The organism is Stenotrophomonas sp. SKA14 (assembly GCF_000158575.1).
GTDB lineage: Bacteria > Pseudomonadota > Gammaproteobacteria > Xanthomonadales > Xanthomonadaceae > Stenotrophomonas > Stenotrophomonas forensis.
Map to the genome: position 1 here is coordinate 851,925 of NZ_DS999412.1, position 55,602 is coordinate 907,526.

At 67.2% G+C, this 55,602-nt stretch carries 52 protein-coding genes (1 of these 52 cut by a window edge); 33 read left to right on the forward strand and 19 right to left on the reverse strand.

Annotated features, from left to right (window positions below):
* Nucleotides 1-440 precede the first annotated feature (440 nt).
* The 10 genes from queF (at nt 441) to SSKA14_RS03930 (ending at nt 10,841) form a co-directional block, all read left to right on the forward strand.
* On the forward strand, nt 441-1,259 hold the full coding sequence (queF, locus tag SSKA14_RS03880; protein WP_040006974.1) for an NADPH-dependent 7-cyano-7-deazaguanine reductase QueF: 819 nt from the start codon (nt 441-443) through the stop codon (nt 1,257-1,259).
* Between the two features lie 169 nt (nt 1,260-1,428).
* Nucleotides 1,429-1,722, forward strand: coding sequence for a LysM peptidoglycan-binding domain-containing protein (locus SSKA14_RS03885; RefSeq protein ID WP_006473550.1), 294 nt, complete (start codon nt 1,429-1,431; stop codon nt 1,720-1,722).
* A gap of 46 nt (nt 1,723-1,768) precedes the next feature.
* Nucleotides 1,769-2,281, forward strand: a complete 513-nt coding sequence (locus SSKA14_RS03890) for a hypothetical protein (RefSeq protein ID WP_008265876.1) — start codon at nt 1,769-1,771, stop codon at nt 2,279-2,281.
* Nucleotides 2,282-3,175: 894 nt separating this feature from the next.
* Nucleotides 3,176-5,398, forward strand: a complete 2,223-nt coding sequence (locus tag SSKA14_RS03900; protein WP_008267178.1) for an NADP-dependent isocitrate dehydrogenase — start codon at nt 3,176-3,178, stop codon at nt 5,396-5,398.
* Nucleotides 5,399-5,680: 282 nt separating this feature from the next.
* Nucleotides 5,681-6,646, forward strand: coding sequence for a hypothetical protein (locus SSKA14_RS03905; RefSeq protein ID WP_008267006.1), 966 nt, complete (start codon nt 5,681-5,683; stop codon nt 6,644-6,646).
* Nucleotides 6,639-7,187: an ATP/GTP-binding protein gene (locus tag SSKA14_RS03910; protein ID WP_008265635.1), complete on the forward strand. Its 549-nt coding sequence runs from the start codon at nt 6,639-6,641 to the stop codon at nt 7,185-7,187. The genes SSKA14_RS03905 and SSKA14_RS03910 overlap by 8 nt, the downstream gene beginning before the upstream one ends.
* Nucleotides 7,180-7,596, forward strand: a complete 417-nt coding sequence (locus tag SSKA14_RS03915) for a roadblock/LC7 domain-containing protein (protein ID WP_040006976.1) — start codon at nt 7,180-7,182, stop codon at nt 7,594-7,596. The genes SSKA14_RS03910 and SSKA14_RS03915 overlap by 8 nt, the downstream gene beginning before the upstream one ends.
* A gap of 56 nt (nt 7,597-7,652) precedes the next feature.
* Nucleotides 7,653-8,012 (forward strand): hypothetical protein, encoded by a 360-nt coding sequence (locus tag SSKA14_RS03920; protein WP_006473505.1) that lies wholly within the window; start codon nt 7,653-7,655, stop codon nt 8,010-8,012.
* A 146-nt stretch (nt 8,013-8,158) separates the two neighbouring features.
* Nucleotides 8,159-9,889 carry a bifunctional isocitrate dehydrogenase kinase/phosphatase gene (gene aceK, locus SSKA14_RS03925; RefSeq protein ID WP_008267513.1) on the forward strand — a complete coding sequence of 577 codons (1,731 nt, stop codon included), beginning with the start codon at nt 8,159-8,161 and terminating at the stop codon, nt 9,887-9,889.
* Between the two features lie 61 nt (nt 9,890-9,950).
* Entirely contained in the window at nt 9,951-10,841 is an 891-nt protein-coding gene (locus SSKA14_RS03930; protein ID WP_040006977.1) for a TonB-dependent receptor, read from the forward strand.
* Between the two features lie 36 nt (nt 10,842-10,877).
* Here SSKA14_RS03930 and SSKA14_RS03935 read toward each other — a convergent pair whose 3' ends face one another.
* The 3 genes from SSKA14_RS03935 to SSKA14_RS03945 form a co-directional block, all read right to left on the reverse strand.
* The gene (locus tag SSKA14_RS03935) at nt 10,878-12,452 is read right to left on the reverse strand and encodes a sensor domain-containing diguanylate cyclase (RefSeq protein WP_008265935.1); all 1,575 of its coding nucleotides are present in this window, start codon (nt 12,450-12,452) and stop codon (nt 10,878-10,880) included.
* Between the two features lie 114 nt (nt 12,453-12,566).
* Complete coding sequence (locus SSKA14_RS03940; protein WP_008265669.1) at nt 12,567-13,583, reverse strand: cupin-like domain-containing protein; 1,017 nt, start codon at nt 13,581-13,583, stop codon at nt 12,567-12,569.
* A gap of 64 nt (nt 13,584-13,647) precedes the next feature.
* A complete protein-coding gene (locus SSKA14_RS03945; protein WP_040006978.1) occupies nt 13,648-16,638 on the reverse strand; it encodes a TonB-dependent receptor in 2,991 nt (996 codons plus the stop codon).
* Between the two features lie 488 nt (nt 16,639-17,126).
* On the opposite strand from SSKA14_RS03945, the gene SSKA14_RS03950 reads away from it, so the two are divergent.
* Nucleotides 17,127-18,323 (forward strand): sugar MFS transporter, encoded by a 1,197-nt coding sequence (locus SSKA14_RS03950; RefSeq protein ID WP_083797423.1) that lies wholly within the window; start codon nt 17,127-17,129, stop codon nt 18,321-18,323.
* Between the two features lie 17 nt (nt 18,324-18,340).
* On the opposite strand, the gene SSKA14_RS03955 is transcribed toward SSKA14_RS03950, so the two are convergent.
* On the reverse strand, nt 18,341-19,348 hold the full coding sequence (locus SSKA14_RS03955; RefSeq protein ID WP_040006979.1) for a LacI family DNA-binding transcriptional regulator: 1,008 nt from the start codon (nt 19,346-19,348) through the stop codon (nt 18,341-18,343).
* Between the two features lie 341 nt (nt 19,349-19,689).
* Here SSKA14_RS03955 and SSKA14_RS03960 point away from each other — a divergent pair, with 341 nt between their 5' ends.
* Together SSKA14_RS03960 and SSKA14_RS03965 are read left to right on the forward strand one after the other, a co-directional pair.
* Nucleotides 19,690-22,221, forward strand: a complete 2,532-nt coding sequence (locus tag SSKA14_RS03960) for a glycoside hydrolase family 3 protein (RefSeq protein ID WP_008266696.1) — start codon at nt 19,690-19,692, stop codon at nt 22,219-22,221.
* A gap of 117 nt (nt 22,222-22,338) precedes the next feature.
* Nucleotides 22,339-23,406 (forward strand): hypothetical protein, encoded by a 1,068-nt coding sequence (locus SSKA14_RS03965; RefSeq protein WP_008265408.1) that lies wholly within the window; start codon nt 22,339-22,341, stop codon nt 23,404-23,406.
* A gap of 69 nt (nt 23,407-23,475) precedes the next feature.
* Here the strand turns inward: SSKA14_RS03965 and rho are convergent, their stop codons facing one another.
* Complete coding sequence (rho, locus tag SSKA14_RS03970; RefSeq protein ID WP_008266970.1) at nt 23,476-25,227, reverse strand: transcription termination factor Rho; 1,752 nt, start codon at nt 25,225-25,227, stop codon at nt 23,476-23,478.
* Between the two features lie 228 nt (nt 25,228-25,455).
* Nucleotides 25,456-25,785 carry a thioredoxin gene (gene trxA, locus SSKA14_RS03975; protein WP_005411275.1) on the reverse strand — a complete coding sequence of 110 codons (330 nt, stop codon included), beginning with the start codon at nt 25,783-25,785 and terminating at the stop codon, nt 25,456-25,458.
* 511 nt (nt 25,786-26,296) lie between these two features.
* Between trxA and rhlB the strand changes: the two genes are divergently transcribed.
* The 8 genes from rhlB (at nt 26,297) to SSKA14_RS04015 (ending at nt 33,375) form a co-directional block, all read left to right on the forward strand.
* Nucleotides 26,297-28,018, forward strand: a complete 1,722-nt coding sequence (gene rhlB / locus SSKA14_RS03980) for an ATP-dependent RNA helicase RhlB (protein ID WP_040006980.1) — start codon at nt 26,297-26,299, stop codon at nt 28,016-28,018.
* A 133-nt stretch (nt 28,019-28,151) separates the two neighbouring features.
* On the forward strand, nt 28,152-28,838 hold the full coding sequence (ftsE, locus tag SSKA14_RS03985) for a cell division ATP-binding protein FtsE (protein WP_006473446.1): 687 nt from the start codon (nt 28,152-28,154) through the stop codon (nt 28,836-28,838).
* Nucleotides 28,839-28,841: 3 nt separating this feature from the next.
* Complete coding sequence (ftsX, locus tag SSKA14_RS03990) at nt 28,842-29,789, forward strand: permease-like cell division protein FtsX (RefSeq protein ID WP_008266959.1); 948 nt, start codon at nt 28,842-28,844, stop codon at nt 29,787-29,789.
* A 7-nt stretch (nt 29,790-29,796) separates the two neighbouring features.
* On the forward strand, nt 29,797-30,639 hold the full coding sequence (locus SSKA14_RS03995) for a response regulator (protein ID WP_006473442.1): 843 nt from the start codon (nt 29,797-29,799) through the stop codon (nt 30,637-30,639).
* Entirely contained in the window at nt 30,636-31,349 is a 714-nt protein-coding gene (ung, locus tag SSKA14_RS04000; protein ID WP_008266882.1) for a uracil-DNA glycosylase, read from the forward strand. Before SSKA14_RS03995 ends, ung begins: the two co-directional genes overlap by 4 nt.
* Before the next feature lie 278 nt (nt 31,350-31,627).
* Nucleotides 31,628-32,503, forward strand: a complete 876-nt coding sequence (gene rpoH / locus SSKA14_RS04005) for an RNA polymerase sigma factor RpoH (RefSeq protein WP_006473441.1) — start codon at nt 31,628-31,630, stop codon at nt 32,501-32,503.
* A 172-nt stretch (nt 32,504-32,675) separates the two neighbouring features.
* On the forward strand, nt 32,676-33,059 hold the full coding sequence (locus tag SSKA14_RS04010) for a type II toxin-antitoxin system RelE/ParE family toxin (RefSeq protein WP_040009329.1): 384 nt from the start codon (nt 32,676-32,678) through the stop codon (nt 33,057-33,059).
* Nucleotides 33,043-33,375 (forward strand): DNA-binding transcriptional regulator, encoded by a 333-nt coding sequence (locus SSKA14_RS04015; RefSeq protein ID WP_040006981.1) that lies wholly within the window; start codon nt 33,043-33,045, stop codon nt 33,373-33,375. The genes SSKA14_RS04010 and SSKA14_RS04015 overlap by 17 nt, the downstream gene beginning before the upstream one ends.
* Before the next feature lie 85 nt (nt 33,376-33,460).
* Here SSKA14_RS04015 and purD read toward each other — a convergent pair whose 3' ends face one another.
* The 3 genes from purD to purH are packed head-to-tail and all read right to left on the reverse strand — an operon-like array spanning nt 33,461 to nt 37,281.
* A complete protein-coding gene (purD, locus tag SSKA14_RS04020; RefSeq protein WP_008266284.1) occupies nt 33,461-34,744 on the reverse strand; it encodes a phosphoribosylamine--glycine ligase in 1,284 nt (427 codons plus the stop codon).
* A gap of 58 nt (nt 34,745-34,802) precedes the next feature.
* Entirely contained in the window at nt 34,803-35,681 is an 879-nt protein-coding gene (locus SSKA14_RS04025) for a hypothetical protein (RefSeq protein WP_008266167.1), read from the reverse strand.
* 16 nt (nt 35,682-35,697) lie between these two features.
* A complete protein-coding gene (gene purH / locus SSKA14_RS04030; protein ID WP_008264804.1) occupies nt 35,698-37,281 on the reverse strand; it encodes a bifunctional phosphoribosylaminoimidazolecarboxamide formyltransferase/IMP cyclohydrolase in 1,584 nt (527 codons plus the stop codon).
* A gap of 209 nt (nt 37,282-37,490) precedes the next feature.
* Here purH and SSKA14_RS04035 point away from each other — a divergent pair, with 209 nt between their 5' ends.
* The 6 genes from SSKA14_RS04035 to SSKA14_RS04060 are packed head-to-tail and all read left to right on the forward strand — an operon-like array spanning nt 37,491 to nt 43,304.
* Nucleotides 37,491-38,111, forward strand: a complete 621-nt coding sequence (locus tag SSKA14_RS04035) for a CDP-alcohol phosphatidyltransferase family protein (protein ID WP_008267457.1) — start codon at nt 37,491-37,493, stop codon at nt 38,109-38,111.
* Nucleotides 38,112-38,149: 38 nt separating this feature from the next.
* Nucleotides 38,150-39,901, forward strand: coding sequence for a bifunctional alpha/beta hydrolase/class I SAM-dependent methyltransferase (locus SSKA14_RS04040; RefSeq protein WP_008264941.1), 1,752 nt, complete (start codon nt 38,150-38,152; stop codon nt 39,899-39,901).
* On the forward strand, nt 39,901-41,235 hold the full coding sequence (locus SSKA14_RS04045; protein ID WP_008265292.1) for a phosphatase PAP2/dual specificity phosphatase family protein: 1,335 nt from the start codon (nt 39,901-39,903) through the stop codon (nt 41,233-41,235). Before SSKA14_RS04040 ends, SSKA14_RS04045 begins: the two co-directional genes overlap by 1 nt.
* Nucleotides 41,232-41,669: a hypothetical protein gene (locus tag SSKA14_RS04050; RefSeq protein ID WP_008267537.1), complete on the forward strand. Its 438-nt coding sequence runs from the start codon at nt 41,232-41,234 to the stop codon at nt 41,667-41,669. Before SSKA14_RS04045 ends, SSKA14_RS04050 begins: the two co-directional genes overlap by 4 nt.
* A 13-nt stretch (nt 41,670-41,682) precedes the next feature.
* The gene (locus SSKA14_RS04055; RefSeq protein ID WP_008266098.1) at nt 41,683-42,312 is read left to right on the forward strand and encodes a lysophospholipid acyltransferase family protein; all 630 of its coding nucleotides are present in this window, start codon (nt 41,683-41,685) and stop codon (nt 42,310-42,312) included.
* A complete protein-coding gene (locus tag SSKA14_RS04060; RefSeq protein WP_008268531.1) occupies nt 42,309-43,304 on the forward strand; it encodes a phosphatidate cytidylyltransferase in 996 nt (331 codons plus the stop codon). Before SSKA14_RS04055 ends, SSKA14_RS04060 begins: the two co-directional genes overlap by 4 nt.
* A 127-nt stretch (nt 43,305-43,431) precedes the next feature.
* Here SSKA14_RS04060 and fis read toward each other — a convergent pair whose 3' ends face one another.
* From fis to prmA, 3 genes are all read right to left on the reverse strand, one after another.
* Complete coding sequence (gene fis / locus SSKA14_RS04065) at nt 43,432-43,707, reverse strand: DNA-binding transcriptional regulator Fis (RefSeq protein ID WP_005419706.1); 276 nt, start codon at nt 43,705-43,707, stop codon at nt 43,432-43,434.
* A 115-nt stretch (nt 43,708-43,822) separates the two neighbouring features.
* Nucleotides 43,823-44,593, reverse strand: coding sequence for a DUF3426 domain-containing protein (locus SSKA14_RS04070; protein WP_008266771.1), 771 nt, complete (start codon nt 44,591-44,593; stop codon nt 43,823-43,825).
* A gap of 42 nt (nt 44,594-44,635) precedes the next feature.
* Nucleotides 44,636-45,556, reverse strand: a complete 921-nt coding sequence (prmA, locus tag SSKA14_RS04075; protein ID WP_008268749.1) for a 50S ribosomal protein L11 methyltransferase — start codon at nt 45,554-45,556, stop codon at nt 44,636-44,638.
* Nucleotides 45,557-45,707: 151 nt separating this feature from the next.
* On the opposite strand from prmA, the gene SSKA14_RS04080 reads away from it, so the two are divergent.
* Together SSKA14_RS04080 and SSKA14_RS04085 are read left to right on the forward strand one after the other, a co-directional pair.
* Nucleotides 45,708-46,673, forward strand: coding sequence for a hypothetical protein (locus tag SSKA14_RS04080; protein ID WP_008264656.1), 966 nt, complete (start codon nt 45,708-45,710; stop codon nt 46,671-46,673).
* On the forward strand, nt 46,670-47,044 hold the full coding sequence (locus SSKA14_RS04085) for a hypothetical protein (protein WP_040006982.1): 375 nt from the start codon (nt 46,670-46,672) through the stop codon (nt 47,042-47,044). The genes SSKA14_RS04080 and SSKA14_RS04085 overlap by 4 nt, the downstream gene beginning before the upstream one ends.
* A 127-nt stretch (nt 47,045-47,171) precedes the next feature.
* Here SSKA14_RS04085 and accC read toward each other — a convergent pair whose 3' ends face one another.
* The 5 genes from accC to SSKA14_RS04110 form a co-directional block, all read right to left on the reverse strand.
* Nucleotides 47,172-48,539 (reverse strand): acetyl-CoA carboxylase biotin carboxylase subunit, encoded by a 1,368-nt coding sequence (gene accC / locus SSKA14_RS04090; protein WP_006473295.1) that lies wholly within the window; start codon nt 48,537-48,539, stop codon nt 47,172-47,174.
* Between the two features lie 10 nt (nt 48,540-48,549).
* Complete coding sequence (gene accB / locus SSKA14_RS04095; RefSeq protein WP_008265096.1) at nt 48,550-49,029, reverse strand: acetyl-CoA carboxylase biotin carboxyl carrier protein; 480 nt, start codon at nt 49,027-49,029, stop codon at nt 48,550-48,552.
* Between the two features lie 53 nt (nt 49,030-49,082).
* Entirely contained in the window at nt 49,083-49,502 is a 420-nt protein-coding gene (locus SSKA14_RS04100; protein ID WP_040009332.1) for a lysozyme inhibitor LprI family protein, read from the reverse strand.
* A 2-nt stretch (nt 49,503-49,504) separates the two neighbouring features.
* Nucleotides 49,505-49,954 carry a type II 3-dehydroquinate dehydratase gene (gene aroQ / locus SSKA14_RS04105; RefSeq protein ID WP_008265806.1) on the reverse strand — a complete coding sequence of 150 codons (450 nt, stop codon included), beginning with the start codon at nt 49,952-49,954 and terminating at the stop codon, nt 49,505-49,507.
* 351 nt (nt 49,955-50,305) lie between these two features.
* Nucleotides 50,306-51,046, reverse strand: a complete 741-nt coding sequence (locus SSKA14_RS04110) for a DOPA 4,5-dioxygenase family protein (RefSeq protein ID WP_008267634.1) — start codon at nt 51,044-51,046, stop codon at nt 50,306-50,308.
* Between the two features lie 163 nt (nt 51,047-51,209).
* Here SSKA14_RS04110 and SSKA14_RS04115 point away from each other — a divergent pair, with 163 nt between their 5' ends.
* Nucleotides 51,210-52,037 (forward strand): isocitrate lyase/phosphoenolpyruvate mutase family protein, encoded by an 828-nt coding sequence (locus SSKA14_RS04115; protein WP_008266678.1) that lies wholly within the window; start codon nt 51,210-51,212, stop codon nt 52,035-52,037.
* 33 nt (nt 52,038-52,070) lie between these two features.
* Here the strand turns inward: SSKA14_RS04115 and SSKA14_RS04120 are convergent, their stop codons facing one another.
* Nucleotides 52,071-52,604, reverse strand: a complete 534-nt coding sequence (locus SSKA14_RS04120) for a hypothetical protein (RefSeq protein ID WP_008265599.1) — start codon at nt 52,602-52,604, stop codon at nt 52,071-52,073.
* 126 nt (nt 52,605-52,730) lie between these two features.
* Between SSKA14_RS04120 and SSKA14_RS04125 the strand changes: the two genes are divergently transcribed.
* The gene (locus SSKA14_RS04125; RefSeq protein ID WP_008268334.1) at nt 52,731-53,327 is read left to right on the forward strand and encodes an NAD(P)H-dependent oxidoreductase; all 597 of its coding nucleotides are present in this window, start codon (nt 52,731-52,733) and stop codon (nt 53,325-53,327) included.
* Nucleotides 53,328-53,343: 16 nt separating this feature from the next.
* Complete coding sequence (locus tag SSKA14_RS04130; protein ID WP_008266550.1) at nt 53,344-53,937, forward strand: TetR/AcrR family transcriptional regulator; 594 nt, start codon at nt 53,344-53,346, stop codon at nt 53,935-53,937.
* Between the two features lie 13 nt (nt 53,938-53,950).
* Here SSKA14_RS04130 and SSKA14_RS04135 read toward each other — a convergent pair whose 3' ends face one another.
* Nucleotides 53,951-54,733, reverse strand: coding sequence for a D-alanyl-D-alanine carboxypeptidase family protein (locus SSKA14_RS04135; protein ID WP_008265991.1), 783 nt, complete (start codon nt 54,731-54,733; stop codon nt 53,951-53,953).
* Nucleotides 54,734-54,853: 120 nt separating this feature from the next.
* On the opposite strand from SSKA14_RS04135, the gene SSKA14_RS04140 reads away from it, so the two are divergent.
* Nucleotides 54,854-55,602: the start of an alkaline phosphatase gene (locus SSKA14_RS04140; RefSeq protein WP_040006983.1), read on the forward strand. The gene runs 799 nt beyond the window's last position; only the first 749 of its 1,548 coding nucleotides appear in the window; its start codon is at nt 54,854-54,856; its stop codon lies off the right edge, out of view.

Below are 55,602 nucleotides of genomic sequence, written 5' to 3' on the forward strand. Positions count from 1 at the left end.
ACCCATCCATGGGGGCTTGGTCGCGGCATCCATGCCGCTCACACCCCCTCAACCGGACCCACCCCGCCTTCGACAGTTTCCTGCGATCTGCCGGAACGACATTCTGCTTCTGGTGGGTGTCGACCTTGGTCGACACGGCGGACATCCGGAATGTCTGAAGGATCGGCTTTTGATTTTGATTTTCCTGATCTTTCCCGTGGTGGTGGCCGCGCGTAGGAAACTGTCAGGGGCCGGGTGGGTAGGCGGGGCGGGGGTGTCCGCGGCATGGATGCCGCGGCCAAGCCCCCAGGGATGGGTTTACGGCGTCCCCCGACCCGCCTGCCCACCCGGCCAAGCCGATAGACCGCCTTCCGCGACCAACCAACACACCCACCACGGAGGGGCTCCGCCGTTGGCCGGCCCGGCCGAAGGCCCGCTTCTGGCGCGATACAATGACGCCCATGAACACCCCACAGGATTCCAGCCTCGGTCGCGAGGTCAGTTACCCGTCGCAGTACGATCCCGGCCTGCTGTTCCCCATCCCCCGCAGCGGCGCGCGCGCAGAGATCGGTCTCGATGATGCGGCGCTGCCGTTCGTCGGCCATGACCGCTGGCACGCCTTCGAACTGAGCTGGCTCGACCCGCGCGGCAAGCCGCAGGTCGCCGTCGCCACCGTGCAGGTGCCGTGCACCTCGCCGCGGCTGATCGAATCGAAGTCGTTCAAGCTGTACCTCAACTCCCTCAACAGCACCCGCATCGACACCGCCGAAGCACTGCGCGCACGCATCGTCGCCGACCTGTCGGCCTGTGCCGGTGCGCCGGTCCATGTGGAGTTCGGCCTGCCGGGCCTGTGCGAGACGCCGCTCGGCGAATCGATCGACGGGCTGGAGGTGGAGATCGACTGCTATGGCCCCCCGCAGGCGGACTTCCTCGCCGCTGATGCCAGCCAGGTGGTGGAAGAGACCCTGGTCTCGGCGCTGCTGAAGTCCAACTGCCCGGTCACCGGCCAGCCGGACTGGGCCACGGTCAGCCTGCGCTACCGCGGGCCGAAGATCGACCGCGCCGGCCTGCTGCGCTATCTGGTCAGCTACCGCGAGCACGCCGAGTTCCACGAGCAGTGCGTTGAGCGGATCTTCAGCGAGGTGTCCACGCGCTGCCAGCCGGAGTGGCTGGAAGTGGAAGCGCGCTATACCCGCCGTGGTGGCCTGGACATCAATCCCTGGCGGGCCAGCCCCGGCATCGCCGCCCCGGCCGCGACCTACCGCGAACTGCGCCAGTAACCGTCGCAGGCGGTTACTGGTAGTGCCGGCCGCTGGCCGGCACCTTGCAGGCACCCGCTCTCCCGATTGTTCAGCCGCCCCGGGGGGCGGCTTCACATCTGCACCATCCCCATTTAACAACCTCCATGGCAACGTGCGAACCACGTAGTCATGCAGACGGGAGTTGTGGATGAGTACCGAGAAGAAAGCCGATTTCTCCGGCGTCAGCGCCAGCGTCGACAGTACCGCCGAGCAGGTGCCGAAGGCGGACTTCTCCGGCGTCAGCGCTTCGGTGGACAGCACCGCCGAGGTTGTCAGCGGCGGCACCTACACCGTGCAGAAGGGAGATTCGCTGTCGAAGATCGCCAAGCAGCACCTGGGCGACGCCAATGCCTGGAAGAAGATCTTCGAAGCCAACCGCGATGTGCTCGACGACCCGGACAAGATCTTCCCGGGCCAGACCCTGAAGCTGCCGCCGAAGTAAGCCGGCGATCGAACGCCGTCCGACAATCCCCTGGGAGGAACCCCGAATGATCAAGACCAGCCCGCTCCAGACCGCCCTGATCGCCGCCCTGCTGGGCAGCGTTGCCCTGGTCGGTTGCAAGAAGAAGGAAGAGTCGACCGACAGCAACGCCGCACCGGCAGCAACCGCGCCGGCCGAACCGGCAGCGCCGGCGCCGATGACCGGTGCACCGCCGCCGATGGCCGAAGCCGCTGCGGTCAGCGTCTCCACCGTTACCGTGGGCAAGACAGCCGCCGCCGACAAGTCGGTCGCACCGGCTGCCCTGTTCGCACCGAAGGATGACGTCATCGTCTCGATCAAGACCGACGGCGCCGCCAACAATGTCAATGTCGGCGCCAAGCTGACCTACCAGGACGGCCAGGTGGCCGGCGAACAGACCGCGACCCTGAACGCCAGCGGCGCGGAAACCACCAACGTCACGTTCAAGAATGCAAAGGGCTGGCCGGCCGGCAAGTACCGCGCCGAGGTCATGGTCGATGGCAAGGCGGCCGGAACGCCGCAGGAGTTCGAGGTCAAGTAAGTCCTGCCGACTCTCTCCCGGCAGGACTCACGATGGGCGCAGCCGCGAGGCTGCGTCCTTTTTTACTGGGCGATACTCGCTCGACATGGATCTCGGGTACCCTCAGCCGCATACGGACAGGTCGGGAGACAGGATGCTCAGCTGGATTGCACTCACCCTCGCAATCGCACCCGCTGATCTGTGGAGCTACAGCTGCGACCACTTTCTATACGGTGCCTGTCTTCGCGTGCCTACGGGCATGTCCGTGACCTATGAGGCACCTGTCGACTTCGGCCTGCACCGCGTCAGGCGAGATGGTCGGGAGGTCGCCTTGATCTACGAGGGCGATGCACCTGAAAAGCCTGCGCCCGGAAGCACGCCGGATCTGCGCTTCACGGACAGCGGATATGCCGTGTCGGGGTACGCAAGCGCGGACGGAGGTTCCACCCGGTACGACGTCTACGTTCGACCCAGCGTGTCTGGCGCCGGTTCGCTGCACATCCGAGGTGCTGCTGCGACGGCAGATGAAGTCGCCAGCCTGGCCGCCGTCGTTGGAGGATTCCGCGTCTGCAGCTTCCGGCGAAGCAAACGCGCACAGACGTTGACCTGTCCGATGGGCGCCGAGTGGGGGCAGCGATTGTCGGAGTGGGTCGTGCGTGCCTCCACGAGCGGGAAGTTGAACTAGCCAACCAAGCCTCAGGCTCCAGGCCGGAAGCTAACCAGCCGCGCAACACAGTGGTGCAGTACCGCCGCGTATGGCGCGGCTTTGCCCCGCGCGGCTGAAAACGCGACAATGCAGGGGTTTCCCCACCGCGCGCCCACCCTGACGGCGGCAGGGAAAAGCGACACGGTTGCACGTGGCCCGGCGCTGGCGCCGGCCTTCCCCTGAGCACTGCTACAGAGTCCAAGTCCCCCATGTCCAAGATCCTCTACACGCTGACCGACGAAGCCCCGTTCCTGGCCACCCAGTCGCTGCTGCCGATCGTCGATGCCTACACCGCCACTGCTGGCATCGTGGTGGAAACCCGTGACATCTCGCTGTCCGGTCGCATCCTGTCGCAGTTCCCGGAACTGCTGGCCGACGCGCAGAAGGTCAGCGACGACCTGGCCGAGCTGGGCCAGCTGGCGACCACCCCGGACGCCAACATCATCAAGCTGCCGAACATTTCGGCGTCGGTGCCGCAGTTGAAGGCGGCCATCAAGGAACTGCAGGACCAGGGCTATCCGCTGCCGGATTACCCGGAAACCCCGGCCGACGACCAGCAGCGCGACTACAAGGCGCGCTATGACAAGGTCAAGGGCAGCGCGGTGAACCCGGTGCTGCGCGAAGGCAACTCCGACCGCCGCGCACCGCTGTCGGTGAAGAACTACGCGCGCAAGCATCCGCACCGCATGGGTGCCTGGGCCGCCGATTCGAAGTCGCACGTCGCGCACATGGCCGCCGGTGACTTCTACGGCAGCGAGAAGTCGACCACCCTGGCCAACGCCGGTTCGCTGAAGATTACCTTCCACGGCAAGGACGGCAGCGCTGTCGTGCTGAAGGAAAAGACCGCGGTCAAGGCCGGCGAGATCGTCGATGCCGCGGTGATGAGCCGCAAGGCGCTGGCCGCGTTCATCGGCGAGCAGATCGCCGATGCCAAGGCTCAGGGCGTGCTGTTCTCGCTGCACCTCAAGGCGACCATGATGAAGGTCTCCGACCCGATCATGTTCGGCGTGGCGGTCAACGAGTTCTACAAGGACGTGCTGGCCAAGCATGCCGACGTGTTGAAGCAGGCCGGTTTCGATGCCAACAACGGCATCGGTGACCTGGCCGCGCGCCTGCCGTCGCTGCCGGAAGCCGCCCGTGACGCCATCGAAGCCGACCTGGCCGCCGAGTACGCACAGCGTCCGGGCGTGGCCATGGTCAACTCGGACAAGGGCATCACCAACCTGCATGTGCCCAGCGACGTCATCGTCGATGCCTCGATGCCGGCGATGATCCGCGACTCCGGCAAGATGTGGAACGCCGAAGGCAAGCTGCAGGACACCAAGGCGGTCATTCCGGACCGCTGCTACGCCGGCGTGTACCAGGCCGTCATCGACGACTGCAAGGCGCACGGTGCCTTCGACCCGGCCACCATGGGCTCGGTGCCGAATGTCGGCCTGATGGCGCAGAAGGCCGAAGAGTACGGCTCGCACGACAAGACCTTCCAGATCGCCGCCGATGGCGTGGTCAAGGTCACCGACGATGCCGGCAACGTGGTGTTCGAGCACGCCGTGGAAGCCGGTGACATCTGGCGCATGTGCCAGACCAAGGACGCGCCGATCCAGGACTGGGTGAAGCTGGCCGTCGAGCGCGCCCGCCTGAGCAGCACCCCGGCCGTGTTCTGGCTGGACGCCGCCCGTGCCCACGATGCGCAGGTCATCGCCAAGGTCGAGACCTATCTGAAGAACCACGACACCGCCGGCCTGGATATCCGCATCCTGCCGCCGGTGGAAGCCACCGCGTTCTCGCTGGACCGCATCCGCAAGGGTGAGGACACCATCTCGGTGACCGGCAACGTGCTGCGCGACTACCTGACCGACCTGTTCCCGATCATGGAGCTGGGCACCAGCGCCAAGATGCTGTCGATCGTGCCGTTGATGGCCGGTGGTGGCCTGTTCGAGACCGGCGCCGGTGGTTCGGCCCCGAAGCACGTGCAGCAGTTCGTCGAAGAGGACTACCTGCGCTGGGATTCGCTGGGTGAATTCCTGGCCCTGGCCGCGTCGCTGGAACACCTGGGCAACCGTTACGACAACGCCGCCGCCCGCGTGCTGGCCAAGGCCCTGGACGAGGCCAACGGCCAGTTCCTGGACAACGACAAGTCGCCGTCGCGCAAGCTGGGTGGCATCGACAATCGCGGCAGCCACTTCTACATCGCGCTGTACTGGGCCCAGGCCTTGGCCGCGCAGAATGAAGATGCCGCGCTGAAGGCACGCTTCGCCCCGCTGGCCAAGGCGCTGACCGACAACGAGCAGAAGATCGTCGACGAGCTGATCGCCGTGCAGGGCAAGGCCGTGGATATCGGCGGCTACTACCGCCCGGACGTGGCCAAGGCCAGCAAGGCGATGCGCCCGAGCGCGACCTTCAATGCCGCACTGGAGCAGCTGCGCGGCTGATCCATCGCCGTCCCGTTGCGACCCCGGAACCCGCGCTTCGGCGCGGGTTTCTTTTTGCGTGGCAGGCCGCGTCCGATCTGCGGCCAGAACCGTGAAATCCGTCGGCTGTCGTAACGCCGTCAACAGGGCATGAAACTTGCCCACGATGGTTGTCGCAGAAAGGAAATGGCTGCGTTCGCGATCACTTCCAATCTGAGCAATCGATCACGACGGTCGCCGCAGGCGATGCCCTAGCCTTGGCGACGCGAGGCCACCGGGGAGGTGGTCGCACGGGGAACACCGATGGCACGCGTGCTGGTAGTGGGAACCGACATCCAGGGCGAGCAGGCCCTGCTGCAACGGCTGCGCCTGGCCTCTGCACTGCCCGATGGGCAAGTGCGGCGCAGCCAGGACCTGGACGACTGCGACCTGCTGGTCATCCGTGATACCCCGGCGCTGCGCAATGCGGCCCAGCGCATGCGCCAGCAACGCCCGCGACTGCACTGCTGGATCGAGGACCTGGGAGGCCAGCTGCGTGATGGCGATGGCCATCAGGACGTACTGGATGACGGTGCCATCGGCCGCGCCTTGCGCGGCATGCAGGTGGCCGTGGAGCCCCTGGCCATGCACGTACCTGCACCGATCCGCCTGGCCGATGGTGCGCACGCCATCACCCGGCTGCTGCGCGAACGGCTGCCGCTGCGCCAGGGCCAGGCCCTGTTGAGTGATGCGGGCGAGCCGTTGCTGCTGATGGATCTGGAGCACGATCAGGCGGTGTTGCTGCAGGAGCCTTCCGCCGCACTGGTAGAGCGCCTGGCCGACGCCTTCGAGCGGCTGCAGCTGGACGCGCTGACACCGGCGCGCCTGCAGGCGCTGGCTGGCGACCGGGCACGCCAGCCACTGCGGCCGTTGTTGTGGCAGTGGGCGCAGCGCAGCCGCCACTGGCAGGCGCTGGACGAACGCCTGCGCAGCGCATCGGTGAAGCTGCTGCGCTGGCCCGATTTCCGCGTGCTGGGCCACGATCACGATGGCTTCCGCCTGTGCTCGCTGCTGCTCAAGCGGGCCTGCACGGTGGACGAGTGCGCGATGCTGCTGGAACTGCCGGCGGCGGCGGTGCGCGACTTCATCCATGCGGCCTATCTGTGTGGCTATGCGCAGCTGCAGGCTGCACCGACGTCGTCGGTAGCGACGGCGCGCAGCGTGGGTGCCGATCATGGCCTGCTCGCCCGCCTGTGGCGGCACCTGCGCGGGAGCGAGCGCAATGCGTGAGCACAAGGTGGTGGTGCTGGGCGGGATGGGCAGTGGCAAGTCGACCCTGGTGCGCAGCATCGCGGCTGGCGCGGTGATCGATACGGACGTGGCCAACAGTGATCGCCTTGGCGCCGACAAGGCCTCCACCACCGTCGCGCTGGACTACGCCGACATCGACCTGCCCAACGGCGAACGGCTGCGCCTGTACGGCACCCCGGGCCAGCAGCGCTTCGACTTCCTGTGGCCGATCCTGCTGCAGGGGGCGCGCGGTGCGGTGTTGCTGCTGGATGCGCGTCGCGCCGGCATGGCCGCTGAGCTGGAGGACTACCTGCAGGTGCTGCGGCCGTTCGCACCGGCGCTGGCCCTGGTGGTGGCGGTCACCCATCTCGACCAGGCACCCCATGCCGCGCTGGATGACTGGGCCATGCGTGCCTGCCTCGACGACCAGCCACTGCCGCTGCTGGCGGTGGATGCCCGCGACCGCGAACAGGGACTGCTGCTGATGGATGTGTTGATGGGCGAAATGGAAGCACACGCACTGGTGGCCGCGCATGGCTGACGGGCAGATGGCGGTCCTGCCCGATGCCGGTCAGCGTGAGCGCCTGCAACCGCTGCTGCAGGATCTGCGGCAGCGCGTGGAAGGGGTGCGCACGGTTGTGCTGGCCAGCGTGGATGGTTTCGCGCTGGTCAGCGCCGGTGCTGACGGTCGCGGCGAACGGTTGGCGGCGATGACCAGCGCGATGCTGGCGCTGGCCGCGGCGGTGGGGCGTGAGCTGGTGCTGGGCGATCTGCAGACGCTGATGCTGGAAGCCGCGGGGGGCAAGGTGCTGATGCTGGCGATCCAGGCCGAAGGGCGCGCACCGCTGCTGCTGATGGCAGCCTGCGACCAACGCAGCGTGATCGGCCAGGTGCTGTGGCAGAGCAGGGAATGTGGCCAGGCGATCCTGGCCGAACTCAGCGGATCGTGAGCCCGGCCGCAGGGGAACAAGGGGCTCGAATCAACACACTGACAAGGGGATGCGACGTGGCTGGATTGACTGAATCGTTGAACGCACTGATGGGCATCGATGGCGCACAGGCGGTGGCGCTGGTCGATTATGAAAGCGGCATGCTGCTGGGCGAAGCCGGTGCCGGCATGGACATGGAAGTGGCCGCGGCCGGCAACACCGAAGTGATCCGCGCCAAGATGAAGACCGCCGCGTCGCTGAACCTCAACGACACCATCGAGGACATCCTGATCTCGCTGGGCAAGGCGTACCACATCATGCGTCCGGTGGCGAAGAAGAAGGGACTGTTCTTCTACATCGTGCTGGACCGCACCAAGTCCAACCTGGCCCTGGCGCGGCGCAAGGTGCAGGACGTGGAGGCCGAACTGGCGATCTGAGCCGGTAGTGCCGGCCGTTGGCCGGCATCTGCATGGATCCACCGGCGGTCCAGGGGCTGCCGGCCAGCGGCCGGCACTACCTGAGCGCTCGACGGCGCCACACACGCCAGCGTATGGTGAAGCCGGTCCTCTCCGGTGAGCCCTGCATGTCCCAGCCTGACATCACCGCCGAGCTGGCGCCGCGCATCGCGGGTGCCATCCGTGATGGCTTCGAGCAGTATCACGCCCGTTTCGCGGCGATCACCGCGCGTGCGCGGCAGCGCTTCGAGCAGCGCGACTGGGCCGGCGCCCGCCAGGATGCCGTCGAGCGCATCGCCCTGTATGACCTGTGCATCGCCGAGCAGATGGATGCCCTGCGTCGCCTCGCCGGTGAGGCGATCGGCGCGCGCGCGCTGTGGCTGCAGGTGCACGCGCGCTACAGCGCCCTGCTGCAGGGGCTGATCGATGCCGAGCTGTACAAAACCTTCTACAACACCTTGTCGCGACGCCTGTTCGCCACCCGTGGCGTGGACCCGGCGCTGGAGTTCATCGCCTTCGACGTTGAACCTTCCGATGCCATCACTCATCCGGTCGCACGGCATACCTATGCGGTCTCGCCTACGCGGCCGGTGGAGGCGCTGCAGCGGGTGCTGGCCGACTACCGCTTCGACATTCCCTATGCCCACCAGTTGCGCTGCGCGGCGGCGATCGCAGTGCGCCTGCAGGACGATCTGGCCCACTGGGGTGATACGCCGGTGCGCAGCATCGAGCTGCTCGACACCGTGTTCTATCGCGAGCGCCGCGCCTATCTGGTCGGCCGTGTGTTCGGCGAGCATCGCTTCTCGCCGTGCGTGATCGCCCTGGTCAACGACGAACGCGGGCTGCGCGCCGATGCCGTGCTGACCCGGCGCCGCGATGTCGCCCACCTGTTCGGCGTGTCGCGCAGCTACTTCCAGGCCGACCTTGCCACGGTGGGGGATGCGGTGGTGTTCCTGCGCAGCCTGCTGCCGGGCAAACCGATCGACGAGATCTACACCGTGCTGGGCCGCGCCAAGCAGGGCAAGACCGAGCGCTACCGCACCTTCTTCCGCCACTTCAACGAGCATCCGCAGGAACGGCTGGTGCCTGCCGAAGGCACGCCGGGCATGGTCATGGCCGTGTTCACCCTGCCCAGCTATCCGCTGGTGTTCAAGCTGATCCGCGACCGCTTTGCCTGGCCCAAGGCGATGTCGCGGCAGCAGGTGGAAGAGAAGTACGCGCTGGTGTTCAACCTCGACCGTGTCGGCCGCCTGCTCGACGCACAGCCGTATCGCCATCTGCGCTTCCCGCGTGACCGCTTCGCGCCGGCACTGCTGGACGAGCTGCTGCGGCAGTGCGCACAGAGCGTTCGCGTCGATGGCGACCAGGTGGAAGTCGCGCTGTGCTACGTGCAGCGTCGCTTCCGTCCGTTGAACCTGTACCTGCGCGAGCAGGGTGGGGAGGCGGTGCGCGCGGCGGTGCTCGACTATGCGCAGGCCATCACCGACATGGCGCGCAACAACATTTTTCCCGGTGACATGCTGCCGAAGAATTTCGGTGTGTCGCGGCATGGTCGTGCCGTGTTCTACGACTATGACGAGCTGTGCCTGGTCAGCGACTGCGTGTTCCGCGCCTGGCCGCAGCCGCGCAGCCCGGAAGAGGCAATGGCCGACGAGCCGTGGTTCCATGTAGGCCCACGCGATGTTTTCCCAGAGCGCTTCGGCCCCTTCATGGGCCTGCCGGCCGCTGAACTGGCCGCGGTGCGCGAGCATTTCCGGCACCTGTTCGATCCGCAGTGGTGGCAGCAGCTGCAGGAGCGGTTCGCGCGTGGTGACTACCCCGACACCCCGCCGTACGCGGGCGCGCACCGGCTGGCGTGAACGGGCTGCCGTGACGGCGCCGACTGGGGTACGCTCGGCACTCATCACCAAGGACCCGGCAATGATGCGTTCCCCCCTGTTTCTCGCCCTCGCGCTGGCCGTAGGCTGCAGTGCCCCCTTGCTGGCCGGCGATGCCAGCGCACAGACCGCACGCGCCGTGCGCGCCACGGCGGAAATGAGCATGGTGCTTTCCGGCCATATCGAGATCACTGCCGATGGTTCGGTCAGCACGCTGGTACTGGACCAGAAGTCGATGCTGTCTCCGAGCATCGCGTCCTTCGTCGAGGGCACCATTGCAGGTTGGCGCTTCGAGCCGACGCTGCGTGATGGCAAGGCGGTGGCGACGCGTGCTCCCATGCACGTGCGCCTGCGCGGCAAGCCGATGGCTGATGGCGGTTACGAAGTCAGCATGACCAGCGTCAACTTCAGCGAATACGATCCGAAGGCGACCGACTCGGTGACTGACCGGCGCATGACGCCGCCGCGTTACCCGGAAGAGGTCTTTCGGAACGGTGGCCAGGGCGAGGTGCTGCTGATGGTCAAGGTGGCCCGCGACGGTACGGTGGCCGATGTCGTTGCCGAGCAGGTCAACATGGCCGTGGTCGGGCCCGAGCGGACCCTGGCCAAGATGCGCGACAGCCTGGCCAAGGCCAGCGTCAGCAGCGCCCGCAAATGGACCTTCACCCCGCCGACCACCGGCGAGGACAGCACCCGGGACAGCTGGACGGTACGCGTGCCGGTGACCTTCGCCCTGAACAATGACCGCAATGCCGGGCCGGAGCGCCTGGGGCGCTGGCGCGTCTTCATTCCGGGGCCGCGGCAGGCCGTGCCGTGGCGCAGGGCGGATCCGATCGAGCAGGCCGGCAGTGACCTGCTGCAGGAGGGCGGCGTCTATATGGTGGATGGCGCCAGGCGCGGCGTGCGCCTGCTGACTCCGCTGGAACAGGGCTGAGCAGGATGGGGCGGAGCTGGCCGGGCCGGCTCCGCCTCAGTCGGCGTAGGGGTAGACCACGACCCGGTTGCGGCCCTGTTCCTTGGCCATGTACAGCGCCTTGTCGGCCAGCCGCAGCGCCTGCTCGGCATCCACATGGAAGCTCGGGAAGTGGGCCACGCCCAGCGACACGGTGATGGTGCCCACCGGCTCGAACGGGTGGTCGGCGATATGCTGGCGCAGGCGTTCGCCGGCCTGGCGTGCCGGCTCGGCATTGATGCCCGGCAACAGCAGCAGGAATTCCTCACCGCCGGCGCGGCAGAGGATGTCGCTGTCGCGCGAATAGCGGCGCATCTGATCGGCGATATGGACGATGGCGGCGTCGCCGACGTCGTGGCCGTGGGCATCGTTGATCGATTTGAAGCGATCGATGTCCAGCGCCAGGATCGCGAACGGGATGCCCTGCACCTGCAGTGCATCCAATGCCTGTTGCAGGCCACGACGGTTGAGCAGGCCGGTCAGCGGGTCGGTGCGGCTGGCACGGTTGAGCGTGCCGATCCGGTCCTGCAGTGCGTTGAAGCTGTGCAGTACCGCGTGTTTCAGTTGTGCGACCTCGAAATACCAGGCACGGATGCCGCTGACATGGTTGATCGCATTGCCGGTATCCTCGCCGCCCTGCACGTTGCGCGCCAGCTGCCACAGCGGCATCGAAATGCGGCGGGCGAACCACCAGGTGACCAGCAGTGACAGCAGGCCGAGCGGAATCGCGTTCCAGATCACTGCGGTCATCAACCGCGACAGCGGTTGCAGGGTGGCCTCGGTCGGACGCTGGGCGATGATGCCCCAGCCGGTGGCTGGCACCGGTGCATACCCGGCCAGCATCGACACGCCCAGGTTGTTGCGCACCTGCTGGGCGCCGCGCTCGCCACGCACCACCGCCTTCACTGCCGGATTGCCGACCACGTAGTCACCGACCCGCTTGCCATCGGCGTGATAGAGCAGGCGACCATGACGGTCGACCACGTACAGGTAGGACCCGTCGCGGTAGTAGTGCTTGCCCAGCAGCGTGTGCAGGGCGCTGCGCTGGCGCAGGTACAGGGTCCCGCTGACGTAGCCGCGGTAGTGGCCCTGGCGGTTGAAGATCGGGTGCGACAGCGACACCAGCAGCTTGCCGGTGGCCGATTGGTACGGATCGCTGATCATCGGCTGGCGCGCCGCCAGTGCCGCGTTGTTGCCGACGCTGTGCAGCACCTCACCCTGCAGCTGCAGGGTCTGCGGCGAAGTGGCGATCACCAGGCCATCGGCATCCACCACCAGCGAGGAGTTGAAGCTGTTGGTCTGCAGCTGCAGGCGGCTGGCCTCATCCTGCGCCCGCTGCGGGTCCAGATCGTCCTGGCCAAGCCGGGTGGCCGCATAGGCCAGCTCCTGCTGTGCGGCCAGCAGGAAGTTCTGGGTAGTCTCGGCCAGCTTGGTGGCATAGACACGATTGGCTTCCAGGGTATTGCCGACCAGCTGGTCGCGCTGCACCCGGTAGCTGGCCAGCAGGGTATTGGCCAGCGCGATGATGGCGCTGAGCAGGGCCAGGGCAAGGATCAGCTTGCCCAGGTTGAGGCGGGGCGAAATCAGGCGCATGCGGGGCAAACGAGGGCAGAGGGCGCTCGGCGCGGCCAGGTACCGGCGGAGGCGGGGCTGCATTATCGCCACAAAAAGGCCGGGCGCGGGTGAAGCACGCGCCAGCCAGGGGATTCACCGTTGCAGTCGCTGGCGCAGGATCTGCCGTATCTGCGCGGCGCCGTCGGCGTGCAGCGGGGCCAGCACGCCACGCGCATGCGCAGGAATATGTGCGCTGGTCGACGTATCGGCGTCGAACACGTAGTGATCGAACATCGCGCGCCACTGCGCGCGCTGGGGTTCGGGCAGGTCGCGCACCGCCAGGATCGCCAGCATCAGTGCGTTCATCGGGGAATCCATCCAGGCCGGCACCGGGCGCCACCAGCTGTTGATCAGCACGTTGAACGCGTCCAGTCCTTCCATGTGGTGCCACCAGAGCGAAGGAATGAAGACTGCATCGCCCGGCGCCAGTTCTGCCGCCTGCGCCTGTGCCAGCGCCTCGCGGAAGCGTGGGAAGCGCTCGAGATCCGGTGCGTGGAAGTCAACCAGGCTGATCGCCTGGCCGGCCGGGGTCAGATCCAGCGGGCCGACGTAAAGATTGCGCACCTGATCGGGGGCGAACAGGGTGACCCGGCGGCGCCCCGCAGCCACGCAGGCAAGATTGTCCGGTACATCCTGGTGGGCGGCGATGCGCGAGCGGTTGCCGATCCAGATGCTGGTCAGCGGGTCGGCCATGCCCAGATGCAGCGGATTCGCTTCGGCCAGGCCGGGCAGGAAGCTGTCCAGCGTGGTCGAGGCGACGTAGATCGACGGCGGCGACGGGTCGCGTGCGTACTTCAGCAGCGTGGCCAGCACGACTTTCAGTGGCACCTGTTCGCGGCGGAAGTTGAAGCCGCTCATGTCCTCGTTGTAGAACAACCGCCCCTGCGCTTCGGGCGCTGCAGTGGTGGCGGTCACCGGCATCCGGCCGGGATCGAAGCCGGCCAGATGGGCGACCGCAGCGGCATCGGAGGTGCGTGCGGCGGCCACCAGCGGCCAATGCGAGACCAGCCCGCGGATCACCTTCGGCGTGGTCCATCCCGGCAGCTGTTCGTGCAGTTGCGCTGGGTCCAGGCCATGTACTTCATCGATGGGGCGGGGCGGGGGCAGCATGCGCGGATATCCGGTGGGGTGTGTGGAGCCGGGCCTGCGCCCGGCTCCACGATACCGTGGCCGGTCAGAACTTGTAGCGCACGCCGAACATGTAGCGTGGGCCGGTCTGGGTCGCGTAGCGCAGCATGTTGGTATGGCGCGAGTACGTGCGCATGGTCTCGTCGGTGAGGTTGATCGCTTCCAGGCTCAGCGTCAGCTGTTCGCTCACCGCGTAGCTGATGTTCAGATCGAGCTGGCCGTAGGCGGCGGTGTAGTTCGGATTTGGACCCTGGCCGCCGATGCCGTTGAGGAACTTGTCGCGCCAGTTGTACGCCGCACGGATCTGCCAGGCGTTCTTGTCATAGAAAGCGACAACGTTGGCCGAGTCGCTCAGGCCGATCATCGGGTACTGGTCACCCAGGCTCAGGTTGTTGAAGGTCAGCCCCGACTTCACCTTGGTGTAGTTGGCCGCGACGCCGAAGCCGGACTGGCCGAACAGGTGCTGTACCGCCACTTCCCAGCCATCGAGATGGTCCGAGTGCTGGTTGGCGGGCACGGTGACGTCGAAGCCGGCGATCGGATCTCCCGGCAGGCCGGTGATGGTGCCGGTCTTCTGCCCTGCCGAATTGGTGCCGGTGTAGGTCACGCCCGGATCGCCGGCATGGTTGGTGAAGATGTAGTCGCGGATGCAGGGCATGTCGGTGGTGCCGCAGCCGGAGGCCAGTGCCTCGTTCCAGTACGCGCCGCCCACCGGCGTGTGCAGCGTGCCGGTGTTCTCGCGCACGATGGTGTCGCTGATGAAGTTCTTGATGTTCTTGCGGAAGAAGCCGACCGAGGCATAGCTGGCCTCGCCGTAGTACCACTCCAGCGACAGGTCGAAGTTGTCCGAGATCAGCGGCTCCAGCCCCGGGTTGCCACGACTGGCGGTGCCGCCCTGGGTGCGCACGATGTCGGCCAGCGACTGGCCGCTCTGGATCTGGGTCCAGCTGGGGCGGCCCAGCGTGCGGCTGTAGCTGCCGCGCAGCGCCAGCGATTCGCTCAGGTCCAGCTTCAGGTCGACGTTGGGCAGCATGTAGTCGTACTTGCCACGGCCACCAATGAAGCTGCTGTCGGCCGCGTAGACGATGTTCAGCTCGTTGGCCGAGCCCCAGCTGATGCCGGTGGGCACGCGCACCATCGCGTTGGATTCCACTTCGGTGCGCTCGTAGCGCACACCGGCGGCCACGTGCAGCGGCATCGACCAGTCGAAGCTGGTGCGGTACTGCAGGTAGGCGCTGCGGGTCTTCTCGGTGGTGCGGATGTCCTCTGAATACTGGCTGGGCGCGTAGTAGCAGCTGGGGCAGGCCGGATCGGAGGCGCTGCCGACCTGCGCAGCACGATCGATCAGGCGGTCGAAGTCGAAGACCAGGAACTGGCCGGTCAGGCGCGGATCACTGTGGCCGGAGAACGCCTTGAAGTACTTGGCCATGTTGTCCGCATACCAGATGTCATCGGCGTAGTCGGACGGTGTTCCCAGGCCACCCCAGGTATTGCGCTGCATGATCGCCGACGCCGAACGATTCTCCACCTGGGCATGGCCGATGCCGAAGTCCAGCGCCGAATAGTCGGCAAAGCGGAACGTGCCGCGCCCCTGGTACTGCTGCACTTTCGACTTGTTGTAGCTGTTCTGGAACACCGAACCGGTTACCAGCGCATCGGACGCCTGCACGCCCCCGGGCGGCAGCGCGATGTTGATGATCGGCAGGTCGCCGCTGTAGTCCACCGTGGTCTTGCCGCGCACGAAGGCGGCCACGCCCAGCACGCCGGCCGAACCATACGGACTGTCCGGCTTCGATTCGGCGGTGGAGTTGTGGGCATCGAACGAGAGGTCCAGCGCGTCGTTCACTTCCCAGTCCACGTTGAAGCCCAGCGAGTGCATGCCGGTCCTGGTGGCCAGCTTGGCGCCGCCCATCGACACGTCCGAATTGGTCATGTCCTCGCTGTAGATGATCGGCGCGGCCACCGGCCCGTTGGTCCAGGTGCTGTCGCCCGGTCCGTAGTTGAACCACACGGACAGTTCACTTCGTTGCTGCTGCACCTTGTTCTCGACATAGGTGTAGTCCAGCGTGGTCGTCACGTTGTCGGCCGGCTTCCACTGGAACGTGGCCTGCGCATTGGTGCGCTGGCGCTGCACGCCGTTGACGTTGTAGGCAGTGTTCTGCGGGCGCGCGTACACATCGTTCGGCCCGGGCCGGTTGGTGATGCGATCGGCATAGCCCTGGCCCGGCTGCGGCAGCGCACGCCAGTCGGTGGTGTTGTTGCCGTACAGCGTCGCCCAGCCTTCGGCCACCGTGGCCTGGTTGAAGCCCGAATCGCGTTCCTGATGGCTGGCACTGAGGGTCACGCCGAAGCGATCATCGGCGTAGCGCTGGCTGAAGATACCCGACAGCTCGCCGGTGATGTTCGAGCCCTGCAGCGTGCGCGGCAGGTTGTCGTTGGACGAATCATTGACCGCCTTCAGGCCCAGGCTGATCACCGGCTCGGACTCCAGCGGGCGCATCGTCCTGATGTTGATGGTGGCGCCGATTCCGCCCGCCGGGTTGTCGGCACGGCTGGTCTTGTACACCTCCACCGCCGAAACCGATTCGGAGGCAAGGTTGGCGAAATCGAACGAGCGCGAGCCATTCAGGCCGCCACCACCGTTGCCGAGGTTGGAGGCGGGCATCTGGCGACCGTTCAACAACACCAGGTTGTAGTCCGGGCCGATGCCGCGCACGGTCACCTTGGACCCTTCGCCGCTGGAGGTACGGTCGATCGATACGCCGCTGATGCGCTGCAGCGATTCGGCCAGGTTGGTATCCGGGAACTTGCCGATGTCTTCGGCGACGATGCCATCGACCACGCCCTGGCTGTCGCGCTTGAGGTTCATTGAAGACTGCAGGCTGCCGCGGATACCGGTGACCTGCACGGTATCCAGCGTGGCCGGATCGGCCGGGCCAGCGGCGGGTGCGTCCTGTGCCCAGGCCGGTGCAGCCAGCGCTGCCAGCAGCGCGGAAGTGAGCATCGTCTTGCGAGGTACTGCCCTGTACGTCTTCATGCAAGCTCCCTCCCCAGGGAATCCGGTGGTGTTGTTGCGTTGTTCTGATCGCGGTTACTGCACGTGGCCGGATTGGAGCGACGGTTGACAGCGTTGTCAACAAACTGCCATCAAGTGCGCCTGAGCAGCGGCCGTGCAGGTCGGGATGTAACCGTTGCCAGGAACCCGTTTGCATCTGCGAATTGCCTTTATTGAAGGCGTCTGCAGCGGTTTTTCAGGGATGACAGCGCTGCCAATCCGAGTGCGGAAAAGCGTTGTGCGGTGCAAAACGAAACTGCGCGGATGATGGTGCGGGGGCGTGCCGGGGAGGCTGCGCGGCGCGTTGACAGCGTTGGACAATCCAGTTGGCCCTCGCGTGACGTGCATGACCGATGGATGGCTTGAATCACTGACCGGGAGGACAGGCTTTGGACACAGCAACGACCGTCAGCGGACAACACGTGCAGGGCAACACGCGCGCGTTGTCCGTGGTGACCGCGATCTTCTTCATGTGGGGCTTTCTCACCTGCCTCAACGACATCCTCATTCCCCACCTGAAGGCCGCCTTCGCGCTCAGCTGGGTACAGGCGATGCTGATCCAGTTCACCTTCTTCGGCGCCTACTTCCTGATGTCACTGCCGGCCGGACGGCTGGTCGCGGCGCTCGGCTACAAGCGCGGCATCGTCGCCGGCCTGGCCATCGCCTGCGTGGGTGCGCTGATGTTCTGGCCGGCCGCTGCCGCGCATGTGTACGGCCTGTTCCTGGCGGCGCTGTTCGTGCTGGCCACCGGCATCACCGTGCTGCAGGTGGCGGCCAATCCCTATGTCGCGCTGCTCGGTGACGAGCGCACCAGCTCCAGTCGGCTGACCCTGGCGCAGGCGATGAACTCGCTGGGCACCACGCTGGCGCCGCTGTTCGGCGGCCTGCTGATCCTCTCGGCGAAGCCGCGCAGCGAGGATGAGCTGGCCCTGCTGCCGCAGGCCGAAGCACTGGCCTATCGCGCGGCCGAAGCGCAGTCGGTGCAGCTGCCATACTTCGGCCTGGCAGTCGCGCTGTTCCTGCTGGCCGTCGCGATCTGGATGTTCCGCCTGCCCACCATTCCGGGCGTGGAGGGGCGCGCCAGCAGCGAAGGCCGCGTATGGGATGTGCTGCGCCATCGCCACGTGCGCCTGGGCGTGCTGGCCATCTTCTGCTACGTCGGTGCCGAGGTGTCCATCGGCAGCGTGCTGGTCAATTTCCTGTCCTCGCCGGGCATCGGCCAGGGCCTGACCGAGCAGGAGGCCACCGGCTACGTTTCGCTGTACTGGGGCGGCGCGCTGGCCGGCCGCCTGGTGGGGGCGGCGCTGCTGGCACGGCTGGACGCACGCCATCTGCTGGGCCTGTTCGCGGTGGCGGTGATGATCCTGCTGGGCATCACGGTCACCGCCAGTGGCGGCCTGGCCAAGTGGGCCGTGGTCAGCATCGGTCTGTTCAACTCCATCATGTTCCCGACCATCTTCGCCCTGGCCATCGCCCGTCTTGGTGCACTCACCGGAAAGGCGTCCAGCCTGCTGGTGATGGCCATCGTCGGTGGCGCGGTGATTCCGCTGGCGATGGGCTGGCTGGCCGACCGCCATGGCCTGCAGCTGTCCTTCCTGCTGCCGGTGCTGTGCTACGTCTACATCGCCTTCTATGCATGGAAGGGCTCACGGCTGCCAGCGCCATGAGTCCGGTTCCGCCGCCGTCAACGCCGCCGGGGCGCGGCGGTCGACTCGCGATCCAGCACCGCATGCTCGACCGTGATCATGCGTCCTGCGGTCTCGGTGCGGATGTGCTCGATCAACTGCTCGGTCGCCAGCCGGCCCATGTGCGCGGTCGGCTGGCGCACCGTGGTCAGCGCCGGATAGATGTGCCCGGCGATCGGGGTATCGTCGAAGCCGCACACCGACAGATCACGCGGGACACGCAGGCCACGTTCGCCGGCCACGCGGTACACCGCCGCGGCCATGTCATCGTTGGCCGCGAAGATTGCCGTTGGCGGATCGTCCAGGTCCAGCAGGATGTTGGCGGCATCTACGCCCGACTCGAACGAGAACTGGCCGTTGACCACCAGCTGCGGGTCGTAGGCGATACCGGCCCCGCGCAGCGCCTGGCGGTATCCGGCATGGCGCCACTGGCAGGCGCCGTGTGCGCGGGGTCCCTTGATGTGGCCGATGCGGCGATGACCCTGCGCGACCAGGTGGCCGATCAGTTCGACCACCGCGGTGGTCTCGTCCATGCGCACGCCGATGCGGCCTTCCGGGTGGCGTGGCGCGATGCAGGCGAAGGGAATGTCCTGCTCTTCCAGGTAGGACAGCACCACCTCATCGTCGGTCAGTGGTGGAATCAGCACCACGCCGTCCGGGCGCGAGTTCTCGAACAGCGCGGCCAGGTCGGGCAGGGTGCGGCGGCCGGTACCGACCGGCCCCAGGATCAGGTTGTAGTGCTGCGCATGGCAGGCTTCCAGCATGCCGCTCTGGATTTCCATCAGGTAGTTGCGCGAAGGATTGTTGTAGACCAGCGCCAGTGCATAGGAGCGCTGGCCGGCCAGGCTGCGCGCCGACAGGTTGGGCTTGTAGCCCAGCCGCGCCACTGCCGCCAGCACGCGTTCGCGCGTCTGCTCGCGCACGTTCGGCTCGTGGTTGAGTACGCGGGACACGGTCTTGATCGAAACCCCGGCGACGGCGGCGACATCCTCGATTCGACTGCGCATGGTGCGATGGATCCTCCTGGAAGGCGGCGGGCACGCGGCGATGGTAGAGCGTGCTGGCCCGGTCGATGTTGCCGAAGCAGGCGGATGTTGCCACGACAGGAGGTCCGCTGGCACGTCCGGATTCCTTGTCGCGATGCAGCACCCGGGCGTGACTGTGGTGCGCCACCAATGCGCCGGAGCCCGTCGTTGCGCGGCCACCACCGCATTGCGCACGAACAACGATTGACAGCACGTGAGCGGACTTATATGACAGCGCTGTCAGGAGCGGTGCGCAGGCACCCATGCCGGCGTGCCATCGCAGCCGCGCATGCCAGGAACTTCATCCACGGAGGTAGAGCCCAGTGAATCGCCCCACCCAGACCCTTCTTGCCAGCTGCCTGCTGGCCGCGCTTGCCGCACCGGTCGTTGCCGCACAGGCCGAGGGCGAACGCCTGCAGGACTGGCCACGCGTGCACAGCGCGATCGCCACCGACGCCGGCATCGAACGCCGCGTGCAGCAGATCCTTTCGCAGATGACGCTGGCGCAGAAGATCGGGCAGATGACCCAGGCCGAGATCAAGACGATCACGCCGGAGCAGGTGCGCCAGTACTACATCGGCTCGGTGCTCAACGGCGGCGGCTCCTGGCCGGGCATGGACAAGCACGCCAGCGTGCAGGACTGGCTGAAACTGGCCGATGCCTACCACGCGGCTTCATTGGCGACCGATGCGAAGACGCCGGTGCCGGTGATCTGGGGCACCGACGCCGTGCATGGCCACAACAATGTGCTGGGCGCCACGCTGTTCCCGCACAACATCGGCCTGGGCGCGGCCGGTGATGCCGAACTGATCGAGCGCATCGGCGAGGCGACCGCACGCTCGGTGCGTGCCACCGGCATCGGTTGGGTGTTCGCGCCCACCCTCGCTGTGGCCCACGACCCGCGCTGGGGCCGCACCTACGAAAGCTACTCGTCCGACCCGATGGTGATCCGCAGCTTCGCCCACGCCTACGTCAAGGGCGCGCAGGGGGCGTTCAAGAATGACGGCAACGTGGTCACCACCGCCAAGCACTACCTGGGCGATGGCGCTACCGACAACGGCCGTGACCAGGGTGAGGCGCTGGTCGACAAGGCCACCATGATCAACGTCCACGCGCAGGGCTATTACGGCGCGCTGGCCGAAGGTGCGCAGACGGTGATGGCCTCGTTCAACAGCTGGAACGACCGCGCCGCCGGAATCGACTACGGCAAGATGCACGGCAGCAAGGCACTGCTGACCGATGCGCTGAAAGACAGGATGGGCTTCGACGGCTTCGTCGTCTCCGACTGGAACGGCATCGCCCAGGTGCCGGGCTGCCGCAACGACAGCTGCGCGCAGGCCATCAACGCCGGCATCGACATGGTGATGGTGCCCGACGACTGGAAGGCCTTCATCGACAACACCACCGCGCAGGTGCAGAAGGGCGAGATCCCGATGGCGCGCATCAACGATGCGGTGACGCGCATCCTGCGGGTGAAGCTGCGCGCCGGGCTGTTCGAGCATAAACCGTCCGACAGCCGCTACGCCGGTGATGCCAACGCCGTGCAGCACCGCGACCTGGCGCGCCGCGCGGTGCGCGAATCGCTGGTGCTGCTGAAGAACGAAGGCCATGCGCTGCCGTTGCGCAGAGATGCGCGCGTGCTGGTGGTCGGCAAGGGCGCCGACAGCATCGGTGACCAGTCCGGCGGCTGGTCGCTGACCTGGCAGGGCACCGAGAACAAGAACGCCGACTTCCCCAACGCCGACTCGGTGCTGGGCGCGCTGCGCGCCGAACTGGGCGCGGACAAGGTCAGCTTCAGCGCCGACGGCCAGGGCATCGACCCGAACACCTTCGATCTGGTGCTGGCGGTGATCGGGGAAACGCCGTATGCAGAGACCAACGGTGACATCCTTGCTTCGGACACGGTCAGCCACAGCCGCGCCTACCCGCAGGACCTGGCCGTGCTGAAGGCCGCCGCAGCGAGCGGCAAGCCGGTGGTGACGGTCTACCTGTCCGGTCGCCCGATGTACACCAACGACCTGCTCAACCTGTCCAGCGCGTTCGTTGCGGCCTGGCTGCCGGGCACCGAAGGCAAGGGCGTGACCGATGTGCTGGTGGCCGGCAAGGGTGGCAAGCCCGCGCACGACTTCCGCGGCCGCCTCAGCTTCCCGTGGCCGGGCGTGCCATGCCCGGCGCCGATCGACCAGCCCGATGCGAAGAAGCCGGCCCTGTTCGCGCGGGGTTATGGGCTGGGTTACGCCAAGGTGGGCAAGGTCGCCCGGTTGGATGAGGCCAATCCGGACAGCTGCGGCGAAGTGACGGTGCTGCCGATCTTCAACCGTGCCGACACGCCGCCGTTCGCCCTGCACGTGGCCGCCGCGGGTGCGACCCAGCCGCTGGGCAGCGATCTGAACGCCACGCTGCGCTGGCCCACCGCCAAGCCGGTGGTGCAGGTGCGTACCGTGCAGGTGAACACCCAGCAGGACGCCAAGGAAGTGACCTGGCTGGCCCCCGCGCAGCTGATCGCACGCAGCACCTCGCGCCGCAACCTGGGCGCACTGGCACGCAGCAACGGCGCGTTGCAGTTCGATGTGCAGCTGGTGAAGCGCCCGGCCTCGCCAGTGAAGGTGACCATGCAATGCGGCAGTGGCTGCGAGGGTGGGGTGGATATCGCCCCGCTGCTGGCCAAGCTCTCGCCTGGCCAGAAGCAGACGGTGACCGTGCCGCTGGCGTGCTTTGCCAAGCAGGGCGTGGCCCTGGGTGCGGTGGAAGCTCCGTTCGTAGTGACTGCCGACACGCCCTTCGCCGCGGCCTTCACCCAGGTCAAGCTGACCGCCAACACGGCCAAGGCCGAGGGTGCGGTGGCCTGCCCGTAAGCCACACGGCCGCGCCGGGCGACGCCCGGCATAGCTCTGCACACTCTGCAACTTATTGCATGGCCAAGGACGGCTCATGCAACGGATGATTGATCGCTTTGTCCAAAGTCATCGATCATGCGACGCTTTCTCCAGACCGTTCGGATCATTCCCTGTGCGACGCACCGGCCACACTTCATCGAAGCGCATCTTTCGCGGGCGTTGGGTGCGCTGAAGAAGGGGGACTTCGCCTCGCTCGATGCGTGGCTGGCAACGCTGCCGGCCGAAACCTACGAACGCCTTGTGTGGCGGCTGGCATTGCCCCGCTATCCGCGTGGATGGCTGCAGGCATGGTCAGACGCCATCCCGGCCTCCCGCCATCCCCAACTGATCGCCGCCTACGGCGATGTGAATGATGCATGGGCAGTGCGCGGGGAAACCTACGCAAACGCCATTCCCTTTCTGCGTCGACGCCGGTATCCGAAGATCATGGCGAAGGCATATGAGAAGTTTGTCCGTATCGTCGAACGGAATCCCGCGGATGCGATGGCACTGGCTGGGCTCATCCACTGCGACGTGGTGATCGGTGCGGGTGAGGGAAAGCGGACCGAATGGCTGAACCAGGTGCTGGCGACCAGCGGGTTTCACTGTCCCGCCATTCTTCAGTACGCGCGTGGCACGCTACCGCGGTGGGGAGGGCAGCATGGCGAGCATGCCCGGTTTGCCGACTGGATTGTGGAGAACGCACCGGTCGGCAGTTGCGCACTTATCGTGGCCGCACAGGCGGTTCTGGATGATGCGTTCACCGCGTCCGAGGAGATCTACGATGCAGGAAAGATCCGGCGGCATCTGGCCGATGATGCAGGCGCGGGCTGGATACGCAACGCCACCCTGAAATGGGCCGATGCCACACACGGCACCTTGGATGTGCGCGTGCGTGAGATCGCGGACCGGCAGATTGACAGCTATCACGGCATCTGCCTGGAGTCGTTCGCCCTGGCAGCGTATTTCGTTGGCGCCGACGACGAGGCGCGGCTGCTGCTCCAGGCACTGGGTGGCAGGCTGCAATCGGATATCTGGGACGACTTCATCGCGCCGTTGCCCATGTGGTTGTATGTCATCAGCTCCAACCGGCGTGGCGCCAGGCGCGTGCACGACCGCGTCTGCCGCGACCTCGGCCTGGACCCGCGCGAGATGTGCAAGTAGATCCACGCCATGCGTGGATGCCGCCTATCCCGGCGGCAAAAAAAAGCCCCGCAGTGCGGGGCTTTTCTCTTAGCGCTTCATGGAACCGAAGAACTCGTCGTTGGACTTGGTGTTCTTCATCTTGTCCAGCAGGAATTCCATCGCGGCCATTTCATCCATCGGATGCAGCAGCTTGCGCAGGATCCAGATCTTCTGCAGCAGTTCCGGTTCGATCAGCAGGTCTTCGCGGCGGGTGCCCGAACGGTTGATGTCGATGGCCGGGAACACGCGCTTTTCAGCGATACGACGGCTCAGGTGCACTTCGCTGTTGCCGGTGCCCTTGAACTCTTCGTAGATCACCTCGTCCATCTTCGAGCCGGTGTCGACCAGTGCGGTGGCGATGATGGTCAGGCTGCCGCCTTCTTCCACGTTGCGCGCGGCACCGAAGAAGCGCTTCGGGCGGTGCAGGGCGTTGGCGTCCACACCACCGGTCAGCACCTTGCCCGAGCTCGGCACCACGTTGTTGTAGGCGCGGGCAAGGCGGGTGATCGAGTCGAGCAGGATCACCACGTCCTTCTTGTGCTCGACCAGGCGCTTGGCGCGCTCGATGACCATCTCGGCCACCTGCACGTGGCGCGCGGCCGGCTCGTCGAAGGTCGAGCTGATGACCTCGCCGCGCACGGTGCGCTGCATTTCGGTCACTTCTTCCGGGCGCTCGTCGATCAGCAGCACGATCAGGTGCACGTCCGGGTGGTTGGTGGTGATGGCCGTAGCGACCTGCTGCATCATCATCGTCTTGCCCGCCTTCGGCTGGGACACGATGAGCGAGCGCTGGCCCTTGCCCTGCGGCGCCATCAGGTCGAGGATGCGGCCGGTGATGTCTTCCGACGAACCGTTGCCGCGCTCCAGGGTGAAGCGGCGACGCGGGAACAGGGCGGTCAGGTTCTCGAACAGCACCTTGTTCTTCGATGCTTCGATCGGCTCACCGTTGATGGTGTCGACGATGTTCAGCGCGAAGTAGCGCTCGCCATCCTTCGGGAAGCGGATGCGGCCGGAGATATGGTCGCCGGTACGCAGGTTGAAGCGACGGATCTGGCTGGGCGAGATGTAGGTGTCGTCCGGGCCGGCCAGGTAGCTGGCTTCGGCCGCGCGCAGGAAGCCGAAGCCGTCCGGCAGGATTTCCAGCACGCCGTCGGCGGCGACGCCGTCACCGTGGCGGGTCAGCACCTTCAGCAGGGCGAAGATCACATCCTGCTTGCGGGCGCGGGCGACGCCTTCGGAGATCTGCAGCTGCTCGGCGATTTCCAGCAGCTTCTGCGCCGGCATGCGCTTGAGGTCGCTCAGCGAGTAGACCGGGAAGCCCTCGGGCACGTTGGCGTGGGGGCGTGGCACGAAGGGCTGCTGCTCGCCGCCGTCGTTGGGCATGCCATCGTCGCGGAAGCGGTTGTTGCGGTCACGGTCGCGGCGGTTGCGGAAGCGGTCGCGGCGGTTGCCCTGACCCTGTCCCTGGCCCTGCTGGCCGTTCTGGTTGTACGGGTTCTGGCCCTGGTTCTGGCCACCCCCCTGGTGATTCTGCTGGCGCGGCTGGCCGGATTCGCGGCCCTCACCACCTTCGCCGCCGCCACTGCTGGCGGGGGCCTCGGCGGCGGGCGCGCTCGGCGCAGGGGCTGCCGGCGCCGGTGCTGGCGCTTCCGGCGCGGCGGCCAGCGGCAGGGTCGGCTGCGCCGGCGCGGCGCTGGTTTCGGCGGCGGCCGGAGCGGCAGCCTTTGCTACGCGGGGCTTGCGCACGCGCTTTTCGGCGGGCGCATCGGCGCTGCCGGTTTCGGAAGTGTTATCGGACAAGAGCGTTATTCCTCGCTTGAAGGTGCGAGCGCCCGGCTGGGGCGGCGAACGTTGGGAATGGGTCTGGAAGACACTGCGTCCAGAAGGTGCGGCACGCGAACGCGGCCGGATATGCCGACACTATCATCGGCCAGCGGCGCCGTGCAAGGGTCGCCGGGAACAGCATTCATCATGGGCGCGTGGCGCCCGCCGGCAGCCGCGGGCGGCGGCTGCCGGGGAACCACAGGATCAGGCCAGGGCCTTGTCCAGCAGGCCGGCCAGCTGGGCCTTGCCGACCGCACCGATCTGCTCGCCGACCTTTTCGCCGTCCTTGAACACGACCAGGTACGGAATCGAACGCACGTGGTACTTGGCGGCCAGCGCACGGTTGTGGTCGACGTTGACCTTGGCGATCTTGGCGCGGCCCTGGTAGGCATCGGCCAGTTCGTCCAGCGCCGGGGCGATCATCTTGCACGGGCCACACCACTCGGCCCAGAAATCGACCAGCACCGGTTCCTTGGAATTCAGCACTGCGCTATCAAAGTCGGCGTCGCCGACATGTACAACCTTGTCGCTCATCTTGGTTTCTCGTCTTGGATTGCACCCGGCCATGCCGGAGGTGGGTGAACTGGGCCATGCCCGGTGGCGCGACCCTCGTCGTTGCCTCGCGGCGCACTGCCGCGGTGCGTTCGGCGGAATGCCTGGACGCTCACGGCCGGCAGTGTACCCCTATCGCAGGGCAGGGACAGGCGCCGGCTGGAACCCAGCGTATCGTGATCGGTTCGATGCCTGGTATGTGTCGGATTTCACTGTCTTCCTGTACATGGGGCTGGCAGTGGGCGACACCAGCGACCCTGGCCAGGCCGTTCAAGTCCGGTGTGGCTGGGTGAAGGTACATCGTCTCTCGATCTATTGAGACTGCCCATTCCGGTTTGCCCGCCCGAGTGCGTTAAACTGGGGCATTGTGCGGCGCGCGGACCGGGTGGTCCCAGCCTGCCAACCCGCCGCAGGGGCCGCAGTTTGCGACGGTGCCCCTAGACGCTGAAGTGCCAGCCGCCCCACGGGCCGGCGGCCATACCAAGACGGACACATGAGCGACAAACCGCTGACCGATTTGACCTTCTCCTCCTTCGAGTTGCATCCGGCCCTGCAGGCCGGTCTTGAAGGAGCCGGATTCACCCGCTGCACGCCGATCCAGGCGCTGACCCTGCCCGTCGCGCTTCCCGGTGGTGATGTCGCCGGCCAGGCCCAGACCGGCACCGGCAAGACCCTGGCCTTCCTGGTCGCTGTCGTGAACCGCCTGCTGACCCGCCCGGCCCTGGCCGACCGCAAGCCGGAAGATCCGCGCGCGCTGATCCTTGCCCCGACCCGCGAACTGGCCATCCAGATCCACAAGGATGCGGTGAAGTTCGGTTCCGACCTCGGCCTGCGCTTCGCGCTGGTCTACGGCGGCGTGGATTACGACAAGCAGCGCGAACTGCTGCAGCAGGGCGTGGACGTGATCATCGCCACCCCGGGCCGCCTGATCGATTACGTCAAGCAGCACAAGGTGGTTTCGCTGCACGCCTGCGAGATCTGCGTGCTGGACGAAGCCGATCGCATGTTCGACCTGGGCTTCATCAAGGACATCCGCTTCCTGCTGCGCCGCATGCCCGAGCGCACCATCCGGCAGACCCTGCTGTTCAGCGCCACCCTCAGCCACCGCGTGCTGGAGCTGGCCTACGAGCACATGAACGAGCCGCAGAAGCTGGTGGTCGAAGCCGAGACCATCACCGCCGCGCGCGTGCGCCAGCGCATCTACTTCCCGGCCGACGACGAAAAGATCCCGCTGCTGCTGGGCCTGCTGTCGCGCAGCGAAGGCGCGCGCACCATGGTGTTCGTCAATACCAAGGTGTTCGTCGAACGCGTGGCCCGTTCGCTGGAAAAGGCCGGCTACCGTGTCGGCGTGCTGTCCGGCGACGTGCCGCAGAAGAAGCGCGAGAGCCTGCTCAACCGCTTCCAGAAGGGCCAGCTGGAAATCCTGGTGGCCACCGATGTGGCCGCGCGCGGCCTGCATATCGATGGCATCAAGTACGTCTACAACTACGACCTGCCGTTCGATGCCGAAGATTACGTGCACCGCATCGGCCGTACCGCGCGCCTGGGCGAAGAGGGTGATGCGATCAGCTTCGCCTGCGAGCGCTACGCCATGGGCCTGCCGGACATCGAGGCCTACATCGAGCAGAAGATTCCGTCCGAGCCGGTGACCAAGGAACTGTTGACCCCGCTGCCGCGCCCGGAGCGTCCGGCCCCGGCCGCTGGCGAGGAAGGCGAGGAGAACGAGAGCGTCGGCCAGATCTTCCGTGAAGCGCGCGAAGCCCGCGCCGCCGAGGAAGAGCGTCGTGGTGGTGGCCGTAGTGGCGGCCGCTCCGGCGGTGGTCGTGGCGAGCGTCGCGACGGTGAACGCAGCGGCGAGCGCCGTCCGCGTGGCCCGCGCAAGCCGCGCGTGGAAGGCGAGCAGGCGTCCGCCGCGCCGGTTGAAGGTGCCGAGGCCGCCGTGGCCCAGGCCCCGCGTCCGCCGCGCCCGCCGCGTGCCGAAGGCGCGCCGGAAGGGGCGGTGGAGGGCGAGCGCAAGCCGCGCAAGCGCCGCCGTCGTCGCCACGGCCGTCCGGTCGAGGGTGCCGAGGGTGTGCAGAACACCGCCGGCAATGGCGCCAGCCCGGTGACGCCGGTGCAGGTGGTGGCCAAGCCGGTGCGAACCGCCGCCGATACCGGCGATTCGTTCCTGACCCGCATCGGCCGCAAGATCCGCCGGATGCTGTCGGGCAGCTGATCGGCGCTGCCGATCAGCGGGTAGCGCCCGACCGTTGGTCGGGTGGCCCTTAAAGGTGGTGCCGGCCAGCGGCCGGCACGACCGATCATGTGGCCATCTCCACGTCGTCGCGCCGCTCCTGCATAATCGGGGCATGAGTGTCCTGCGCTTCGACAATGTCAGCAAACAGTACGCCGGTGGCCACGAGGCGCTGATCGATGTCAGCTTCGAGGTCGCGCCGGGCGAGATGCTGTTCGTCACCGGCCATTCCGGTGCGGGCAAAAGCACCCTGCTCAAGTTGATCCATCTCGACGAGCGGCCCAGCCGCGGCGCGGTGGTGTTCGACGAGCGCAACCTGCTGAAGGTGCGTGGCGGCGATGTGCCGCGCCACCGACGCGCGGTGGGGGCGGTCTACCAGGACCATCGCCTGCTGATGGACCGCTCGATCGCCGAGAACGTGGCGCTGCCGCTGATCCTGCGCGGCACCCGCCGCGGCGACATCAGCAAGCGCGTGCGCTCGGTGCTCGAGCGGATGGGCCTGGGCCATCGCGAGAAGGCGCTGCCCTCGCAGCTGTCGGCTGGCGAGCAGCAGCGCGTCGGCATCGCCCGCGCCATCGTCGGCGAGCCCAAACTGCTGGTGGCCGACGAGCCGACCGGCAACCTCGACCCGACCCTGGCGGCGGAGATCATGGCCCTGTTCGCCGAGCTGCCGTCGCGCGGCACCAGCGTGCTGGTGGTCAGCCATGACCTGCCGCTGCTGCGCCGCATGCGCAAGCGCGTGCTGATCCTCGACCACGGCCGGCTGGCGGACGACATCTCGCCGCAGGACCTGGCGGAGTAACGCATGGCGAAGAACGAAAACAGCGAAGCCGCCGCCCCCTCGCGGGTGGGCGTCTGGTTCCAGCACCACGTGCACAGCGTGGTGTTCAGCCTGGGCCGCGCCTGCCGCAAGCCGTGGGCGACCCTGCTGACGGTGATGGTCATGGCGCTGGCGCTGGCCCTGCCACTGGGCCTGTCGATCGCGCTGGACAACCTCAAGCAGTTCGCCGGCAGCGTGCAGCAGTCGCGCGATATCAATGTGTTCCTGAAGGGCAATGTCGATGGCCCCGGCGCGCTGCGCCTGGCCGGCCAGCTGCGCGACCGCGACGACGTCGCCGAAGTGAATGTGCGCACGCCCGAACAGGGCCTGCAAGAGCTGCGCGATGCCGGCCTGGGCGAGGCGATCGACGCGCTCAACGACAACCCGCTGCCCTCGTTGCTGGTGATCACCCCGGGCCAGGGCAAGGACGATGCGCGCCTGGCACGCGCGCTGGAAAGCCTGCCCGAGGCCGATCTGGTGCAGCACGACGCACTGTGGCGCCAGCGCCTGGATGCCTGGCTGGCGTTCGGGGCACGGCTGGTACAGGTGCTGTCGGTGCTGCTCGGCGCCGGCGCCGCGCTGGTGGTCGGCAACACCGTGCGCCTGGATATCCAGGCCCGCCGCGAAGAGATCGGCGTGTTGCAGCTGCTCGGTGCCAGTGACGGCTTCATCCGCCGCCCGTTCCTGTACCTGGGCGCCTGGTACGGCCTCGGTGCCGGTGCGGTGGCGCTGGCCCTGATCGCCGCCGCCGGTGCCGCGCTGCGCGTGCCGCTGGCCGAACTCTCGCGCAGCTACGGCAGCCCGTTCGTGCTGCACGGCCTGGATCTGCTGCATGGGGGCCTGGTCCTGCTCGGCACGCTGCTGCTGGGTTGGCTGGGCGCCTGGCTGGTCACCGGCCACTTCCTCCGCCAGACCCGTCCGACCGACACCTGAGACCGGCATGCAACCGCAAGCGCTGAAGCACCTTGATGGGCCCGCGACGCGGGTGATGGTGGTCGATGGCTCGAAGCTGGTGCGCAAGCTGATTGCCGACGTCCTGACCCGTGAGCTGCCGGGCGTGGAGGTGATCGGCTGCGACAGCATCGAGGATGCGCAGCAGGCGCTGGCGCAGGGCCCGGTGGACCTGGTGACCACGTCACTGACCCTGCGCGATGGGGATGGCCTGGCGCTGGCGCGGATGGTCCGCGACGCCGTGGGCCAGGCCTACGTGCCGGTGATCGTGGTGTCCGGCGACGCCCAGCAGCACCTGGAGCAGCGCCGCTTCACCGAATACGTCACCGACTATTTCGACAAGGCGCTGGGCCACGAGGCACTGGCGACCTTCATCCGCGGCTACGTGCAGCCGCAGACCATTCCCGGCGCGACCATCCTCTACATCGAGGACAGCCGTGTGGTGGCCGAGGCCACCAAGCGCATGCTCGAACGCCAGCAGTTGAACGTGCTGCACGTGGTCAGCGCCGAAGAGGCGTTCACCCTGCTCACTGCCGAGTCGCTGGGCCGCAGCCGCCACCGCATCGACCTGGTGCTGACCGACGTCACCCTGAAGGGCGAACTGAGCGGCCGCGACGTGGTGCAGCGCGTGCGCGTGGACTTCGGCTACGGCAAGCGTCGCCTGCCGGTGCTGGTGATGACCGGCGATGGCAATCCGCACAACCAGACCGGGCTGCTGCAGTCCGGTGCCAACGACCTGGTGCTCAAGCCGATCGAAGAGCGCCTTCTGGTCACCAAGGTGCTGTTCCAGCTGCGGCTGGCCCGATTGAACGATGGACCCCTGATTCGATGATGGATGAAGTAGCCGACACCCCGACGATCCAGCTGGAACCGAGCTGGAAGCAGCATGTCGGTGATTACCTGCTGCAGCCGCAGATGCGTGAGCTGTCCAGTTTCCTGCGCCAGCGCAAGGCGGGCGGTGCCTCGGTGTTCCCGCCCGGCCCGCAGATCTTCGCCGCGTTCGACGCCACGCCGTTCGAGCAGGTGAAGGTGGTCATCCTCGGCCAGGACCCGTATCACGGCCGTGGCCAGGCCCATGGCCTGAGCTTCTCGGTGGCGCCGGGCGTGCCGGTGCCGCCGTCGCTGCTGAACATCTACAAGGAGATCGAGAGCGATCTCGGCCTCCCGCGTCCCGACCATGGCTGCCTGATCCCCTGGGCGCAGCGCGGCGTGCTGCTGCTCAATGCGGTGCTGACGGTGGAAGAGGGCAAGGCCGGTGCGCACCAGGGCCGGGGTTGGGAAGGCTTCACCGATCACGTGGTGGATGTGCTCAACCGCGAACGCGAAGGCCTGGTGTTCATGCTCTGGGGGGCCTATGCGCAGCAGAAGGGCAAGGTCATCGACACCCGCCGCCACCGGGTGCTGAAGTCGCCGCATCCGTCGCCGTTGTCGGCCCACCGCGGCTTCCTCGGCTGCCGGCATTTCTCGATGGCCAACGAGTACCTGCAGCGCCGCGGCCAGGCTCCGATCGACTGGTCGCTGCCGCCACGTTCGGCGCTTTGAGCGCCCGCGGGCGGCTGGGCCTGAACATCGGGCAACGTCCCCGGCCCTGAATGGGCCTTCGGGGCGGCCCGTTCAGCTCCGCTTGACCGGATTCGGCCGCTTTCTGGTGAGTAATTGATTGAATTACAAGGGATTGTGAATCCCGAAAAGCATGCTCGCCACTGTCATCAAATCGCGCTACGGTAGGGCTCTGTTTGGGACCAGTGTTGCATCAATAGGATGCTGGAACTTTTTCCTCCTTTAGCAGTCCAAATCCCGGACTGCTAAGATGGGTGCCTATGAGCCAGAACACCTCTACTGCCCTTGTGGCAAACAATCTCCCGATTCCCAGTGCGCTCGGTTCGCTGGACGCCTACATCGGTGCCGTGCACCAGATCCCGGTGCTGTCGGTCGATGACGAACAGGACCTGGCCCGTCGCTTCCGCGACGGCAACGATCTGGACGCCGCCCGCGAGCTGGTGCATTCGCACCTGCGCTTCGTGGTGCACGTGGCCCGCGGCTACAACGGCTACGGCCTTGCGCTGGGCGACCTGATCCAGGAAGGCAACATCGGCCTGATGAAGGCGGTCAAGCGCTTCGACCCGGACATGGGCGTACGCCTGGTGTCCTTCGCCGTGCACTGGATCCGTGCCGAGATGCACGAGTTCATCCTGAAGAACTGGCGCATCGTGAAGGTCGCCACCACGAAGGCGCAGCGCAAGCTGTTCTTCAACCTGCGCAAGTCGAAGACGCGCCTGGGCTGGATGAACGCGGCTGAAGTCAGCGCCGTGGCCAAGGACCTGAACGTGTCCGAGCGTGAGGTCATGGAAATGGAATCGCGCCTGTCCGGTCGCGATATCGGTTTCGATGCACCGACCGACGAGGACAACGAACACGCGCCGCCGTCGCCGGCCGCGTTCCTGGTTGCCAATGACGAAGACCCGTCGATGGCCTACGAACGTGCTGACAGCGAAGACAACCAGATGCAGCTGCTGCGCGAAGGCCTGGCCGAGCTGGACGCCCGCTCGCGCGACATCATCCGCCGTCGCTGGCTGGATGCCGACAGCAAGGTGACGCTGCAGGAGCTGGCCGACGAATACGGCGTGTCGGCCGAGCGTATCCGCCAGGTCGAGGCGAACGCGCTGAAGAAGATGAAGGCGCTGTTCACCGCGTAAGGCGGGGTGGCGTTGGAATGCAGAAAGGCCCGGCAATGCCGGGCCTTTCTCGTTTGTGGGGCTCATCCACGCCATGCGTGGATGCCCTGACGCCAGGACGGTGATTGCGCCGACCGGGTCCTGCGCTGGATCCTGATGTTCACGCCGTACCACTGGGTGGCACGGTATGATCATGCCACGCGTTTTCCGCACCCGAAGTTTCAACCGCAGCATGCGCAGGACCGTGCTGTCTGACGCTGCCTTGTGTCAGTCGGTAAGGGAAATGGAAGCGGGTCTGGTGGATGCAGATCTTGGCGGAGGCCTCTTCAAGAAGCGCGTCGCGTTGCCGGGACGAGGAAAGCGCGGAAGCGTTCGAACCATCGTCGCAACACAGCGAGGCGGGCATTGGTTCTTTCTTTTCGGATATGAAAAGAACGAACGCGCCGCGATCACGAATGCGGAACGAGATGCACTGCAGTTGTATGCATCGGAGTTCCTGAAAATGAGTCCGGCACAGCTGAAGCGTGCCGTGGAGTACGGGGATCTACAGGAGATCTGCCATGGCAAAGGCCCCTGAGCGAAGGCGCGCAAAAAGTTTGCTGCTTGAGGCGGTGCACGATGCGGCCGTGAGTCTGCATGCGCACGGCTTCATCGACAAACGTCGGTTGAGCAGCTACGAGGCGCTGTGCCTTAGGCCTGTTCCCGAATACAGCAGTGCCCAGATCCGCGCGCTGCGTACATCGTTGCAGCTCAGCCAGCCAGTGTTTGCCGGGGTGCTGAACACCAGCGTCTCCACGGTGCGCAGTTGGGAGCAAGGCGAGAAGAAGCCCAGCGGGCCCTCACTGAAACTGCTGAACCTGATTGATCGGAAGGGACTCGAAGCAGTCCTGTAAAGCAAGGGCCCGGCATTGCCGGGCCCGTTCGTTTCGGCGCTATTCAATCCACGCCATGCGTGGATGTCCCGATGCCGTGACTGCCTCAGCCCTCGCGTGCGATCGCGCGCCAGCCGATGTCGTTGCGGTGGAACTCGTTGGCCCACGTCACCTTGGCCACGCCGGCATAGGCGTTGGCCTGCGCATCGCGCACGCTGTCGCCCAGCGCCGCCACGCACAGCACGCGACCGCCGGCACTGAGCACCTGGCCCTGTGCGTCCAGCGCGGTGCCGGCATGGAACACCTTGGCACTGGCCGGCACGTCGCCGAGGCCGGAAATCACGTCGCCGGTGATCGGCGATTCCGGGTACGGCCTGGCGGCCATCACCACGCCCAGCGACGGGCGCGCATCCCACTGTGCCTCGATCTGGTCCAGGCGGCCGTCGATGGCCGCTTCCACCAGCTCCACCAGGTCCGACTGCAGGCGCAACATCACCGGCTGGGTTTCCGGGTCGCCGAAGCGCACGTTGAACTCGATCACCTTCGGCGCGCCGCTGGCATCGATCATCAGGCCGGCATAGAGGAAGCCGGTGAACGGGATGCCGTCGGCGATCATGCCCTGCACGGTCGGGTTCACCACCTCGCGCATCACGCGTGCGTGTACCTCCGGGGTGACCACCGGGGCCGGCGAGTACGCGCCCATGCCGCCGGTATTCGGGCCGGTGTCGCCGTCGCCGACGCGCTTGTGGTCCTGCGAGGTGGCCATCGGCAGCGCATGCACGCCGTCCACCATCGAAATGAAGCTGGCCTCCTCGCCATCGAGGAATTCCTCGATGACCACGCGCGCACCGGCATCACCGAACGCGTTGCCCGAGAGCATGTCGCGCACGGCGTCTTCGGCTTCGGCCAGCGTCATTGCGACGATCACGCCCTTGCCGGCGGCCAGGCCATCGGCCTTGACCACGATCGGTGCGCCCTTCTCGCGGATATAGGCCAGCGCCGCGTCCACCTCGGTGTGCACGGCATAGAACGCGGTGGGGATGTTGTGGCGGGCCAGGAAATCCTTGGCGTAGGCCTTGCTGCCTTCCAGCTGCGCGGCGGCAGCGGTCGGCCCGAAGATGCGCAGGCCGGCGGCGCGGAAGCGGTCAACCACGCCGGCCACCAGCGGCACTTCCGGGCCGACCACGGTCAGCGCCACGCCTTCGGCCTGAGCCAGCGCGAGCAGGCCATCAATGTCGGTGACCTTCACCGCGACGTTGCGGCACTTGTCCTCGGTGGCGGTGCCGGCATTGCCGGGCGCCACGATCACTTCGGTGACACGGGAGGACTGGGCCAGCTTCCATGCCAGGGCGTGTTCGCGGCCGCCAGAGCCGATGACAAGGATGTTCATCACGAGATTCCAGATTGCGTGGGGAGGGAAGGTCGGTAGCCCCGGCGGCGTGCTTGGTTCACTCGCAGCCCTCGCGTCGCAGCGATTCGGGGAAGAAATAGGCCCAGGTCTTCGGGTCCAGGGTAAAGCGATGTTGCTGCCGGACCGGCTTGCCACCACAGGTGGTACCGGTTTCCTCGATCAGCAGCGGCCAGGTGCGCGCGCTGCGGTCACTGTCGTCGAAACGCAGTGCGAAATCGATGCTGAAGCGGCGGGTGCGGCAGTCTTCCGACGTTTCAGGATCGGTATTGGCGTCGACGTTGTCGCACTCGTACTGGGCATCATTGTCGATATGGCTGCGCACGCTGCCACTGGCGACCAGGCCGTTCGGGCCCGGCAGGACCAGCGACTGCGAGAGCAGCGAGAAGCCCTGGCCGAACCAACCGTCCTCGACACGGAAGCCATAGAAGTCGCTACCGGCGCGGATGATGCTGGCGGTGCCGGGTTGGCCGCCACTGCCGAAGCGCTCGCCGGTCAGTTCGCTGCTCACTTCGAAGCCCTCGCCCTTCGGGCGCAGCACGAAGAACTCGATGGTGCCCGGGTCGATGTGCGCACCATCGACCAGCGCACCGCACACGGCCAGCAGCTGTTGCCAGCTGTCACCGCTCACTACCGGTTGTTCCGCGCAGACCTGCCAGTCCACCGCATGGGTGTCGCCATCGTTGGTCCAGCTGCCGCGCCATTCACCAGAGAGCTTGGCGTTGCTGCCGTACCGCTGGGCCAGGAAAGCCTGCAGTCGTGCGGTGCGGCTGACGTGCTGTGCCGGTGAGGCGGGGGCGACCGCCGGCGCCTCCGCCTTCGGGCCCGCGCTGGGCTCGGCCGCAGGCTTGCAGCCCGTCAGTATGACCGCACCCGCGAGGGCGAGGGCGGCCAGCGATTTCATCGAAACTGCGGACATCCGTGTCGCTCCAGGATCAATGACGGAAGTGGCGCACGCCGGTGAACACCATGGCCAGGCCATGTTCGTCGGCGGCGGCGATCACTTCGGCATCGCGCATCGAACCGCCCGGCTGGATCACCGCCTTGATGCCGGCGGCCGCTGCGGCGTCGATGCCGTCGCGGAACGGGAAGAACGCGTCGGAGGCCATCACCGAGCCCTCGACCACCAGGTTCGCATCGGCGGCCTTGATCCCGGCGATGCGCGCCGAGTACACGCGGCTCATCTGGCCGGCACCCACGCCGATCGTGCGGTTGTCCTTGGCGTAGACGATCGCGTTGGACTTCACGAACTTGGCCACCTTCCAGGCGAACAGCAGGTCGGTGAACTGCTTGTCGGTCGGCGCCAGTTTGCTGACCACCTTCAGTTCATCACGGGTCATGCCGCGGTTGTCCGAGGACTGCAGCAGCAGGCCCGAGCCGACGCGCTTGCTGTCGAAGTTGTTCAGGCCATCGCCGTGCGGGATGCGCAGCACGCGCACGTTGGCCTTCTTCTGCGCGTATTCCAGCGCGGCCGGCTCGTAGTCCGGGGCAATCAGTACTTCGACGAACTGGCGGTCCAGGATCACCTTGGCGGTGGCGGCGTCCAGTGGCTTGTTGAAGGCGATGATGCCGCCGAAGGCGCTGGTCGGGTCGGTGGCGTAGGCCAGTTCGTAGGCATCGCCGTTGCCGGCACCGACGGCCACGCCGCACGGGTTGGCGTGCTTGACGATGACGCAGGCCGGCGCGTCGAACTGGCGAACGCATTCCCACGCCGCATCGGCATCGGCCAGGTTGTTGTAGCTCAGTTCCTTGCCCTGCAGCTGCTGGAACGTGGCCAGCGTGCCCGGCACCGGGTACAGGTCGCGGTAGAACGCGCCGCTCTGGTGCGGGTTCTCGCCGTAGCGCAGGTCCATCACCTTCACGAAAGTGGAGTTCATCTGCGCCGGGTATTCGGCACGGGCCGGCACGGCGGCGTCGGTGGCGGTGACGGCCGACAGGTAGTTGCTGATCGCCGCATCGTACTGGGCGACGCGGTTGAACGCGGCCACCGAGAACGCGAAGCGGGTGGCGGCGCTCAGCTGGCCGTCGTTGGCCTCCAGCGAGGCCAGCAGTTCGGCGTACTGCGACGGGTCGGTGGCCACCGCCACGCGGGGGAAGTTCTTGGCTGCCGAACGCAGCATCGCCGGGCCGCCGATGTCGATGTTCTCCACCGCGTCGGCGAGGGTGCAGTCGGCCTTGGCGGTGACCGACTCGAACGGATACAGGTTCAGCACCAGCAGGTCGATGGCGCCGATGCCGTGCTCGGCCATCACCGCATCATCCAGGCCGGAACGGCCGAGCAGGCCGCCGTGCACCATCGGGTGCAGGGTCTTGACCCGGCCGTCCATCATCTCCGGGAAGCCAGTGACGTCGGCCACGTCCTTCACGGCCAGGCCCGCATCGCGGATCGCCTTGGCGGTGCCGCCGGTGGACAACAGCTCCACGCCGCGTGCCGCCAGCGCAGTGGCCAGCTCGACCAGGCCGGTCTTGTCGGAAACGGAGAGGAGGGCCCGACGGACGGGCAACAGATCAGCAGTCATGGGACAGAATCGGCAGCGGAGCGGGGCCGATATTGTAGGCGGTGGGGGCCGGTGGCGCGCGCTGGCGGGCAAAATCGGCCGGCCCCGACGGCCCTGCGGCCGTCTTCCGCACACCCTGGGCCGGGGCGGCCTGCAAGCATTTCGATGGGGGGCGCTGCTGCAATCGGGTAGGCTGTGGCCGAACTGCCAAGGATCAGCGGGTTCGGATCATGTCGATCTATGCATTGAAGGGACGTTTCCAGGACCTGTTGCGTCCAGCCGTACGCGGCCTGTACCGCATGGGGGTCACCGCCAATGCGGTGACCGTAGCCGCCGCCGTGGTCTCGCTGCTGGTGGCCGCCGTGGTGTGGTGCTGTGCCCCGGCCCAGCCGCTGCTGTACCTGCTGCTGCCGCTGTGGATGCTGCTGCGCATGGCGCTCAACGCGGTGGACGGCATGCTGGCCCGCGAGTTCGGCCAGCAGTCGCGGCTGGGTGCCTATCTGAACGAACTGTGCGATGTGATTGCCGATGCCGCGCTGTACCTGAGCCTGCTCAGCGTGCCCGGTGTGCGCCCGGAAGTGCTGTGGCTGTTGGCCTGGACCGCGGCGCTGAGCGAGTACGCCGGCGTGCTGGGGCTGATGGCCGGTGCCAGCCGCCGCTATGACGGCCCGATGGGCAAGAGCGACCGTGCGTTCGTCGTCGGCGCGCTCGGGCTGCTGCTGGCATTCGGCTGGATCGGCGCGCCGGTGGTCAGTGGCGTGGCCTGGGCGATGTCGATCCTGTGCGTGATCACCCTCGGCCGCCGCGTTCGGCAGGGATTGAAGGAATCTGCGGCGGCGCCGCAGCGATAACACAACACGACTACACGCCATAGCCATAAGGAGATTGCATGCGTCAGGCGCAGGAACGCGAATTCCACAGTTTCGATCAGGTACCGCTGTTCTACCGGTACTGGGCGGCCACCACCGCAACGCCGGCCAGCAAGGCCATCGTGCTGCTGCATCGTGGCCACGAGCATTCCGGCCGGGTTACCCACCTGGTCGATGAGCTGGACCTGCCCGATACCGCCTTCTTCGCCTGGGACGCGCGCGGTAACGGCCGCTCCCCGGGTGCGCGCGGCGATGCACCGGGCTTCCCGGCGCTGGTACGCGACCTGGACAGCTTCATCGCCCACATCGGTGCCGAGCACGGCATCGCGGTGGAAAACATCGTGGTGATCGCGCAGAGCGTGGGCGCGGTGGTCGCCGCCACCTGGGTACATGGCTATGCGCCGCGCCTGCGTGCGCTGGTGATGGCCTCGCCGGCGTTCAAGGTGAAGCTGTACGTGCCGTTTGCACGCCCGGGCCTGGCGTTGATGCAGAAGCTGCGCGGCAACTTCTTCGTCAACAGCTACGTCAAGCCGCAATGGCTGACCCACGACCCGGCGCGGGTGGAAAGCTACCGCACCGATCCGCTGATCACCCGGCCGATCTCGGTGCGCGTGCTGCTGGGCCTGTACGAGGCTGCCGACCGCATCGTGGCCGATGCGCAGGCGATCAGCGTGCCGGTGCAGCTGCTGGTCTCCGGCTCGGATTTCGTCGTGCACCGTGGTCCGCAGGACCGCTTCTACGAACGCCTGTCCAGCCCGGTCAAGGAGCGCGTGCACCTGCCGGGCTTCTTCCACGACACCCTGGGTGAGCGCGATCGGGCGCCTGCGCTGGCACGCATCCGCAGCTTCATCCAAGCGCGCTTCGCCGAACCGCTGCGCGAGCTGTCACGGCGCGATGCACACCGCCACGGACCGACGTTCGAAGAATCGGAAGTCCTGGCGTGGCCACCGGAGCGCAACAGCCTGGCCGACCTGCGCTGGCGCGTGGTGCGCGGTGGCCTGCGCTTCGGTGGCACGCTGTCCGAAGGCATCGCGCTGGGCCTGCAGACCGGTTTCGATTCGGGCAGCACGCTTGACTACATCTACCGCGACGAAGCCCGTGGCAAGGGCCCGCTGGGGCGCATGGTCGATCGCAACTATCTGGATGCGATCGGCTGGCGCGGCATCCGCGTGCGTGGCCAGCACCTGCAGGAACTGCTGCGCGATGCTGCCCAGCGCCTGCGCGGGCAGGGCACACCGGTACGCGTGCTGGACGTGGCTGCCGGCCATGGCCGCTACGTGCTGGAGGCACTCGGCCAGGGCGAACAGCGTGCCGATCGCATCGTGCTGCGCGACTTCAGCGATCTGAATGTGAACCAGGGCCAGGCACTGATCGAACGGCTCGGGGCGGCCGACATCGCGCGCTTCGAGCAGGGCGATGCGTTCGATCCGGCGCAGCTGGCCAGGGTGGACCCGGCGCCGACGCTGGCGGTGGTCTCGGGCCTGTACGAACTGTTCCCCGACAACGACGCGGTACTGCGCTCGCTGCAGGGCATCGCCGCGACGGTGCCGGTGGGCGGCTACCTGGCCTATACCGGCCAGCCCTGGCACCCGCAGCTGGAGTTCATCGCCCGCGCGCTGACCAGCCACCGCGGCGGCGCGGCGTGGGTGATGCGGCGTCGTACCCAGCAGGAGATGGACGAGCTGGTACGCCTGGCCGGGTTCGAGAAAGTGGCGCAGCGCATCGACGACTTCGGCATCTTCACCGTGTCGCTGGCGCGCCGGACGGCGTGATGGCGACGCTCGCCGCCAGCCCACTGGTTGCAGAGGGACGCCCCTGGCGGCGCGCCCTGCTGTGGCTGGCCCTGCTGGGCCCGTTCTTCTTCGCCAGCTACGGCTTCGCCAACTGGATGGCCAGCCGCCATTCGGCGCTGCCGATGATGGCATTCACCTGGGAAACGCGCATTCCGTTCGTGCCGTGGACGATCGTGCCGTACTGGTCGATCGATCTGTTCTATGCGATCTCGTTCTTCCTGTGCCGGCAACGACTGGAACTGGACCGGCACGCGCTGCGGCTGTTCAGTGCGCAGGTCATCGCGGTGGCGTGTTTCCTGCTGTGGCCGCTGCGCTTCAGCTTTGAACGGCCGGAGATCGGCGGTGTGTTCGGCTGGCTGTTCGATGTGCTGCTGGGCTTCGACAAGCCGTTCAACCAGGCGCCGTCGCTGCACATCGTGCTGCTGATCGTGCTGTGGGTGAAGTTCGCGCAGTACCTGCACGGTGCCTGGCGCTGGGTGCTGCATGGGTGGGCACTGCTGATCGGCGTTTCGGTGCTGACCACGTTCCAGCACCATTTCATCGACATTCCGACCGGCCTGCTGGTCGGCTGGCTGTGCGTCTGGCTGTGGCCGGAGCAGGGCACGCCGCCGCTGCGCGCCTGGTGCACTGCGCGCGACCCGAAGCGCTGGCGCTTGGCGCTGTTCTATCTGCTTGGGGCGGCGGCCCTGCTGCTGCCGGTGGTGCTGCTGCGCGGCGCAGCGCTGTGGCTGTTGTGGCCGGTGGTATCGTTGCTGCTGGTGGCACTGGCCTACGCAGGGCTGGGCACGGCCGTGTTCCAGAAGCGCGCCGACGGGCGCCTGACGATGGCGGCGCGCGGGTTGCTGGCACCGTATCTGGGCGCGGCCTGGATCAACTCACGGGTGTGGACGCGCCGTGCGCCGCAGCCGGTCCCGGTGATGGACGGCGTGTGGTTGGGGCGCATCCCCAGCGCCTCGTTGCTGCCGCCGCTGCGGGGCGTGGTGGACGTCTGTGCCGAATTGTCCTGCCGTGCGCCGGGCGCGGCGTATGCCCGCGTGCCGATGCTGGACCTGGTGGTGCCCACGCCGCCCCAGCTGCGCGAGGCGGCCGAGGCGATCGAGCGGCTGCGTGCGCAGGGGCCGCTGCTCGTGTGCTGTGCGCTGGGCTATTCGCGCAGTGCCGCCAGCGTTGCGACGTGGCTGCTGCGCAGTGGTCGTGCCACCGATGTCGACGCTGCGGTGGCGATCGTGCGCACCGCACGACCGTCGATCGTCCTGCATGACCTTCATCTACAGGCCATCGCGGCGGCCGCCGCACCGGAGAGCACTGCATGAGCAACGCTGCCGATCTGCCGATGATGCACCTGCTGCTGCGCCAGGGCCGCCTGCCTGCCGTGCTGTCACTGGGCCTGCTGCTGGTGGCGCTGCTGTTGCTGGGTAGTGAGCCGGGGCTGGCGATGATCGCTGCCGGCCTGCTGCTGTTGAGCGTGGTGATCGGCGGGGTGCAGATGTACTACGCGGTGCGCGTGCAGCTTGATGCCAGCCTGCTGCAGTTGCTGCTGCGCGAACACCTGCAGGGGGATGCGGCCGCCGAACGGATGGATACCGCGTTGCATACCGCTGGCCTGCGCCGCCGTGATGCGCAGGCGCCGATGCGTGGCTGGGAGGCGCGCTGGATTGGCATGCGCCGCCTGCTGGTGCGCCAGTACATGGCCACCCTGTTGCAGTTTTCGGTGCTGCTGCTGGCGGTGCTGTGGCCGCAGACGTGAACGGGAGGAACCGATGTTCGCCGAACTGATTGCCCGCGCCTGCAGTGGCGCGATCCATGTGGTAACCGGCGCACGTGCGCTGTGGATCGGCTGTGCACCATCCAGTGAGCACCGCGTCTATTACGGCAACCACGCCAGCCATGGCGATTTCGTGCTGATCTGGTCGTCGATGCCACCGGCCCTGCGTCGCCAGGTGCGCCCGGTGGCGGCGGCCGAGTACTGGCAGGGCGATGCCCTGCGCCGCTACCTGATCGATGCGGTGTTCAACGGCGTGCTGGTCGAGCGCGAGGCCGGGCATCGCCAGCAGGACCCGTTGCAGGTGCTGCGCGAAGCGGTCGATGAAGGGTGTTCGCTGATCCTGTTCCCGGAGGGCACGCGCAATGTCGGCGATGAACCGCTGCTGCCGTTCAAGAGCGGTATCTACCACCTGGCGCGGCAACGCCCGGAACTGGAGTTCGTACCGGTGTGGATCGACAACCTGAAGCGGGTGATGCCCAAAGGCCGGTTCCTGCCGTTGCCGCTGCTGTGCACGGCCACCTTCGGTGCGCCGTTGCGGCTGCAGGCGGATGAGGACAAGACCGCCTTCCTGGCCCGTAGCCGTCAGGCGCTGCTGGACCTGGCACCGAATGGAGGCCGCGCATGAGTTTCGTGCTGGATGTCTCCGGCGATCTGGCAACGCAGAGCGTAGGCCAGCAGACCGGCCTGCTGTTTGCCGGTGTCGGCGCGGTGCTGGTGCTGGCCACACTGGTGGCCGAGACCCTGCGCTGGCGCCAGCGCGGGCAGCCCAGCGCGGTGATCGCCAACCTGGTCTCGCGCATCCGCGCGTGGTGGGTGATGGCGATCGTGGTCGGGTTGGCGCTGTTCTTCGGCCGTGCCGGGGTGATCGTGCTGTTCGCGATCATCTCGCTGTTCGCGCTCCGCGAGTTCATCACCCTGGCGCCGACCCGCTCGGGCGATTACTACGCGCTGTTGGCCGCGTTCTACATCGTCCTGCCGTGGCAGTACTACCTGGTGTGGATCGACTGGTACGGCATGTACACGCTGCTGATTCCGGTCTACGCGTTCCTGTTCCTGCCGATCCTGTCGACCATCGGTGGCGACACCACCCACTACCTGGAGCGCACGGCGAAGGTGCAGTGGGGGTTGATGATCTGCGTGTTCTGCATTTCGCACGTTCCGCTGCTGCTGAACCTGCAGGTGCCGGGGCATGACCCGTCGCGCAACGTGCTGTTGTTTGCCTTCCTGGTGATCGTGGTGCAGTCCTCGGACGTGCTGCAGTACATCTGGGGCAAGCTGCTGGGCAGGCACCTGATCGCACCGAAGCTGTCGCCGTCGAAGACGGTGGAGGGCTTCGTGGGGGGCGTGCTGAGTGCCAGCGCGCTGGGCGCGGCGCTGTGGTGGATCACGCCATTCACGCCACTGCAGGCCTTCGGCCTGTCGCTGCTGATCAACCTGATGGGGTTCTGGGGTGGCCTGGTGATGTCGGCGATCAAGCGCGACCGCGGCATCAAGGACTGGGGCCACATGATCGAGGGCCACGGCGGCATGCTCGACCGCTTGGATTCGGTGTGCTTCGCCGCGCCGGTGTTCTTCCATGTGGTGCGGTACTACTGGAAGGCGGGCGGCGGCGGTTGATTCCGGGAGGACGCCATCCACGCATGGCGTGGATCTACCGGTAGTGCCGGCCGCTGGCCGGCAACTGCAACATCCTGCCATCGTTCATGGGGTTGCCGGCCAGCGGCCGGCACTACCCCTGTGGCGCTTACGCGCTGATGCCGTATTCCTTCAGCTTCTTGCGCAGGGTGGCACGGTGGATGCCCAGCATCGCTGCGGCGCGGCTCTGGTTGCCTTCGCAGTGGTTGAGCACTTCCACGAACAACGGGATCTCCATCTCGCGCAGCACGATCTCGTAGACATCGTCCGCGTCGCAGCCATCGAGATCACGCAGGTAGCGGCGCACGGACTGGGCGACGTGTTCACGCAGCGGTGGCCGGGGAGCGCCACGACTGTTGTCAGGACGAGAAAGGACAGCGTTCAAGGGGGTTCCCGATTCGGTTGGCCCGTGCGCGCGGAGCGCGCGGCCGGACGAGGTGGTGGCGGTCAGTCTAGCGCGAGCGTGCTCGACCTGCCACGGCTGGGCGTCTTCAGCCCGGTCAGAGGAAGTCGAAGGTGAATGCGACAGTGGATGCGGCGGGCTCCTGTACACGGAACGCGACGCGTGCGCTTTGACCCGGCTCCAGCGGTGCCGTGCCGGGGGCCTCGCCCAGGTACTGCGCGGGGGTGAACACCCCGCTGCCGATCACCCGGCCATCGGCATCGGACAGGGACAAGCGGAGGTCCGGCCAGGCCTGTGCCCAACGCGCGTCGTTGCGAATGCTGGCCTGTACCTGCAGCACGCCGGCCTGTCCGGGCAGCGGGCGGATCTCGCGGCTGGTCATGGTGAACGCGGTGGGTTCACGCCAGGGCGGCAGGCTGCAGTGGAGAACGCCGCAGAGGGGGCCCAGCCATGCGCGGTTGCCGGCGTCGGCGGCCAGGCGCGCGCGGTCGGCCAGTACGCTCTGCAGCACCAGCAGCAGCGCCAGCCCGGCCACCAGCAGCCAGTGCCAGCGCGGTGCCGGCAGGGCGCGCGGTCGGGTGTTGCCGAGGAAACCGGGGACATCACCGGCAAGCGGTGTTGCCGACACTGCAACCGGCGCCGGTTCGAAGGGCGTGGGGTCCTGCACGATGACACTGTCATCATCGTGTTGCCTCTCTGCCGCCGGCGGTTGCGTCGGTTCGACGGGCTCGGCCGGAAGTTGCACCGTGGGCGCTGCAGGCGCGGCGGCGTCCTGCATGCGCGCATCGGTCGCAGGCGTGGCTTCACCCGCCGGCGCAGTGCGCAGGAAGGTGGCCAGGGGGCGGCGCGGCGGGTTCGGCTCGGACATGCTCAGGGCGCGGGCTCGGATCCAGCAGTCATTCAACCACGATCAGGCGCGGCGCACGCCGGTGATGCGCATCCAGTCGCCATCCTGGGTGGCCTGCAGGTCGTCGAACCACGCGGCGTAGCGCTGCAGCAGCTCGCCTTCCTGTCCATGCAGGATGCCGGACAGCGCGATCCGGCCGCCGGCGGCGACGCGCGTGGCCAGCAGCTCGGCCAGTGCATCCAGTGCCGAGGCGAGGATGTTGGCGACCACGATCGGATAGGTCGCGACCGGTTCGTCCTGCGGCAGGTAGACCTGCATGCGTGCCTGCTCGCCATTGCGCTCTGCGTTGTCGGCGGTGGCGACCAGCGCCTGCGGATCGTTGTCCACGCCAATGGCCTCAGCAGCGCCCAGCTTCAGCGCGGCCAGCGCGAGGATGCCCGAGCCACAACCGAAGTCGAGCACGCGCTGGCCCTGCAGCTGGCCGTCCACGGCCAACTGATCCAGCCAGCGCAGGCACAATGCCGTGGTCGGGTGGGTGCCCGAGCCGAACGCCAGGCCCGGGTCCAGCCGCACTACGGCGGCGTCGGCGGCCTGTGCGGCGTCCGGCAGCTCATGGTTCCACGGCACGATCCAGGTACGGTTGCCGAAATCCATCGGCTGGAACTGGTCCAGCCAGGCGCGTTCCCAGTCTTCATCCTCCACCGCGCGGAAGCTGCCGCCGCTCCAGTCCAGCTCCGGATCGAAGGCTTCCAGTGCGGCCAGCAGCAACAGCGCGTTGCTGTCGGCGGGGAACAGTGCGCTCAGTACCAGGGTGTCCCACAGCGGGGTCTCGCCCACGCCCGGTTCGAGAATGGCCTGCTCGTTGCTGGTATCGGCTTCGGCATCGAGCAGGGTGACAGCCAGTGCGCCGACATCTTCAAGCGCGTTTTCATAGCGGGGCTGTGTGGCTTCGGTGCAGCGCAGAGTCAGTTCCAGGAACGGCATGGCGGTGGGGGCAATCGCGGGAAAGAGCGCCATGCTAGACCATCAAGGCGTCTCCGTATGCCTTGAGATGAACGAAGCCGGTTCAGACAGGGCTGTCGGGCCTTGCTAAACTGTGTGCTTTCCTGTGCGCCCTGACGCCTCAACGCCGCCGATGGCCTTCGCTCCGACCCTGAAAACCTGGTTGCTCGTGCTGCCGGCGGTGGCCGTGCTGGGCGTGGTCGGGTATCGGGCCAGCGGCCACGTTTCCGCGGTGCCGATGCCGTCGGAGCTGCCGTCGGCGCTGTCGGCGGACACCACCAGCACGCCGATGCCGGTGGTGCCCGAGGCACTTGCGCGCCGCCTGTCGACCCTTGAACGAGGCAACGCGCTGCCGTCGGGGCTGCCGCTGGATCTGCGCGCCGACTTCGAGGAGGCCACCGATCTTTACGCCTATGCGCAGCGTCTGCGCGTGCAGGCCGATGACGGCAATCATGAAGCGCGCTGGATGCTGAGCCGGGTCTACGACTACTGCGCGCAGTACGCGCTTGATCCGGGTGGCTATCGCCTGGACAACAACGTGCTGGCCGGACTGGGGCTGACCGCTGCGCCGGCGATGGTGCAGGCACGCGAACGTGTCGCGCAGCGCTGCGGTGGTTTCGTGCCGGGCGACAAGCTGGGCGCCGCGCGGGTGTTGGCCGAGCGGCGCAAGGCGGCTGCACACGGCAACCTGGCCGCAGAGGCATCGTTGTTCGCCGAAGGGGAGCCGCTGCATGACAGCCCCGAGTACCGCCGTGACCTGGTCGAGCGGGTGCGTGCGTCGCGCGACCCGGAGGCCTTCATGGCCATTGCTCCGGGGATGGGCACACGGGCGGCGGGGGATCGCGCGATTGCCGACCAGGTGGCCGGTGAGCCACTCAGTGAACTTGCATGGCGGGTTGCGGCCTGTGAACTCGGTCTACCTTGTGGTGCGGACAGCGTACTGGTGAACAGTTTTTGTGCGAACGGAGGGATCTGTTCGCAGGATGGAGCGCAGGATTTCCGGGATTTCGTGTATGACGCTGCGGTCTCGCGGCAAGGTTCGGGGAAGATGAAGCAGTGGATCAAGCGATTGGTTGGGAAGAAGAGAGGCGGTCAATGAACTATCGTCGACTCCTGCATGGGGCCAAATTCTGGTTCTGGGTGGCGTTGTTCGTGGCTTACTCGGCGGGTGCGGTCGGTCTGTTGATGATCGATACCTACGAGGATCGCTACCGGCATCTGTCAAAAGTGGAACTGACCACGGTAAAGGCGCAGGAAGACGTTCGCCGCGCCGGTGCCAGCCAGGTCGCGGCGGTCTATCGCGCGCAGAGCGGGATGCCGTTCGCCTCACTGCCGGCCGGCAGCACCTTCCAGGTGGTCTGGCCCGATGGTTCCACCGAAACCATGGTGATCGTCGACCCGAGTTCGCCCAATGGCGTTCGCCCACTGGCGAACACGCAGATTCCGGCCGCAGTGGCCGACAAGCGCTGAACCTGTTTGTGTAGAGCCGGGCGCTGCCGGGCCGCTCTTCGGCAGGCCAAGCGTGGGTCCGGCACTGCAGACAACGAGAAAGGGCGGGGAAATCCCCGCCCTTTTCATGTCCAGCACCTGCTGCCGATCAGGTCAGCGCGATCGGCTTGTTCTTGCGCTCGGCCAGGCGCTTTTCCAGGTAATGGATGTTCTGTCCACCGGCCTGGAAGCCCTTGTCACGCATGATCCGCTGCTGCAGGGCGATGTTGGTCTTGATACCGTCGACCACCATCTCGCTCAGCGCCACCCGCATGCGGGCGATGGCGGTTTCGCGGTCCGGGCCGTGCACGATCAGCTTGCCGATCATCGAGTCGTAGTTCGACGGCACGCGGTAGCCACTGTAGATGTGCGTGTCCACGCGCACGCCAGGGCCGCCCGGCGGATGGAAGCCGGTGATGGTGCCCGGGCTCGGCACGAAGGTCTCGGCGTCTTCGGCATTGATGCGGCATTCGATGGCATGCCCGGTCAGCACCACGTCGCTCTGCTTGATCGACAGCTTCTGGCCGGCGGCGATCTTCAGCTGCTCGGCCACCAGGTCGATGCCGGTGACCATTTCGGTGACCGGATGCTCCACCTGGATGCGGGTGTTCATTTCGATGAAGTAGAAGCGGCCGTCCTCGTACAGGAACTCGAAGGTGCCGGCGCCGCGGTAGCCGATGCGCACGCAGGCTTCGGTACACACCTTGCCGATCTGCTCGCGCTGTTCGGCGCTGATGCCCGGTGCCGGTGCTTCTTCCACCACCTTCTGGTGGCGGCGCTGCATCGAGCAGTCGCGCTCACCCAGGTGGATGGCGTTGCCCTGGCCGTCGGCCAGCACCTGGATCTCCACGTGGCGCGGATTCTCCAGGAACTTCTCCATGTAGACCTCGCCATTGCCGAACGCGGCCTTGGCCTCGCTCTTGGTGGTTTCGATCGAGGTCTTCAGCGAGGCTTCGGCGTGCACCACGCGCATGCCACGGCCACCGCCGCCGCCAGCCGCCTTGATGATGACCGGGTAGCCGATCTCACGGGCGATCTTGGTGTTGGCGACGATGTCTTCGCCCAGCGGGCCGCCCGAACCCGGCACGCAGGGCACGCCGGCCGACTTCATCGCGCGGATGGCTTCGACCTTGTCGCCCATCATGCGAATGGTGTCGGCCTTGGGGCCGATGAAGATGAAGCCGGACTCTTCCACGCGCTCGGCGAAGTCGGCGTTCTCCGACAGGAAGCCGTAGCCCGGGTGGATGGCCTGCGCGTCGGTGACTTCAGCGGCGGCGATCAGCGCCGGGATGTTGAGGTAGCTCTGCGGCGACGGCGCCGGGCCGATGCAGACCGACTCGTCGGCCATGGCCACGTGCTTGAGGTTGCGGTCGACCGTGGAATGCACGGCCACCGTGCGGATGCCGAGGGTATGGCACGCGCGCAGGATGCGCAGCGCGATTTCCCCTCGGTTGGCGATGACGACTTTGTCGAGCATGGCGTGCCCCTCAGCCGATCACGAACAGCGGCTGGTCGAACTCCACCGGCTGGCCGTTCTCGCCGAGGATGGCGACGATGGTGCCGGACTTGTCGGCTTCGATCGGGTTGAACATCTTCATCGCTTCGATGATCGCCAGGGTCTCGCCTTCCTTGACCTGCTGGCCAACGCTGACGAAGGCCGGCTTGTCCGGAGCGGACGAGGCGTAGAAGGTGCCGACCATCGGCGAGCGCAGCACGTGGCCTTCCGGCAGCGCCGGGCCCGGCTTGGCGGTGCCGCCGGTGGAGGCTTCGGTCGGCGACTGCATCGGCATTGCCTGCGCGGCCGGAGCGGCCGGGGCGGCATACACCGGTGCCGGCATCGGGGCGGCATAGCCGGCCACCGGGGCACGCGACAGGCGCACCGACTCTTCGCCTTCCTTGATTTCGATTTCAGCCAGGTTCGACTCTTCCAGCAGGTCGATCAGCTTCTTGATTTTGCGGAGATCCATGGTGGCCTCTTTGCTCGTGATGTCAGTGTGGTGGGGAGCGCATCGCACTCGGGTCAAAGCAGTTCGTAGAACTCGCGCAGCTGCCGCGTACGGTCGCGCGCGAGGGTGATCAGGCAGCGCATCTGTGCGCCGTTGCGTGCCGTGCCATCGGAATTGAGGGCATAGACCGCGTTGCAGTCATGATCGCGCAGCTGCATCCAGGCGCGTTGGGCCAGCACCAGCTGCTGCTCGGCATCGCCGCAGTAGCTGCAACCGCCGCCTTTGGCCGGCGTGCGCAGCTGTTGGCGCGCCAGGGCGTAGACGGCATTGAGTTCGGCGTCGGCAGCAGCGGCCACGTCCGAAGCGCACAGGTCGCTCTCCATCGTGGTGGTGGGATGCGCGCAGTCGATGCCTTCGGCGCTGCGGTCGCCCGCATGGGCAACGCCGCACAGGCTGGCGCACAGCGCGAGGCTGGCAAGCACGCGCGGCAGCATCTTCACGCGCCGACCGCCTGCACGCGCAGCAGCGCCGCGTCCATCGCGTAGCGGTAGCTGTCGGCACCGAAGCCGCACACCACGCCCACCGCCTTGTCACTGAAGTAGCTGTGCTGGCGGAACGGTTCGCGGGTATGCGGGTTGGACAGGTGGATCTCGATGAACGGCACGGCCACCGCCGCCAGCGCATCGCGCAGGGCGACCGAGGTGTGGGTGAAGGCGGCGGGGTTGATCAGGATGAAAGCGGTTCCGTCGTTGCGCGCGGCCTGCACGCGATCCACCAGTACATGCTCGGCATTGGACTGCAGGCTTTCCACGCCGTGCCCGGCGGCGGACGCCTGCGCGGCCAGCGCCTGGTCGATGTCGGCCAGCGTGGTGTGGCCGTAGACCTCCGGCTCGCGGGTGCCGAGCAGGTTGAGGTTGGGGCCGTGCAGGACCAGCAGCTTCGCCATGGGATCCGGAAGACGGGAAAGGGCGGCAGTCTGGCGGAAGCGGCGGATGCTGTCCAGTTCGGCGAAGTTTGCCGTGTTTCAATCGATTGTTTGAAATTCGCCCGAGTGCTTGCGGCCGTATGGCGGGAGCCGGATCAAGGCGCGCTGAACGCCCGGCCTCCGGGGGATAAAAGCACGTAGGCCGACGATGGCGACAAGGCCGGGCGCTGACCGATGCGGCAATGGGCCGTGATGCGGTAGATCCACGCCATGCGTGGATGAAGGAAGTTCGGTGCGCAGCAAGCTACGCACCCACCGAGGGGCAGCCCAAGGTGCGCTGCACGCCACCCACCTCCCCCGCCACGCACCCGCTCAGGTCTCCAGCGGTACCGTCGGCACCACGTTCGGGAAGACTTCCTCCAGCGGCTCCCGCTCGCCGGGCTTCGGTGCTGGCCAGTTGTAGGCATTCACCGGCTGCGCGCGGTTCACCCACAGCGCGTAATGCAGATGGTCGGCGCGGCCGTCGCCGGTATTGGGGTGGATCAGGATGGTCAGGCCCAGGCTGTTGAGCTGCAGCCAGGGCACCAGCACCGGCAGCAGGTCGTTGGTGAAGCCGAAGTAGAACGAAGGCGTGACGTGCGGCCCGCGCGGCTCCAGGTTCCAGTTGCCCAGCTCCACGGGGAAGCGTTCGGCGGCCCAGCGCCGCAGCAGGGCCGCCTTCGCGAAGCTGTCCTCATCGAAGTAGATGTGCGCGTGATAGCTCTTGATGTCGGTGTAGGCGCGCGGGACGCTGGGTAGTGTGGCTTCGCCGGGACGCACGCTGGCCGGACGCGGGGTGGGTTCGCTGGTCGTAGCCTGGCCCCAGGGGCTGCTGCCCTTCGCCGCCGGCGGGACGATGGCGCGGAAGCCGGGCTGCCCAGGCTCGGTGGTGTTCACGGCACGCGCGTCGCGCGTGGCTGCCGCTGCCGTCGACGCGCCGGCCAGGCCGCCGGCGGCCAGCCCGGCCGATGCGATCAGGCGCCGGCGGGCGGGCGACAGCAGGTCGGCCCACTGCGCGTCATCGTCGCCTGCGCCGATGTGGGTGTCAGCGGGGGAATCCAGGTCCGGGTGCATGAACGGCTCCGTGGCAGCATGAGGGGGTAGGCAAGCACGCTCCGGCACTGCCCTCGGCTGCGTCCAATGAGCAGGCGGCATCACCTCATGCGCCTGCGCATGCCGCCATTGAGCGCAGGCGATGGCCGGGCTAGGGTGCTGCTGTACCGTACCGGAGCCCGCCATGACCTTGATCGATGCCGACATCCCGTGCAGGCGCGCGGCCTTCCGCCAGCTGCATGCGCAGGGGTGCTTCGTGCTGCCCAATCCGTGGGACGTGGGCAGTGCGCGCTACCTGCAGCGGCAGGGATTCCTGGCCCTGGCGACCACCAGTGCCGGCTGTGCCTGGAGCGAGGGGCGGCCGGATGGTGCGGTTTCGCTGCAGGCCACGCTGGCGCATCTGCGCCTGATGGTGGGGGCGACGCCACTGCCGGTGAACGCCGACTTCGGGGATGGCTTCGGTGCTACGCCAACGGCGGTGGGAGAGGCGGTGGCAGCGGCGATCGATACCGGCGTCGCGGCATTGTCGATCGAGGATGCCAGCGGTGTGGCCGATGCACCGCTGCGCCCGATCCAGCAGGCGGTCGAGCGCCTGCGTGCGGCCCGTGTGGCGATCGACCATGCCGGCGGCGATGTGCTGCTGGTGGGCCGTGCAGAGAACTTCTTCGTGGGGGTGCCGGACCTGCAGGACACCCTGCAGCGCCTGCGCGCCTATGCCGAGGCCGGTGCCGACGTGCTGTACGCGCCGGGCATCAGCACGCCTGAGCAGATCAGCGCGGTGGTGGCCGCGGCAGGATCGAAGCCGGTGAACCTGCTGGTGGGTGGACCGACGCCCATGCGCCTGCAGGACATCGCCGCACTCGGCGTGCGCCGGGTCAGCCTCGGTGGCGCGCTGGCCCGCGCGGCGTGGGGTGGCTTGATGCAGGCGACCCATCCGATCGTGCAGGACGGGTGCTTCGATGGCCTGCAGCAGGCGGCCCCGGGCGCGACGTTGAATGCGCTGTTCCGGTAGATCCAGGCCCTGCGCGGAGGGATGCGCCGCCGGCTACAGCGCCTCGATGTCCCGCTTGGGCAGGGTCACTCCGGGTTCCAGGGCGGGCAGCAGTTGTCGCAGCAGCGCGGGATTGCCCTGCAGGCCGGACCCATCCAGATAGGTCCAGTCCGCACTGCCGACGCGGCGCACGGCCACCATGAACGTGGTGCTGCGCATCGGTGTTTCGCGCACCCGCACCAGCGACTGGCGCGGCACGAAGCAGACTTCTTCCTCTCCGGCAGCATAGGTCCGGGTCGGCACGCCCACCTCTTCGCTGATGACCACCACGCCGGTGCTGCGCAGCTTCTTCAATGCATCGCGGGTGATCGCCTGGAACGCCTCATCGCCACCGGCCAGCTGCTTGAGGCTGGAATGGGTGCGTTCGATGAGGAATTCCGCATCGCCACGGGCGTAAGCGGCCATCATGGCGCGCACATCTTCGCGCAGTGCCTTCGCGTCACTGGGGCTGAGTTCACCGGCGAAGGCAGAAGGCAGCAGCAACGACAGCAGCAGGGGCAGTATCGGCAGCGGCAGGTATCGGCGCATGTGGGGGCGTCGTGCAGGGGACCACCGCACTATACGGGTGATGCGGAAACAGCGTCCCATCAATGGGGCTGGTGCGAGGCCATTCATTACTTACCATTGGTAGTTAGTGAATTCCAGAGATCGCCCATGCACAGCCTCATCGTCATCGCCCACCCTGATCCTTCCTCGTTGACCCACGCCGTCGCCGGGCGCATCGGCGAGGCCATCGGCACGGCCGATGCCGGCAACAGCGTGGCCCACGCCGATCTGATGGCCGAAGGATTCGACCCGCGTTTCAACCTGCAGGACCAGGCGCTGTTCCGCGGCACTGGCGCTGTACCGGCCGATGTCGCCGCCGAGCAGGCGCGGCTGGACGCGGCCGACACGCTGGTACTGGTCTACCCGCTGTACTGGTGGTCGTTCCCGGCGCTGCTGAAGGGCTGGATCGACCGTGTGTTCACCCAGGGCTGGGCCTACCAGGAGGGCGCCGACGGCAAGGTGCAGAAGAAGCTGCAACGGCTGCGCGTGCACCTGGTCGGGGTGGGTGGCGCCGGCGCGGAGATGATCGAGCGGCGCGGCTATGGGGCGGCGATGAAGACCCAGATCGACATGGGCATCTTCGACTACTGCGGTGCGCGCGTGCTGTCGTCCGAACTGCTGCTGGACGCCGATTCCGGCGCCGCCGGGGCGCATCTGCAGTCGGCAGGAGAGATCGGCCTTAAAATCGGTACTCCGATGCGCTGACCGCCGTGCCCTGCCGATGCCTGCCACGCCCGCTCCCACACGCCGCCGACTGACCCGCGAGCAACGCGCCCGCCAGTTGCTGGACGTGGCCTGGGCGCTGGTCGGCGAGGAAGGCACCGATGCACTGACGCTGGGACGCTTGGCCGAGGCGGCGGGCGTGACCAAGCCGGTGGCCTACGATCACTTCGTGACCCGCAATGGACTGCTGGCGGCGCTCTACGATGACTATGACGGCCGGCAGACCGTGGTCTTCCACGAGCGCATCGGCCGCGCCAGGGCGCAGCTGGCCGATCGTGCGGCGGCCATCGCCTCCGGCTACATCGACTGCATCCTCAGCCAGGGCAGTGAAGTGCAGGGCATCCTCGCCGCGCTGGTCGGCGCGCCGGAACTGCACGAGGTGCGCCGGCGCTACCAGCAGGACTTCATCGACAACTGCCAGGTCTGGCTGGGCCCGTTCGCCGCCGAGGGGACCGTGCCTTTGGCGGGGCGCTGGGCGATTCTGGGCGCGGCTGAAGCGCTGTCGGAAGCCGTGGCTGCCGGCGCACTGGACAAGGCCGACGCCGAGGCCGAGCTGCAGCGCGTGATCGTGGCGACGGTCAAGCGGCGCTGAGACGCATGGCCGGTCAGCTGTTGGCCAGTGCGGCGAACCCTGCCGACAACTGATCGCGCACCAGCGCGTCGCGCGCGTCGCGGCTTTCAGAACCCAGCACCACGGTAATCAGCCGCACCGGCTGCGCCCGCCCAGGCACCGTGCGGCATGCGGTGGCGGCCAGGCAGAAGCCTGCGGCCCGAGTGTAGCCAGTCTTCAATCCATCCACGCCGTGCTCGCCAAGCAGGGCGTTCTGGTTGTTGCGGCTGAAGCGACCATGCACGAACGCGCGCTGTGCGGTGATCGCCAGAATCTGCGGATGATCGTTCAGCAGGCAGGCGGCCAGCACTGCCATGTCGCGCGCGCTGGATGCGTGGTGCGGGGTGGTGATGCCGGAGACGCTGGCAAACCAGGTGCTGCGCAGGCCAAGCTGGCGCGCATGCCGGTTCATGCGATCGAGGAATGCGGTCTGCGATCCGTCAAGGTGGCGCGCGATCGCCAATGCAGCATCATTGCCGGAGACGATCATCAAGCCTTCCAGCAGGCGTGCCAAAGTAACTGTCTCGCCAGGCACCAACCCCATGCGCGTTTCGTCATCGGCCACCGCATGCACATCGTTGCTGGCAATAGTGACCGCTTCGTCCCATGCGCGCCCGCGTTCTTCGACGCATGCATAGGCGGCGTAGGCGGTCATCAACTTGGTCAGCGAGGCCGGTTGCCGCGCGGTTTCTGCGTTGTGCTGGTGGATCACCGCGAAGGTGGCCGCATCCAGTGTGATCGAGGACAGCGGCGCGCGCTCTGGAACGGGGAGGGACATGGAGGAGGCGGTGGCAATGGAGAGCCGCAGGATAGTGTGCGGCGGCTGCATGAAGCTGCAACATTGAAACGATATAACGTATCGTCATTGTGGGCCGCCGCTGGCCCGACGGGATATCCGATGACTGCACACGCGCCACGTCGCTGGCTCCATTCCTCGTTGCTGATCGCGCTGGCAGGGCTGGGGGGCTGCCAGCCCAACCTGCGCGCCGAGGCTGTGCCTTCCGCTGAAGCGCGTCCGCACAACGTGATCGTGATGATCAACGACGGCGCCGGTTGGGGCACCTGGGATGCCGCCGCCTACTGGCAGTACGGCAGCCGCGAAGGTGCCCCCTATGCGGATTTCCCGCAGCGCCTGGCGGTGACCACGTTCCCGTTGAATTCCAGCAGCCAGCCGACCCGCGACAACGCGCAGACCCTCGGCTACGACGCGGGCAAGGCCTGGGATACCGAACCGGTGCCCGCGCCGGACCTGCCGTTCGTGGGCTACCAGTACCTGGCGGCGGTGGCGACCGACAGTGCGGCAGCGGGCACCGCGTTGTCCTCGGGCATCAAGACCTACAACAACGCCATCAACTACAACAACGACGGCAACCCGGTCGAGTTCAACACGCTGCGCGCCAAGCGCCTGGGCATGGCCACCGGCGTGGTTACCTCGGTGCCGTTCGCGCATGCCACCCCGGCGGCGTTCGCGGCGCAGAACGCGTCGCGCAACAACTACCACGCCATCGCCCACCAGATGCTGGCACAGGGCCACATGGACCTGGTGGTGGGCACCGGTGGCCCGGGCTACAGCGTCGATGGCCTGGCCTGTGGCCAGACCACGGAAGCCGCTAGGGCCGAAGGCTGCGCGAACCCGTGGGAGTGGGT

Excerpts from the sequence above, each read along its gene's own strand:
- queF (WP_040006974.1), top strand. The coding sequence starts at position 441 with ATGAACACCCCACAGGATTCCAGCCTCGGTCGCGAGGTCAGTTACCCG.
- SSKA14_RS03885 (WP_006473550.1), top strand. The coding sequence starts at position 1,429 with ATGAGTACCGAGAAGAAAGCCGATTTCTCCGGCGTCAGCGCCAGCGTC.
- SSKA14_RS03890 (WP_008265876.1), top strand. The coding sequence starts at position 1,769 with ATGATCAAGACCAGCCCGCTCCAGACCGCCCTGATCGCCGCCCTGCTG.
- SSKA14_RS03900 (WP_008267178.1), top strand. The coding sequence starts at position 3,176 with ATGTCCAAGATCCTCTACACGCTGACCGACGAAGCCCCGTTCCTGGCC.
- SSKA14_RS03905 (WP_008267006.1), top strand. The coding sequence starts at position 5,681 with ATGGCACGCGTGCTGGTAGTGGGAACCGACATCCAGGGCGAGCAGGCC.
- SSKA14_RS03910 (WP_008265635.1), top strand. The coding sequence starts at position 6,639 with ATGCGTGAGCACAAGGTGGTGGTGCTGGGCGGGATGGGCAGTGGCAAG.
- SSKA14_RS03915 (WP_040006976.1), top strand. The coding sequence starts at position 7,180 with ATGGCTGACGGGCAGATGGCGGTCCTGCCCGATGCCGGTCAGCGTGAG.
- aceK (WP_008267513.1), top strand. The coding sequence starts at position 8,159 with ATGTCCCAGCCTGACATCACCGCCGAGCTGGCGCCGCGCATCGCGGGT.
- SSKA14_RS03930 (WP_040006977.1), top strand. The coding sequence starts at position 9,951 with ATGATGCGTTCCCCCCTGTTTCTCGCCCTCGCGCTGGCCGTAGGCTGC.
- SSKA14_RS03935 (WP_008265935.1), bottom strand. The coding sequence starts at position 12,452 with ATGCGCCTGATTTCGCCCCGCCTCAACCTGGGCAAGCTGATCCTTGCC.
- SSKA14_RS03940 (WP_008265669.1), bottom strand. The coding sequence starts at position 13,583 with ATGCTGCCCCCGCCCCGCCCCATCGATGAAGTACATGGCCTGGACCCA.
- SSKA14_RS03945 (WP_040006978.1), bottom strand. The coding sequence starts at position 16,638 with ATGAAGACGTACAGGGCAGTACCTCGCAAGACGATGCTCACTTCCGCG.
- SSKA14_RS03950 (WP_083797423.1), top strand. The coding sequence starts at position 17,127 with ATGTGGGGCTTTCTCACCTGCCTCAACGACATCCTCATTCCCCACCTG.
- SSKA14_RS03955 (WP_040006979.1), bottom strand. The coding sequence starts at position 19,348 with ATGCGCAGTCGAATCGAGGATGTCGCCGCCGTCGCCGGGGTTTCGATC.
- SSKA14_RS03965 (WP_008265408.1), top strand. The coding sequence starts at position 22,339 with ATGCGACGCTTTCTCCAGACCGTTCGGATCATTCCCTGTGCGACGCAC.
- trxA (WP_005411275.1), bottom strand. The coding sequence starts at position 25,785 with ATGAGCGACAAGGTTGTACATGTCGGCGACGCCGACTTTGATAGCGCA.
- rhlB (WP_040006980.1), top strand. The coding sequence starts at position 26,297 with ATGAGCGACAAACCGCTGACCGATTTGACCTTCTCCTCCTTCGAGTTG.
- ftsE (WP_006473446.1), top strand. The coding sequence starts at position 28,152 with ATGAGTGTCCTGCGCTTCGACAATGTCAGCAAACAGTACGCCGGTGGC.
- ftsX (WP_008266959.1), top strand. The coding sequence starts at position 28,842 with ATGGCGAAGAACGAAAACAGCGAAGCCGCCGCCCCCTCGCGGGTGGGC.
- SSKA14_RS03995 (WP_006473442.1), top strand. The coding sequence starts at position 29,797 with ATGCAACCGCAAGCGCTGAAGCACCTTGATGGGCCCGCGACGCGGGTG.
- ung (WP_008266882.1), top strand. The coding sequence starts at position 30,636 with ATGATGGATGAAGTAGCCGACACCCCGACGATCCAGCTGGAACCGAGC.
- rpoH (WP_006473441.1), top strand. The coding sequence starts at position 31,628 with ATGAGCCAGAACACCTCTACTGCCCTTGTGGCAAACAATCTCCCGATT.
- SSKA14_RS04010 (WP_040009329.1), top strand. The coding sequence starts at position 32,676 with ATGCCACGCGTTTTCCGCACCCGAAGTTTCAACCGCAGCATGCGCAGG.
- SSKA14_RS04015 (WP_040006981.1), top strand. The coding sequence starts at position 33,043 with ATGGCAAAGGCCCCTGAGCGAAGGCGCGCAAAAAGTTTGCTGCTTGAG.
- purD (WP_008266284.1), bottom strand. The coding sequence starts at position 34,744 with ATGAACATCCTTGTCATCGGCTCTGGCGGCCGCGAACACGCCCTGGCA.
- SSKA14_RS04025 (WP_008266167.1), bottom strand. The coding sequence starts at position 35,681 with ATGTCCGCAGTTTCGATGAAATCGCTGGCCGCCCTCGCCCTCGCGGGT.
- purH (WP_008264804.1), bottom strand. The coding sequence starts at position 37,281 with ATGACTGCTGATCTGTTGCCCGTCCGTCGGGCCCTCCTCTCCGTTTCC.
- SSKA14_RS04035 (WP_008267457.1), top strand. The coding sequence starts at position 37,491 with ATGTCGATCTATGCATTGAAGGGACGTTTCCAGGACCTGTTGCGTCCA.
- SSKA14_RS04040 (WP_008264941.1), top strand. The coding sequence starts at position 38,150 with ATGCGTCAGGCGCAGGAACGCGAATTCCACAGTTTCGATCAGGTACCG.
- SSKA14_RS04045 (WP_008265292.1), top strand. The coding sequence starts at position 39,901 with ATGGCGACGCTCGCCGCCAGCCCACTGGTTGCAGAGGGACGCCCCTGG.
- SSKA14_RS04050 (WP_008267537.1), top strand. The coding sequence starts at position 41,232 with ATGAGCAACGCTGCCGATCTGCCGATGATGCACCTGCTGCTGCGCCAG.
- SSKA14_RS04055 (WP_008266098.1), top strand. The coding sequence starts at position 41,683 with ATGTTCGCCGAACTGATTGCCCGCGCCTGCAGTGGCGCGATCCATGTG.
- SSKA14_RS04060 (WP_008268531.1), top strand. The coding sequence starts at position 42,309 with ATGAGTTTCGTGCTGGATGTCTCCGGCGATCTGGCAACGCAGAGCGTA.
- SSKA14_RS04070 (WP_008266771.1), bottom strand. The coding sequence starts at position 44,593 with ATGTCCGAGCCGAACCCGCCGCGCCGCCCCCTGGCCACCTTCCTGCGC.
- prmA (WP_008268749.1), bottom strand. The coding sequence starts at position 45,556 with ATGCCGTTCCTGGAACTGACTCTGCGCTGCACCGAAGCCACACAGCCC.
- SSKA14_RS04080 (WP_008264656.1), top strand. The coding sequence starts at position 45,708 with ATGGCCTTCGCTCCGACCCTGAAAACCTGGTTGCTCGTGCTGCCGGCG.
- SSKA14_RS04085 (WP_040006982.1), top strand. The coding sequence starts at position 46,670 with ATGAACTATCGTCGACTCCTGCATGGGGCCAAATTCTGGTTCTGGGTG.
- accC (WP_006473295.1), bottom strand. The coding sequence starts at position 48,539 with ATGCTCGACAAAGTCGTCATCGCCAACCGAGGGGAAATCGCGCTGCGC.
- accB (WP_008265096.1), bottom strand. The coding sequence starts at position 49,029 with ATGGATCTCCGCAAAATCAAGAAGCTGATCGACCTGCTGGAAGAGTCG.
- SSKA14_RS04100 (WP_040009332.1), bottom strand. The coding sequence starts at position 49,502 with ATGCTGCCGCGCGTGCTTGCCAGCCTCGCGCTGTGCGCCAGCCTGTGC.
- aroQ (WP_008265806.1), bottom strand. The coding sequence starts at position 49,954 with ATGGCGAAGCTGCTGGTCCTGCACGGCCCCAACCTCAACCTGCTCGGC.
- SSKA14_RS04110 (WP_008267634.1), bottom strand. The coding sequence starts at position 51,046 with ATGCACCCGGACCTGGATTCCCCCGCTGACACCCACATCGGCGCAGGC.
- SSKA14_RS04115 (WP_008266678.1), top strand. The coding sequence starts at position 51,210 with ATGACCTTGATCGATGCCGACATCCCGTGCAGGCGCGCGGCCTTCCGC.
- SSKA14_RS04120 (WP_008265599.1), bottom strand. The coding sequence starts at position 52,604 with ATGCGCCGATACCTGCCGCTGCCGATACTGCCCCTGCTGCTGTCGTTG.
- SSKA14_RS04125 (WP_008268334.1), top strand. The coding sequence starts at position 52,731 with ATGCACAGCCTCATCGTCATCGCCCACCCTGATCCTTCCTCGTTGACC.
- SSKA14_RS04130 (WP_008266550.1), top strand. The coding sequence starts at position 53,344 with ATGCCTGCCACGCCCGCTCCCACACGCCGCCGACTGACCCGCGAGCAA.
- SSKA14_RS04135 (WP_008265991.1), bottom strand. The coding sequence starts at position 54,733 with ATGTCCCTCCCCGTTCCAGAGCGCGCGCCGCTGTCCTCGATCACACTG.